The 57671-nt window shown below is 45.3% G+C and carries 56 protein-coding genes (2 of these 56 cut by a window edge); 36 read left to right on the top strand and 20 right to left on the bottom strand.

The window, feature by feature from the left end:
• The 3 genes in view from K5Q92_RS02410 to K5Q92_RS02400 are tightly spaced (at most 25 nt apart) and all read left to right on the top strand, a layout consistent with a single transcriptional unit that may run on beyond the window.
• A protein-coding gene (locus tag K5Q92_RS02410; RefSeq protein ID WP_220767462.1) for a glycerophosphodiester phosphodiesterase family protein crosses the window boundary here: on the top strand, window positions 1–206 show its 3' end. 1255 nt of this gene lie to the left of the window's left edge; 206 of the gene's 1461 nt are visible here — the last part of the coding sequence; its start codon lies off the left edge, out of view; its stop codon occupies window positions 204–206.
• Window positions 199–2661, top strand: coding sequence for a hypothetical protein (locus K5Q92_RS02405; RefSeq protein WP_220767461.1), 2463 nt, complete (start codon window positions 199–201; stop codon window positions 2659–2661). The genes K5Q92_RS02410 and K5Q92_RS02405 overlap by 8 nt, the downstream gene beginning before the upstream one ends.
• Before the next feature lie 25 nt (window positions 2662–2686).
• Complete coding sequence (locus K5Q92_RS02400; RefSeq protein ID WP_220767460.1) at window positions 2687–4579, top strand: hypothetical protein; 1893 nt, start codon at window positions 2687–2689, stop codon at window positions 4577–4579.
• Between the two features lie 106 nt (window positions 4580–4685).
• On the opposite strand, the gene K5Q92_RS02395 is transcribed toward K5Q92_RS02400, so the two are convergent.
• The 4 genes from K5Q92_RS02395 to K5Q92_RS02380 form a co-directional block, all read right to left on the bottom strand.
• Window positions 4686–4856 (bottom strand): hypothetical protein, encoded by a 171-nt coding sequence (locus K5Q92_RS02395; RefSeq protein ID WP_220767459.1) that lies wholly within the window; start codon window positions 4854–4856, stop codon window positions 4686–4688.
• Between the two features lie 105 nt (window positions 4857–4961).
• Entirely contained in the window at window positions 4962–5801 is an 840-nt protein-coding gene (locus K5Q92_RS02390) for a DUF6861 domain-containing protein (protein WP_220767458.1), read from the bottom strand.
• A 75-nt stretch (window positions 5802–5876) separates the two neighbouring features.
• Window positions 5877–6263: a hypothetical protein gene (locus tag K5Q92_RS02385; protein WP_220767457.1), complete on the bottom strand. Its 387-nt coding sequence runs from the start codon at window positions 6261–6263 to the stop codon at window positions 5877–5879.
• Between the two features lie 311 nt (window positions 6264–6574).
• The gene (locus K5Q92_RS02380; protein WP_220767456.1) at window positions 6575–6904 is read right to left on the bottom strand and encodes a hypothetical protein; all 330 of its coding nucleotides are present in this window, start codon (window positions 6902–6904) and stop codon (window positions 6575–6577) included.
• Window positions 6905–7247: 343 nt separating this feature from the next.
• Between K5Q92_RS02380 and K5Q92_RS02375 the strand changes: the two genes are divergently transcribed.
• The 6 genes from K5Q92_RS02375 to K5Q92_RS02350 all read left to right on the top strand — a co-directional run bounded on the left by K5Q92_RS02375 (window position 7248) and on the right by K5Q92_RS02350 (window position 13448).
• Window positions 7248–7532, top strand: a complete 285-nt coding sequence (locus tag K5Q92_RS02375) for a hypothetical protein (protein ID WP_220767455.1) — start codon at window positions 7248–7250, stop codon at window positions 7530–7532.
• A 228-nt stretch (window positions 7533–7760) separates the two neighbouring features.
• Entirely contained in the window at window positions 7761–8495 is a 735-nt protein-coding gene (locus K5Q92_RS02370; protein ID WP_220767454.1) for a Crp/Fnr family transcriptional regulator, read from the top strand.
• A 650-nt stretch (window positions 8496–9145) separates the two neighbouring features.
• Window positions 9146–9772, top strand: coding sequence for a 5-formyltetrahydrofolate cyclo-ligase (locus K5Q92_RS02365; protein WP_220767453.1), 627 nt, complete (start codon window positions 9146–9148; stop codon window positions 9770–9772).
• A gap of 208 nt (window positions 9773–9980) precedes the next feature.
• On the top strand, window positions 9981–10604 hold the full coding sequence (locus K5Q92_RS02360; RefSeq protein WP_220767452.1) for a DUF1326 domain-containing protein: 624 nt from the start codon (window positions 9981–9983) through the stop codon (window positions 10602–10604).
• A gap of 45 nt (window positions 10605–10649) precedes the next feature.
• Window positions 10650–11387, top strand: coding sequence for a DUF2182 domain-containing protein (locus tag K5Q92_RS02355; protein WP_220767451.1), 738 nt, complete (start codon window positions 10650–10652; stop codon window positions 11385–11387).
• 132 nt (window positions 11388–11519) lie between these two features.
• Window positions 11520–13448, top strand: a complete 1929-nt coding sequence (locus tag K5Q92_RS02350; protein ID WP_220767450.1) for a S9 family peptidase — start codon at window positions 11520–11522, stop codon at window positions 13446–13448.
• A 101-nt stretch (window positions 13449–13549) separates the two neighbouring features.
• On the opposite strand, the gene ung is transcribed toward K5Q92_RS02350, so the two are convergent.
• On the bottom strand, window positions 13550–14218 hold the full coding sequence (gene ung, locus K5Q92_RS02345; protein ID WP_220767449.1) for a uracil-DNA glycosylase: 669 nt from the start codon (window positions 14216–14218) through the stop codon (window positions 13550–13552).
• 253 nt (window positions 14219–14471) lie between these two features.
• Here ung and K5Q92_RS02340 point away from each other — a divergent pair, with 253 nt between their 5' ends.
• Together K5Q92_RS02340 and K5Q92_RS02335 are read left to right on the top strand one after the other, a co-directional pair.
• Window positions 14472–15023, top strand: coding sequence for a Tfp pilus assembly protein FimT/FimU (locus K5Q92_RS02340; protein ID WP_220767448.1), 552 nt, complete (start codon window positions 14472–14474; stop codon window positions 15021–15023).
• A gap of 74 nt (window positions 15024–15097) precedes the next feature.
• On the top strand, window positions 15098–15424 hold the full coding sequence (locus tag K5Q92_RS02335) for a DUF3144 domain-containing protein (protein ID WP_202722645.1): 327 nt from the start codon (window positions 15098–15100) through the stop codon (window positions 15422–15424).
• An 82-nt stretch (window positions 15425–15506) separates the two neighbouring features.
• On the opposite strand, the gene K5Q92_RS02330 is transcribed toward K5Q92_RS02335, so the two are convergent.
• Entirely contained in the window at window positions 15507–16121 is a 615-nt protein-coding gene (locus tag K5Q92_RS02330) for a LysE family translocator (protein WP_220767447.1), read from the bottom strand.
• A gap of 260 nt (window positions 16122–16381) precedes the next feature.
• Here K5Q92_RS02330 and K5Q92_RS02325 point away from each other — a divergent pair, with 260 nt between their 5' ends.
• From K5Q92_RS02325 to K5Q92_RS02310, 4 genes are all read left to right on the top strand, one after another.
• Window positions 16382–16924, top strand: coding sequence for a thioredoxin family protein (locus K5Q92_RS02325; RefSeq protein ID WP_220767446.1), 543 nt, complete (start codon window positions 16382–16384; stop codon window positions 16922–16924).
• A 95-nt stretch (window positions 16925–17019) separates the two neighbouring features.
• A complete protein-coding gene (locus K5Q92_RS02320; protein ID WP_220767445.1) occupies window positions 17020–18480 on the top strand; it encodes a sigma-54-dependent Fis family transcriptional regulator in 1461 nt (486 codons plus the stop codon).
• Between the two features lie 179 nt (window positions 18481–18659).
• Window positions 18660–20111, top strand: a complete 1452-nt coding sequence (ccoG, locus tag K5Q92_RS02315) for a cytochrome c oxidase accessory protein CcoG (protein WP_220767444.1) — start codon at window positions 18660–18662, stop codon at window positions 20109–20111.
• Between the two features lie 794 nt (window positions 20112–20905).
• Window positions 20906–22504, top strand: coding sequence for an AMP-binding protein (locus K5Q92_RS02310; RefSeq protein WP_220767443.1), 1599 nt, complete (start codon window positions 20906–20908; stop codon window positions 22502–22504).
• Between the two features lie 69 nt (window positions 22505–22573).
• On the opposite strand, the gene K5Q92_RS02305 is transcribed toward K5Q92_RS02310, so the two are convergent.
• Window positions 22574–23086 (bottom strand): lipocalin family protein, encoded by a 513-nt coding sequence (locus tag K5Q92_RS02305; RefSeq protein ID WP_220767442.1) that lies wholly within the window; start codon window positions 23084–23086, stop codon window positions 22574–22576.
• A gap of 236 nt (window positions 23087–23322) precedes the next feature.
• Here K5Q92_RS02305 and K5Q92_RS02300 point away from each other — a divergent pair, with 236 nt between their 5' ends.
• Entirely contained in the window at window positions 23323–24306 is a 984-nt protein-coding gene (locus K5Q92_RS02300; protein ID WP_220767441.1) for a DUF4382 domain-containing protein, read from the top strand.
• Between the two features lie 15 nt (window positions 24307–24321).
• Here K5Q92_RS02300 and K5Q92_RS02295 read toward each other — a convergent pair whose 3' ends face one another.
• The 4 genes from K5Q92_RS02295 to K5Q92_RS02280 form a co-directional block, all read right to left on the bottom strand.
• Window positions 24322–26217 carry an ABC transporter transmembrane domain-containing protein gene (locus tag K5Q92_RS02295; protein WP_374758431.1) on the bottom strand — a complete coding sequence of 632 codons (1896 nt, stop codon included), beginning with the start codon at window positions 26215–26217 and terminating at the stop codon, window positions 24322–24324.
• A gap of 265 nt (window positions 26218–26482) precedes the next feature.
• Window positions 26483–27052: a heme utilization protein HutZ gene (gene hutZ, locus K5Q92_RS02290; protein ID WP_220767439.1), complete on the bottom strand. Its 570-nt coding sequence runs from the start codon at window positions 27050–27052 to the stop codon at window positions 26483–26485.
• Window positions 27053–27089: 37 nt separating this feature from the next.
• Complete coding sequence (gene hutX / locus K5Q92_RS02285) at window positions 27090–27602, bottom strand: heme utilization cystosolic carrier protein HutX (RefSeq protein ID WP_220767438.1); 513 nt, start codon at window positions 27600–27602, stop codon at window positions 27090–27092.
• A 135-nt stretch (window positions 27603–27737) separates the two neighbouring features.
• Complete coding sequence (locus K5Q92_RS02280) at window positions 27738–29771, bottom strand: TonB-dependent hemoglobin/transferrin/lactoferrin family receptor (protein WP_374758430.1); 2034 nt, start codon at window positions 29769–29771, stop codon at window positions 27738–27740.
• A gap of 349 nt (window positions 29772–30120) precedes the next feature.
• Here K5Q92_RS02280 and K5Q92_RS02275 point away from each other — a divergent pair, with 349 nt between their 5' ends.
• The 6 genes from K5Q92_RS02275 (at window position 30121) to K5Q92_RS02250 (ending at window position 35089) form a co-directional block, all read left to right on the top strand.
• Window positions 30121–30879 (top strand): energy transducer TonB, encoded by a 759-nt coding sequence (locus K5Q92_RS02275; RefSeq protein WP_220767436.1) that lies wholly within the window; start codon window positions 30121–30123, stop codon window positions 30877–30879.
• Window positions 30880–31018: 139 nt separating this feature from the next.
• Entirely contained in the window at window positions 31019–31786 is a 768-nt protein-coding gene (locus tag K5Q92_RS02270; protein WP_220767435.1) for a MotA/TolQ/ExbB proton channel family protein, read from the top strand.
• Complete coding sequence (locus tag K5Q92_RS02265; RefSeq protein ID WP_220767434.1) at window positions 31783–32196, top strand: biopolymer transporter ExbD; 414 nt, start codon at window positions 31783–31785, stop codon at window positions 32194–32196. The genes K5Q92_RS02270 and K5Q92_RS02265 overlap by 4 nt, the downstream gene beginning before the upstream one ends.
• A gap of 107 nt (window positions 32197–32303) precedes the next feature.
• Window positions 32304–33224 carry a hemin ABC transporter substrate-binding protein gene (locus K5Q92_RS02260; protein ID WP_220767433.1) on the top strand — a complete coding sequence of 307 codons (921 nt, stop codon included), beginning with the start codon at window positions 32304–32306 and terminating at the stop codon, window positions 33222–33224.
• Window positions 33225–33269: 45 nt separating this feature from the next.
• Window positions 33270–34286, top strand: coding sequence for an iron ABC transporter permease (locus K5Q92_RS02255; protein ID WP_220767432.1), 1017 nt, complete (start codon window positions 33270–33272; stop codon window positions 34284–34286).
• Window positions 34287–34291: 5 nt separating this feature from the next.
• A complete protein-coding gene (locus K5Q92_RS02250) occupies window positions 34292–35089 on the top strand; it encodes a heme ABC transporter ATP-binding protein (protein ID WP_220767431.1) in 798 nt (265 codons plus the stop codon).
• Between the two features lie 97 nt (window positions 35090–35186).
• Here the strand turns inward: K5Q92_RS02250 and K5Q92_RS02245 are convergent, their stop codons facing one another.
• Window positions 35187–35744 (bottom strand): TetR/AcrR family transcriptional regulator, encoded by a 558-nt coding sequence (locus K5Q92_RS02245; protein WP_220767430.1) that lies wholly within the window; start codon window positions 35742–35744, stop codon window positions 35187–35189.
• Window positions 35745–35882: 138 nt separating this feature from the next.
• On the opposite strand from K5Q92_RS02245, the gene K5Q92_RS02240 reads away from it, so the two are divergent.
• The 7 genes from K5Q92_RS02240 to torD all read left to right on the top strand — a co-directional run bounded on the left by K5Q92_RS02240 (window position 35883) and on the right by torD (window position 43259).
• Window positions 35883–36416: a dihydrofolate reductase family protein gene (locus tag K5Q92_RS02240; protein ID WP_220767429.1), complete on the top strand. Its 534-nt coding sequence runs from the start codon at window positions 35883–35885 to the stop codon at window positions 36414–36416.
• A 120-nt stretch (window positions 36417–36536) separates the two neighbouring features.
• Entirely contained in the window at window positions 36537–37946 is a 1410-nt protein-coding gene (gene hutW / locus K5Q92_RS02235) for a heme anaerobic degradation radical SAM methyltransferase ChuW/HutW (protein ID WP_220767478.1), read from the top strand.
• An 86-nt stretch (window positions 37947–38032) separates the two neighbouring features.
• Complete coding sequence (locus K5Q92_RS02230; protein ID WP_259649465.1) at window positions 38033–38419, top strand: DUF2956 domain-containing protein; 387 nt, start codon at window positions 38033–38035, stop codon at window positions 38417–38419.
• A gap of 281 nt (window positions 38420–38700) precedes the next feature.
• Window positions 38701–38871, top strand: coding sequence for a periplasmic nitrate reductase, NapE protein (locus K5Q92_RS02225; RefSeq protein ID WP_012156555.1), 171 nt, complete (start codon window positions 38701–38703; stop codon window positions 38869–38871).
• Window positions 38872–38911: 40 nt separating this feature from the next.
• Window positions 38912–40090 carry a pentaheme c-type cytochrome TorC gene (torC, locus tag K5Q92_RS02220; protein WP_220767428.1) on the top strand — a complete coding sequence of 393 codons (1179 nt, stop codon included), beginning with the start codon at window positions 38912–38914 and terminating at the stop codon, window positions 40088–40090.
• 14 nt (window positions 40091–40104) lie between these two features.
• Entirely contained in the window at window positions 40105–42597 is a 2493-nt protein-coding gene (gene torA / locus K5Q92_RS02215; protein WP_220767427.1) for a trimethylamine-N-oxide reductase TorA, read from the top strand.
• Window positions 42594–43259 carry a molecular chaperone TorD gene (gene torD, locus K5Q92_RS02210; protein ID WP_220767426.1) on the top strand — a complete coding sequence of 222 codons (666 nt, stop codon included), beginning with the start codon at window positions 42594–42596 and terminating at the stop codon, window positions 43257–43259. The genes torA and torD overlap by 4 nt, the downstream gene beginning before the upstream one ends.
• Window positions 43260–43357: 98 nt before the next feature.
• On the opposite strand, the gene torS is transcribed toward torD, so the two are convergent.
• Window positions 43358–46456 carry a TMAO reductase system sensor histidine kinase/response regulator TorS gene (torS, locus tag K5Q92_RS02205; protein ID WP_220767476.1) on the bottom strand — a complete coding sequence of 1033 codons (3099 nt, stop codon included), beginning with the start codon at window positions 46454–46456 and terminating at the stop codon, window positions 43358–43360.
• Window positions 46457–46538: 82 nt separating this feature from the next.
• Here torS and torT point away from each other — a divergent pair, with 82 nt between their 5' ends.
• Window positions 46539–47603: a TMAO reductase system periplasmic protein TorT gene (gene torT / locus K5Q92_RS02200; RefSeq protein ID WP_220767425.1), complete on the top strand. Its 1065-nt coding sequence runs from the start codon at window positions 46539–46541 to the stop codon at window positions 47601–47603.
• A gap of 5 nt (window positions 47604–47608) precedes the next feature.
• Here torT and torR read toward each other — a convergent pair whose 3' ends face one another.
• From torR to K5Q92_RS02185, 3 genes are all read right to left on the bottom strand, one after another.
• Window positions 47609–48319 (bottom strand): two-component system response regulator TorR, encoded by a 711-nt coding sequence (gene torR, locus K5Q92_RS02195; protein ID WP_220767424.1) that lies wholly within the window; start codon window positions 48317–48319, stop codon window positions 47609–47611.
• Window positions 48320–48498: 179 nt separating this feature from the next.
• Entirely contained in the window at window positions 48499–49236 is a 738-nt protein-coding gene (locus tag K5Q92_RS02190) for a TorF family putative porin (protein ID WP_374758429.1), read from the bottom strand.
• A 256-nt stretch (window positions 49237–49492) separates the two neighbouring features.
• Window positions 49493–49789, bottom strand: a complete 297-nt coding sequence (locus K5Q92_RS02185; RefSeq protein WP_220767422.1) for a helix-turn-helix domain-containing protein — start codon at window positions 49787–49789, stop codon at window positions 49493–49495.
• A 175-nt stretch (window positions 49790–49964) separates the two neighbouring features.
• Between K5Q92_RS02185 and K5Q92_RS02180 the strand changes: the two genes are divergently transcribed.
• Genes K5Q92_RS02180 through K5Q92_RS02170 form a run of 3 tightly spaced genes read left to right on the top strand, consistent with a single transcriptional unit; the run spans window position 49965 to window position 52634 of the window.
• Window positions 49965–50567 (top strand): PH domain-containing protein, encoded by a 603-nt coding sequence (locus tag K5Q92_RS02180; RefSeq protein ID WP_220767421.1) that lies wholly within the window; start codon window positions 49965–49967, stop codon window positions 50565–50567.
• Window positions 50557–52053, top strand: coding sequence for a PH domain-containing protein (locus tag K5Q92_RS02175; RefSeq protein ID WP_220767420.1), 1497 nt, complete (start codon window positions 50557–50559; stop codon window positions 52051–52053). Before K5Q92_RS02180 ends, K5Q92_RS02175 begins: the two co-directional genes overlap by 11 nt.
• 2 nt (window positions 52054–52055) lie before the next feature.
• Window positions 52056–52634: a DUF924 family protein gene (locus K5Q92_RS02170; protein ID WP_220767419.1), complete on the top strand. Its 579-nt coding sequence runs from the start codon at window positions 52056–52058 to the stop codon at window positions 52632–52634.
• Between the two features lie 93 nt (window positions 52635–52727).
• Here the strand turns inward: K5Q92_RS02170 and K5Q92_RS02165 are convergent, their stop codons facing one another.
• From K5Q92_RS02165 to K5Q92_RS02155, 3 genes are all read right to left on the bottom strand, one after another.
• Window positions 52728–53171, bottom strand: coding sequence for a universal stress protein (locus K5Q92_RS02165; protein ID WP_220767418.1), 444 nt, complete (start codon window positions 53169–53171; stop codon window positions 52728–52730).
• 63 nt (window positions 53172–53234) lie between these two features.
• Entirely contained in the window at window positions 53235–53666 is a 432-nt protein-coding gene (locus K5Q92_RS02160; protein WP_220767417.1) for a universal stress protein, read from the bottom strand.
• 103 nt (window positions 53667–53769) lie between these two features.
• Window positions 53770–54150 (bottom strand): STAS/SEC14 domain-containing protein, encoded by a 381-nt coding sequence (locus K5Q92_RS02155; RefSeq protein ID WP_220767416.1) that lies wholly within the window; start codon window positions 54148–54150, stop codon window positions 53770–53772.
• A 169-nt stretch (window positions 54151–54319) separates the two neighbouring features.
• Here K5Q92_RS02155 and K5Q92_RS02150 point away from each other — a divergent pair, with 169 nt between their 5' ends.
• The 3 genes from K5Q92_RS02150 (at window position 54320) to K5Q92_RS02140 (ending at window position 56757) form a co-directional block, all read left to right on the top strand.
• Complete coding sequence (locus K5Q92_RS02150) at window positions 54320–55747, top strand: coniferyl aldehyde dehydrogenase (protein ID WP_220767415.1); 1428 nt, start codon at window positions 54320–54322, stop codon at window positions 55745–55747.
• Between the two features lie 22 nt (window positions 55748–55769).
• A complete protein-coding gene (locus K5Q92_RS02145; RefSeq protein WP_220767414.1) occupies window positions 55770–56342 on the top strand; it encodes a TetR/AcrR family transcriptional regulator in 573 nt (190 codons plus the stop codon).
• A 196-nt stretch (window positions 56343–56538) separates the two neighbouring features.
• Window positions 56539–56757 (top strand): DUF1272 domain-containing protein, encoded by a 219-nt coding sequence (locus K5Q92_RS02140; RefSeq protein ID WP_220767413.1) that lies wholly within the window; start codon window positions 56539–56541, stop codon window positions 56755–56757.
• Window positions 56758–56848: 91 nt separating this feature from the next.
• Here the strand turns inward: K5Q92_RS02140 and K5Q92_RS02135 are convergent, their stop codons facing one another.
• Window positions 56849–57671, bottom strand: the 3' portion of a protein-coding gene (locus tag K5Q92_RS02135) for a PAS domain-containing sensor histidine kinase (protein ID WP_220767412.1). It continues 545 nt past the right edge of the window; the window shows 823 of its 1368 coding nt (coding positions 546–1368); its start codon lies off the right edge, out of view; it ends in the stop codon at window positions 56849–56851.

Raw genomic sequence — 57671 nt, 5'->3', positions numbered from 1 at the left:
TGCTAGGCTATCAACAAGAAGGCTATTACATCTCGTTAAATTCGGGCCTTAAATCGATTGCCAGCGCTAAAGCAAAGCCTAAAAAGGTAAGCAAACTGACTCACGGCAGTAATCCACATGGCTTCCCAACCATTGTCGATGAAGAGCTAGAAACCACGAATAGTCAAACCATTATTTTAACCCTACCAAGTAGTAACAATGACTGATAAAAAGCACAGCCCATTTGCCACTGGCTTATTAAAAACGGCGCCGACGCAAACTAAAATGGCCGCCGCAGAAAAAGAGTTGCAGAAGGTGCAAAAACAGCAGCAATCAAGTGCGGCTAAAGAGCAAAAGCAACAAAAAATCGAACAACAAATCGCTGCAACCGGCAAACCATTTTGGTGGCTGATGACCATGTTCATCTGCTCTGTGGTTTATCTATTTCCTGAAGCTGTATTCAATGCCGCTTTAACCGAAGTTGCTGGCGGACGTAACTCTAGCCATGAAGATCTTCGCGCCGTTGAGCTATTTGGCCGAACCATTAGTGGTATCGGCGTAACCTTACTACTAGCCGATATGCTGCTAAGCGGTAAGCGTGTTGCGAAAGTTGGTCGCGCACTCGGTTATTTCAGTTTAATCGCTGTACTAGTGTGGCCAACAGTATTCTTTGGCCAAAAGTGGTTAGTGGATAAATTTATCATTGATGCATCAACTGCAGAGGAGCGCCAACAGGCTTATATCTCGCAGGTATTACGTAGTGCATTAATCGAAAAGTCGATTCAATTTGAAGGCATAAACTACGACCCAGATACCGCTCACAGCGGCACTGAAAAAACCTTTTTATCTGTGTTTGGTGGCTTAGTGTATGCCGACGATAAACTAGTTGATGACCTATCGCAGAAAAAGCGCATGATCATGGAAAAATTTGTCCGTGATAGAGCCCTATCTAACTTTGATAGTCATTACCAAGACTATGATGACTTCCGCCAAACCTTACGTAGTAAATACCAAGAGTACGCCGATGGTTCTGCTAAATACAACCGCGCAATCGACAGCGCACCTGAGCGCGCTGATGAATACTGGTTAGACACCCAGAATCAAGTCAAACAGGGTTGGGAGAAATACCAAAAAGGCGTTACGGCCTATGAAGCTAGGGTTGAGTCTCGAGCACAGAAAATCGCACCTAAACTTTATGACTATTTCGAACGTCGTAACGAGTGCCGTGAGAGAAAAGGCAACAGCCGTAATAGCTGTTATGAGCGTTTACAAGAGAACTATGACCGTGAAATAGAAAAATTAAGTATTCCCTATATTCCAGCAGACGACTGGCTTATTCGTGAAGAGGTCACAACCACAGAAAATGTGGGAAACTCAATCATTGCGGGTGTGATGACTTTAGGCCTATACACAGCGATGCAGGCAGTTGATGCGGCAACAGGGGGCGATGCTGGCTTTAAAGATCACCGCATGGTGTACACCAATGACGTTAACCATTATAAGAATGTGTTGATGGTGAAAATGGAACCCGACTTTATCAAAGAGTCTGGCGGTTATCCGCTCGGTATTAACTCTTTGCATACGTTTAGAGTGCACGAACTCACCAGCGTTAAAGTAAATAAAAAGCTTAAACAAAAGGGCTTAAGTTTACCTACTGCTTGGTCTATTACCGACCGCTTAACATTTGACAAAGCGGTGGCAAGTAAAGTCCGCCAGCAAGCTGATATTGAGTGGCGTAAAAACATGAGCGCTAAAAATATGGATATGCCAGCAAATCTGAGTTGGCAGCAGTTCCAGCGTCACCACGAAATTCAGCAGCGTATTGAAAAACGCATGGGTGAATTATACGTGAGTCCGACTTTGGCTGACTGGAATAACCGCCAATTTAAACAACATATTATTGAGCCAAATATTCAACGCAAAACCACTGAATACCTAAATATTTTAGAAGCGCAGCAAGCTGAGTTCGCTGATGGTGGTGTATTTGAGTCAACGGGTAAGTCGGCGCTGCGAGCAACGATTATTCCTCCGATTTCAATGTCGATAAGCTTAGCGCTAGTACTACTTACAGTGCTTAAGCTACCAATGAAGTTAGTGGAATTAGTGCAAGCTAAGCAGGCTAAACCTAAAGATGAAAAAATGGCTAAGCCCTATGTCAAACCAGCCATCACCTTAACCATATTGGCTTGTATTTTTGTGGTGCCACTGTCTATTGGTGGTAACAAGTACACCATGGAAGACTCAGCGATGAATTACTTCTTCGAGCAGATGGAGAAGAATGACTCGGCCAGTATCTCTTACGCCTTAAAGTGGCTTTTAGTCACTCAGCCGCTAGTTCAACCTATAGGTTCATCCATCGACAACGCCCTGAAAATGACTCAAGGATTCCATGGGATTAGTGGGCCGCTTGACCGTTTCGACTTAGCCGTATTGCCTGAGCATGATGAGGTGGTTAGTGCTAAAGCCACAGCCGCTAAACCAAGCTTAAAACTGCCATTAACCATTAACACCAATGTGGATAATGCCAGAATTTCGGTGATGAATATTAAGCCTAAATATCAGCCAGGAATGCAACTGCCTCCAGGCGGCTACGACATCAAAGTCAGTGCGCCTGGATACCAAGCAGTGCGCCAATGGGTGTATTTAAAAGCCGATCAAACCCAATTTACTATCAAACTTTAACCAGTGATTTTATAGGAAGTATCAGGTGAGTAAGTTACAACAGTTTCAAGATTTTATTCGAAGCAATGGTGAAGAAATCACTGGGGTTAATGTCCCCGTAGTCCTCAGCGATGAACAGGCTAAAGATGCCCAGTTAAAGTTCAATTTTGGTTGGCGAGTCGAAATTGGCGTAAGCAGTCATAAACACGGTGGTAGCCGCCCATCGGGGATTTATTGCGGTAGCTCATCTGAAGCTAGTGCTGATGCACACAAAGCGGCAGAGGAATACGTCAGCGGCCGAGACCCACTGTTTAACGAACGTTTTTTAAAGATTCTTGGACCTGATGTTTCCAAGAACTTCTTAATCAAAAATACCAGCTTAAACTCAGCCCCAAATGCTTACGTAGGTGGAGATACGTGCAGTAACTGCCGCGGCTCTGGCTGCGTAAGATGTAGTAGTTGTAATGGTCGCGGTAAGACAAACTGTACATCTTGTGGAGGCAGAGGCCGCATCAGTGTCAGTAAGTACGACAGCTATAGCGAACGCACTATTTACACGACAGAATCATGCTCTAGCTGTTGGGGCTCCGGTAATTGCACTTGTTACACTTGCTCCGGGAGTGGCGACGTGACTTGTGGCACTTGTGGTGGTAGTGGCACCTTATACTATAGCTACACCATTGATGGTGAAGCTAAGCGCAGCACTAAGTGGTACTACACCAGCAGCGACTATCATGAGTGGACCGGCGATTTCGTTAAACGTACAGGTCTAAACGTAGTGCACTGCGTTAACGATATCACCGAGATCGATGTTGAAGGCGACTTTGATGGCTGCACCTTTGTTTATGGCTTTACAGCGGTATTACCTACCCTACAATTTACCGCGACGATTGACAAAATCGACACAAAAATGTGCTTTGCCGGTAAGCAATACCGTACACACGATGCCGGTGGTATTTACGACCCAGCTGTATGGCAAATAGCTCAAAAACTTGGAGGTGGCAGCAAAAGCGATGATGTAAAAGCACTGGCAACGCCTGCAGTTAAAGACATTATTGAAGCCAAAGAAACCAAGAGTAGCATCGCTTTACTAGAAGAAAACTGGGTTTCTAGCGATATCAAAGACGCTATTGGCGCTAATTACGATAGCTTAGTTGGCCAACTTAAAAAGCAAAGCATTAAAGGGATCATTCCTAAAATGATGGGGTCATTAGTCAAGTATGGCTACCTGTTCTTTACTTTGGCGATATTGATTGCACTGTTCTTCCCTGAATTTGCTAAAGAAGCGCCTGGCAGAATGGGGATTATGGAGTATCCACAATGGGTTGTTGCGGTATTGAGTGCTGACTTTGCCCTATTTGGTGTCCACCCTCTAGCTAATTATGCCATGGCGTTAGGCTTATTTATTGCAAGCTACCAACTGGTTAAACGTTGCTACTGGAAGAATATTGGTAAAGCGAAAACCTATGCTTTGGCATTAGGCATTACTCTGCTGCTACCTCATGTATGCTTAAGCTTATATTACAATACTCAGGCCGCAATGTACTATGGACCATCTTTCGCAGAGGGCTTAGCTGGCGGGGCGTTTTTTGTTGGCTTATACCTACTAGTTTTAGGCGTGACTTGGCCGAAAAAATGGTACTTAAAGCCTGTGGGGTTGATTGCTGCTGCCGCACTATATGTTGGTATTCAGTTTGTATTCGCCATGCTTAATGGCGCATTGGGAACTGTACCAGCAGGTGAAAACTACTTTAGAGGGTTAGGCCATATTGTTGGCTCAGCATTAATGTACATTCAGTACAACTTTATTGAGATTGGCATGCTAGCAGTGCTATTTAGTTATTTCTTAACCCGCCGACGTTTTTGGCTTAACGCTAAAACCTTGGTTGCTGACTACAACAGCCCTGTTCTGCTTAAGTCGATGAATATGGAGCGTTAAACGCTAAATTCATAAGAAGATATAGTCAGTGCTAATCCCGCACTAAAAACAAAAAAGCAGGCACAATGTTAACTTGGGCCTGCTTTTTCATTTCTGCGATATGGTATTAGTCTTTACCTAGAAACAAATTAAAATAGTAACCACCGTACCCTACAGTGGCTGCAACGACTATGGCCCACTCATACCAAATAATTGTTTGCCCAGTAAGCAGCTCATAACCAAGATTACACCAGAGAACGAAAACGAGAATAAGTGAAGACAGTGCTGCAGCAAGCATATTTACCCTTTGAGTATGTTTATATTTAAATATTTCGATTTGATTGGGCTAGACACACTTGGCATGCCTTGTCTTTAAGTACAACCTTGTGGCCCACCTTAGCCTTTAAGCCCAAAGCTTACTGAATTTGTTCTTCATACTGTGCATAGCATCGTTAGCAACATCACTCGCATCGCTAATGGCGTTACTAACCTCATTAATTGCATCGCTAACGGCTTCATTTTGGCCGCATTTGTTCAACTCCTTGCCGCCAAAGTGTTTACCTAAGCTTGCTCCGGCTGCTGCGCCAACAATAGTGCCTGCACCGGGTACAATTGACCCCATTACAGCGCCAACTTTTGCACCAACCAATGCGCCCCCCACAGAACCTGCCACCTCGGCTTTTCTTGCCTCAGCACTGTTGTTTTTGCCAGAGACGATGCCTCCAACTAAATTTCGTTCAACCTCTTCATCAAACCCATCAACATAACCTAACCTCTCCCGCCAGCTGGTCATGGCGGCAATCAGTAACTCCGGCTCGTAGCCACGATTAAGCAATTCACTAAAGATCCCAAGGACAATATCCATTCCAAAACTTTGGTACATGTTACGAAGATCGATATAAATTGGATCATCAGACAGTTGCGCCCCGACAGAGTCACGGACAAACTTACCCATGGGGTTAATGACTGAGCCCACGATACCGCTTACATCACCAATCAATGAGCTACGGTCTTTTTCGATAATCCCTTCAACAAAGGCGCAACCCTGCTCAAACTGCTCATCATTGAGCATAATAAATTGATGAATATCAGCCCCTATCTCTTCACATACCGCCTCACATAGGCACTGTGGACCGATAACGATCTGCGTCACCATGTCTGCTTCAGGCATGGATAATGCGTTTTTAAGGTGTAAATCTAAGATGGTAAATGCTTCGGCTTCCAGCTGCTGAATTCGATTCATAGTTGCTCTCTTTTGCCTTAGTTCTTAATCGTTAGCTGCTATTAATGGTTAGCTATTAATGGCTAGATTTATAGGCTAAGTATTAATGAAGTTCAAAATAGAATCGGTCAAGTTGTCACCAGCATCAATATCGCCGATATAAGAGGTATCTAAGCCACCTTGGGCATCATAACTATTGGCACCAAATGCGGTATCAGCGGTGTAGCCGGAAAACTGACCGTTAGCATTGTATCTATCGACACCACCAAAAGCGTTTGGGCGAGTAAAGCCATCAAATTGTCCTTGGGCGTCGTAATGATTCACTCCACCGAATACGTTATCGATATCCTGTCCAGCAAAAGCCCCATGAGTATCAGAAAATGAGATGCTATTTCCTAAAGGGTTAGCCATGCCACTGCCAACAAACGCGCCATTTTCAAACATGCCAACGCGCCCCGCAAACTGATTGGATAGATTTATCATTTTTCACCCTAGACTCGGAATTAACCACCAAAGTATACAACTGTACACACCAGTGTTCAATGGGAGATTGTAGAATCTAGAACGCTTCGCTTCGAGGACGGACTTCGTCCTGCTAGGAAAAGCAAAAGCTTGACGGGCTAAAGCCCGACCTACAAAATAAGATTAAAACCGCTTTTTCGCTTCCTCGCTTTTCCCTCTTTCCCCGTCTTTGCTTGCACCATCTTTAAACCGTCTCTGCTTTCACCGTCTTTAAACCGTCTCTGCTCTTCCGGCTTTTACCATTATTGCTTCCATCAACTCAATTTAACTCTTTAATTTGAAACGATCTGTGCTTCATATGCGGCTTGGTCTAAAATATCAAAAACGATATCTTTCACTAGTCGATCAGAGTTTCTCTCCTCTTCACATAGCAGGTAAACAAAATTGGGTATTGCCGCCTCTACTTCCGGCATTACGCCCTTATGCTCTTCCCAGTTGCTAACACTCACTCTAATTTTCCACTCTGGAGTGCTAACGAGCTGATCATCTAGATGCTCATTGAGCCTGTCGCAATCGTAACCTTGCATCAATTCAGACTCATTCGCCAATGAGAAAAAGCTAAAGCCATAAACAAGTAAAAACATAATACTCATTTTTTTCATTTTAAATTCCTACCTACTATTACTACTCAACACTCTTAATGGGCTCAGTGAAACTCACCGCTAAACTAGCGAATAACCCTCTGCAGCCATTTTTTTGATAACGTCATTCAACAAATCTAGTGGCACATGACCGTTTACACGAAAGTATACACATGCATACCCACAGGTATAATTGGGTTCAGTTTATTTTGACCCGACTCACACTCACCCCGATATTTAAACATCTCCTCTATAGTGACTTCTGTCCTGTAACGGACAGAACTCTCTTTAAATACTCCCTAAGCTTTACGGTAACGAATCACATGCTGCCGCCACAGTACCGGCCTCGATAGCAGAGAAATAGATGAGAAAATTAGTAATAATATTAATTGCTGGCGTATCGTTTAATACGTCGGCTGAGTTAGATGAAAAGATTGCAGCGTCATTTGCGGCAAAATATGAGGTCTGTGCGTTAAAACTCAAAGATACAAAGAGTTATAAACTGAAAGCCTTGGGACTCAAAATCAAAGCCGATGAAATTGGTAAAGATAAGGTCAGTGCCGATTACATTAAGGCCTTTGTGAAAGAGAAGAAAAAGGCCTGGACTCTACCTTTGAGAAAATGCAAAAAATTCGCCGATAGGCTCTAATTTAACTAAACGATAAATAGCTGTAATACGTTCAATTTTTATTGAAGGTTGCGACGGAGCAAATAGACAATAAGGCTGTACTTGTATTGACCTAATAGCTCTATGAACGCGATTTTGCTCTATAGATTGACGCCCTTCTCGGTTTTAAATTTGTCCGCTAGCGGACACTTTGTTGCGGCTAACTATGTCATAATCTGATCTTTCCCCTCTTAATCACCACTCTAAGGTATGACATTGATTGACTCGAAGCTTAAAGACGTTATGCGTTGGGATACAGAGCTTTCACCAGCTTTAGTTAACAAATTAATGTCTGTTGCTCAGCTAAAAACTCAATTAAAGCCTAGCGAAATGGATGGCTCTGCTATCGCTCATCAAGGCGCGAGTTTTATACTTGAGGGCACTGTGGTTATCGGTATGCAGACACCGAGTCTTAAAACCGTCAATAACATAGTGATGGGTAAAGGCGATTGGTTTGGTAATTATGACAATCAGAATACTGGCTGCACACCGTTTTTTATTACCGAGGTCGATAGCGTAAAGTTAATTCATTTTAGCAATTTCGACCTCCATCGTATAGCGCAGGAAAATGTCGAAATTTATAAGTGGTTCCATATTTTATCTTTTGAAGCTAAAGCAAAATGGTTGCAATCTCAGCTTATGATGAGCGAGGTAAAGGACAAGCGCATTGTCTATCTACTGATCGAACTTGCTGCACATATTCCAAAGCTGTTAGGCGAGATCCCTCAAATTAAAATTTCACAGCAGCAGATAAGCAAAATCACTGGAATAGCCCGCCAAAGAGTCAATGAAGCGATTAAGCAACTGGAAGTGGAAAAGTTAGTAGAAATAAAGCGTAACTGCATCTACCTTACCGATCTCACCGGTCTTGGACATAAACTCGATAGCGTAGATTTAAGTATCCGAGATCCTAGACTGCTTATCTGTCATTCAGGTCATAATTAACTGTTATGATTGATGCACTCAGCTTAAAAACAAGGAACGAGATTCTAGAACGCTGCGCTCCGAGGACGGGCTAAAGCCCTACTAGGAAAATCAAAATCCTGACGGGCTAAAGCCCGACCTACAAAAGTAAAGTTGAAGCCGCTTTTCCCTCTTTTCCCGTCTCTGCTTTCACCGTCTTTAAACCGTCTCTTCTTTCACCATCTTTAAACCGTCTCTGCTCTTCCGGCTTTTTCTCGTCTTTGCTCTCACCGTCTTTAAACCGTCTCTGCTTTCACCATCTTTAAACCGTCTCTGCTCTTCCGGCCTTTTCCCTATAACCTTTCTTTGCTTTTCCGGCTTTACCCTTTCTAGGTTCTAGGGTCTGCTTTTCATAACACCTAACTCTTTGACGGGCTAAAGCCCGACCTACAAAAGTAAGATTAAAACCGCTTTTCCCGTCTCTGCTTGCACCATCTTTAAACCGTCTCTGCTTGCACCATCTTTAAACCGTCTCTGCTTTCACCGTCTTTAAACCGTCTCTGCTTGCACCATCTTTAAACCGTCTCTGCTCTTCCGGCCTTTTCCCTATAACCTTTCTTTGCTTTTCCTCGAACCTAGAACCTGCTTTTATATGTTAAGCTGCTTAACTCATTAATAGGAGCCCTTTGATTATGCCGTCCCAGTTACCGCCTCAGTTCTCATCCAGCGCGAGCGATAAAGTATGCCGTAAAGCGATCCGCAGCCAGGTGAGAGAAGCGCGTCGTTCATTAACGACAGAGCAACAAAGCAGCTTTGCGAAAAGTGCGGCGGACTTTACCCTATCAAGACTTAAACAGCTCAAGGCGCAACGTGTTGCCCTCTACTTAACCAATGACGGTGAACTCGACACTACGCCGCTTATCGACGCGCTTTGGCAGGCTGGTATTGAGGTGTATTTGCCACGGTTGCACCCTTTTAGTCCTGGGAACCTGCTCTTTCTACGCTACCAAGCCGATACCCAGATGCAAAAAAACCATATGCGTATCTGGGAGCCAAAACTCGATATCACCCAGATGCAACTCCCCCATCAGATCGATGTGGTGATCACACCGCTTGTGGCCTTCGATAAGCAAGGTAATCGCATGGGCATGGGCGGCGGTTTCTATGATAGGACACTCGCTAACTGGCAACACAAGGGCAAGCCTTTACCCATAGGCTATGCTCATGATTGTCAGCAAGTTGATAGCCTCCCCTGCGAGCATTGGGATGTGCCATTACCCTTTATTATCACCCCTAGCCACTGCTATAGCTTTCAGTAATAGCTGTTATTAGACTTATTGCTGCTGAAAGGAAGTTGTTTAAGCCTTTCAGCTATATACTCAAAAAGGTGAATCAATTAAAACAATGGCTTGAAAAATCTCGACAACTTTCATCCAGTTCCCCTCGTTCTGCCCCCTCTCGTTACTCATAACCCCGATTCGACAAGACTATACTTAACAACATCTTTTCATTATTTGGACAGGTGTTATGAACACTGAAATTAACAACTGGTCGCTAGATATGCACCAGATTGAAACCTGTAACTGTAACCATGGTTGTGGCTGCCAATTTGCAGGTTTTCCCGATTTTGGCTCATGCGAAGCCTTACTCGGCTTTATGATCAACCATGGCCATTTAAATCAGATTAAGCTCGACGGTTTAAAGCTTGTGCTGGCCTTAAAATGGCCTGGTGCTATCCATGAAGGAAACGGCACTTGCATCTTGTTTATTGACTCGAGTGCCAATGAGGAACAGGTCACAGCACTAGCGACGATATTTTCAGGCGCAGCAGGCGGAATGCCATTAGAAGCCCTCGCCAGCACATTTACCACAGTTGTAGGTCCGGTTATTGTCGATATCAATATGGACACCAGTGAAGAGAGCCCTTCTTTCGATGTTGAAGGGGTAATGAAAGTCCAACAAAAACCGCTACTCAACCCTGTAACTGGTGAAAATCAGCACGTACACATTAGCTTTCCTGACGGTGGTTTTATTTGGAACGATGGCCGGATCGGTACCACAGAGAGCATGTGGCTTAAACACGATGCGCTAAGCTTTAACCATCCGGGCAAATTTGCCGCAAAGGCCAATGTTCAGTGGCCAAACGGGTGAGCCTAACCTATAGCAGAGGTAGAATGCAGACAGTGAGGTTTACAAGTGGCTAGTCTCTCGCAAATTACTCACAGTCTCCACTCGCCCATCACTTGGGTCAGTATCCTGCTGCTTACCGGCCTCAGTTGGTATTACATGTTGTTTGATATGACCATGGTTATGTCACCCCATTGGGGGCTGTATGAGCTGAGCTTCGTTTTTATTATGTGGGCGGTGATGATGGTAGGTATGATGATGCCTTCAGCCACACCTATGATCATGTTGTTCGCTAAGATCAGTCGCACTCGCCGACAGAGATCGGCGGAGTTTGTCTCCTCTAATCTCTTTATTCTTGGTTATCTGCTGATCTGGAGCCTATACAGCTTGATTATTACCCTTGTACAGTGGCAACTCCATGAACTAACGCTAATGACACCTATGATGCAGAGCGGCAACCCTATTTTCAGTGGTATCTTATTGATTATTATCGGCATCTATCAGATCTCTCCCTTAAAACAGCAGTGTTTAAACCACTGCCGCTCGCCACTTAACTTTCTTATGACCCAGTGGCAAGAGGGCAATCTCGGCGCTATCAAGATGGGACTAAAACACGGCCAATACTGTGTGGGTTGCTGCTGGCTATTAATGGCGCTGTTGCTGATTGTTGGAGTAATGCATATAGGTTGGATCTTAGCGCTATCGATTCTCATCTTACTGGAGAAGGTGGTGAGCTGGCCCGAAGCGATCAATATTGGTATTTGCTTAGCTTGCCTTGGATTTGGGCTTTACTTTTTGGTTGGGTAGAGGGTGTTTCTGCAAGTTAATTCAACCACCACAATTTTTGCATACATTCTGTTAACATCTAAAGTTTAAGTCTATATACTCCTAGAGCTCGAAAAGAACCCACAATTTATCACTAAATGGAATTAGTAATTTATGCATAACTTAGTTAAGACCCTATTCTTAGCGGTATTGCTTGTAGCGCCAGCTAAAGCCAGCAAGATTACAGCTACGCATTTCTCTAAACTAAAAATGATCGAGTCCGCTCAAGTCTCACCCAACGGTAAATCGATTGTGGCCATTTACAATACCAAGAATGGCCCACAAGTCGTGTTGTCCGCTTTTGGTAATAATAAGATCACCCCGTTAGCCCAACTAAAGAAGGCAAAAGATAGAGTCGATTATGTTCGATGGTCTGGCGACAAGTATGTATTGATAGGAACTAGCTACCCTGGCTACTATCGTGGCATCTATTATCGGGTCTCTCGCCTCTACTCCATCGATGTTCAAAATAAAGAAGTTCGCGAGCTCACCCATAAGCGGCTAAGAAAAAGCCAAGGACATAAAGTCCAGTCTTATCAGTTACTATCAAGCTTACCAGCTAAAGAAGATCAAGTAATTGTCAGTACTTATGACTCTCGCGATAAAGCGTACAGTGTCTTTACTGTTGATCTTGAAAATGGAGACTTTGAAAAAGAGTTTGCCAATAAATACGATGTCTCTAGCTGGTACCCTGATATTAATGGCACTATTCGTTTAGGCATTGCAGGCGAAAAGCGACAGGGGATTTTTGACGATAAGGGGCATTTTATTAGCACCTGGTATCGTAAGAATGCCAACGAAGACTTTAAGTTACTGCATAAACGCAAGTTTGGCGTAGGTCATAGCTTCAACATCCTTTCGTTATCTGACGATGGTACTAAAGCCTATGTGATGAGCGACCGAGAAACTGGGCGTCAAGCCCTGTGGCTATACGATATTGAAGCCGGAGAGTTCAGCCAAAAGGTGTTTGGTCATGACACATTTGACTTAAGTGGTGGCTTAGAAAACGGCAGTGGTGAATTAGTCGGTGTTGTCTGGAAAGAGGACTTTATGCAACGTCATTACTTCGACGAAAAGGATAGCCAGCTACTCAACAATGTCCAAGCCGCGCTACCCGGTTATGAAGTTTCAATTGCCAGTAAGAGTGACGATGACACCAAGGTGTTAGCCTATGCGATTAAGGATAACTCTCCCGGTAAGTATTTCTGGTTAGATCTGACAGCTAATAAGGGAGGGATCTGGTTCTCTCAATATCCACAACTTGAGAACGTGCCACTCGCAACTGTTCAGCCAACTCAATATCCAGCAAGTGATGGGGTTATGATCCCTGCTTACCTCACAATGCCTAACAACCTAAAGCCGGGAGAGAAGCCTGCATTTGTGGTGTTACCCCATGGTGGCCCCCATGCTCGTGATATGCGCTACTTCGACCCGCTAGTACAACTCATCGCCAGCCAAGGCTACGCTGTACTACAGATGAACTTCAGGGGCTCTGAAGGTTATGGCACTGAGTTTGAAACTGCAGGTTATTACCAGTGGGGCAAGCGTATGCAGCAAGACGTGATGGATGGTGTTGCTTGGTTAGATAAACAAAATATTGTTGCTAAAAATGCCTGTATCGTTGGTGCCAGCTATGGTGGATACGTCGCGCTAACCGCAGCGTTTCAAGATAGTGAACGCTTTGACTGTGTCGTTAGTATCGCAGGTATAAGCGATCTAAAAGAGATGATTAAAGATGAAGAGAGACTGTCTACCTATGTCGATAACATCGTAGCCTCTAATGACAGTGCAGCACTGAAAGCATTAGATCAGGTTTCGGCAATCAAGCATATTGATCAGATAAAAGCCCCCATTCTGTTAATTCATGGTACCAGAGATACCCGAGTTAACTACAGTCAATCTAAAGACTTTTATAACCAAGCTAAAAGTAAGCTGGATATTAAATATATCGAGTTTGAAGACGGTACCCATTTCTTAGATGATCCTAAAAACCGAAAGGTCGCCTTTGATGAGTTAAGCGAGTTCTTGGACAAGCATCTTTAATCCTGCTTACAACTCAACATCGCTTGGGCTGAAGAAACTAGCTTAATTGGAAAGATAAAAAAGAGCGCAACGCGCTCTTTTTTGCTTTATATAGAAGACGATTATACCTGCCAGTCTATCGGCGCTTCGCCTCTAGCTTGTAATAGCTCATTGATTTTTGAAAAGTGCTTACACCCGAAAAAGCCTCGATAGGCCGATAAAGGCGAAGGGTGCGGCCCAGAGATGATCTGATGCTGCGGCGCATTAATCCCTTTGCCTTTCTTAATAGCGTGGGCGCCCCAGAGTACAAAAATAATAGGTTGAGGTTGCTCATTTAGCAGTGCTAAAGCGTTAGCAGTAAAGGTTTCCCAACCAGATTTTGCATGAGAATGCGCCTTGCCTTGCTCTACGGTTAATACCGTGTTGAGCATCAAAATCCCCTGCTCGGCCCAGCGGCTCAAATTGCCGTGGTCTGGCACAGTAAAACCGTCGATATCGCTAGCCAACTCTTTGTACATATTTACCAGTGATGGCGGCGTCTTGACTCCGAGTTTAACCGAGAAGCACAAACCATGTGCCTGCTCTGGACCATGATAGGGGTCTTGTCCAATGAGTACCACTCGCACCTTATCCAGCGGCGTTGAGTCAAACGCGGCAAGCACCTCAGCCTCAGGCGGGTAGATCACCTTACCCGCTGCGCGTTCAGCTTGGACAAACTGCTGCATTGACTGAAAATAGGCTTGTTGCTGCTGCTCGTTTATAAATGATGACCAACTAGAGTGCGCAGTCATGCTCTAACCTCAAGATAAAAATTTGCCTAAGCTTAAAAGGTCGCAGTATCACTTGCAATCGTTAGCGCTAAGATAACCAGTAAAACAAACTTTAACTGTGATTAACTGGTGGGCTCTCTATTGAGAAGAAGGAAACGCTAACAATTTTGTCATCTTAGGCACTATCTTCTACGACAAAAACCAACCTTTGATCACTGGTATTAAAAATTGTCAGTGTTAATATAGCGCCTCACTAATCTTTGGACAGCAATTGATGTACTCTCCAAACCACTCTTATAAACGGCATTCAGGCTTCACTCTGATTGAACTGGTTGTCGTCATTATCATTTTAGGTATTCTTGCGGTTGTGGCTGCGCCAAAATTTCTTAGCCTATCAGAAGACGCTCAGGTCTCTCACGTTAAAGCCACTGGCGGCGCCTTTAAGTCTGGTATCGATTTAGCCAGAGCCGTATGGGCGGTGAAGGTCGGTGATGGCCCTGCCGAAAACCTGCCTGTGTTTGGCGACTCAGATGACACCCATGTCGACTTTAATGCTAACGGTTGGCCCGCGCAGCACTATTTCACCGATAATGAAGCCTCGCCTCAGCTCGATAACGTCGAAGATTGTATCTCTGTATGGCAAGTGCTCTTTCAAAACAATGAGCCTACGGTTTCAGAATCTGGCACCACCGATGAAACAGACTATAAAGCAAATTATATCGCACTCGGTGTTTGCAGATATGACTACACAGATAACACCAACTTATCGATTACTTATGACTCGAATAATGGCAGTGTGGTGGTAGACTCAGATCCCAATAGTTAATAACAATGGTTCATTAATGGCTCATTTAAGATAGAATCGAGTCACTACCATACGTAAATAAGAGCAGAAGCAAGATGTCAGAAGCTAAAAAAGAAACCACCATTTTTGAACTAGCCGATCAATTCATTGCGTTGGCGAACGAACTCGCAGCTAAAGAGCAAGATGTCGGTAAAGTCGGTACGGCTATGCGTTTTGCAGCCTCTCGCTTCAATGCATTTGAAGCCGCGTTGAAATCATCGGATCTTGCTGCTGAAAAAGATAATGCACTTGAATGGTTTACTGATGAATATAAAGCCATGTTAAATGATAACTTGGATGACCATATCAGAAATCCAGTTCAGTCTCGTGAGCCTGAGCCAGAAGCGGCTAAAGATGATGCCGTACAGGTATTTAACTCTTAATCACGTTAAGATTAACGGCTAAGCATACAATAAAAAACGCCATCATATTGATGGCGTTTTTTTATATCTTTAACTGCACAACTTACAGCGTCACAACAACCCGCACTGCTAATAAAATTAACACCACACCCGATAATTTATCGATTAAAGCGGCTTTCTCTCTCAGCTTAGGTAACACTGCAGAATGAGACAAAATAAGTGCAATTAAGGTATACCATAGCCCATCGACAATTAGCGGAGTTAGCACAATTAACGCCTTGCCGGTCACACTATCGGCCACCATCACAAACTGGCTGAATAGCGCCAAGAAAAACAACATAATCTTAGGGTTAAATAGTGATATTGCTAAACCATCTCGAGCTGCGGTAAATGCATCAGTTGACTCCCCAGCAGCGAGTTTATCTGACATGCCACCTTTTGAACGCAATGCCTGCACGCCCATATACGCCAGATACAATGCACCAATGACTGCGATACCGTTAAACACCATAGGCGCTTGTTTTAACAAAACCGCCAAACCTAATAGGGTCACTAAGGCATAAACCCCAATGCCGATAGAGTGCGCCCAAGCGCAGATGATACCTTTACCTCGACCGCCACCTAAAGTGTGCCTTACCACCATAGCTAAACTCGGGCCCGGTGACATGGCTCCCAAACAGCAGATAGCTAGTAAGCCTAGCCAAGCGCTAATACTCATCTCTTTCCTTTCTTGTCGTGTGACTACGTTAATCGCCACAATATACATGATTGAACCAAGGAGCTCATACTATCAATTGAGATAAGCTGAAATGACAAAGGGATAAAGATCTGGTTAAACTCAGCTTGCAGCGTTCAATATCACGTCCAAATTAAGCAATTTATCGCTAACGAGTAAAAAATAATGTAATTAAAACAGTTGAACACAGCTAAACTCTCTAAGCTTTGGAGTCATCATCTATTAAATATCATGGAGTATTAATGAGCACCATTTCAGTATCGATTCTGGTTTTCTTTGCACTGATTTGTTCCCTTATTGCCGTGCTAGTCGGGCTAAAAGTGAAGGGAAAATATATTCCTAACGGCGTACTTGTGGTTTTAGGCTTTATGGCGATGAGCGTAGGTGCCGTGTTTGGCTTTCTCAACTATGGTGAAGATTATGACGCCTATAAACGGCTTCATTGGCAAACGCTCACTCCAAGCCAAATCCAACCACTTGTGGACGAGGGTTATACGGTATTTGTTGATATCACAGCAGACTGGTGCAATATCTGCCTCGCCAATAAAGCCTCTGTGACTCACAGGGAGAAAATCGTCAACGCCTTAACCCAAAGCAATATCATATTGATGCAGGGTGACTGGAGCCAGCCTAATGTCGTGGTAGAAAGTTATATGCAAACCCAAGGCAGAGGTGGGACGCCCTATAATAAAATCTACGGCCCGGGTGCACCAAATGGCATTGTGTTACCTAGCCAGCTGACCATGGAATCAGTATTACATGGTTTAAACAAAGCCAAAGGCTAGCTCCCTCGGCTAGCTAAGAGATAAGGTCACGCTATTTCGTGACCTTATCATTTTAGCGTATACTCTCACGAGTCATCGTCAATGAGTATCCAGCTATGTCAGCGATCAACCTTGAAGCCAACACCACTCATTCTGAGTTCCTGCCCGAAAATCAACTTATCTTGAATGCCGTCAGTGAAGGGATCTACGGTTTCGATCTTGATGGCAATGCGGTGTTTATTAATCCCGCAGCTGAGAGAATGACTGGCTGGCAAGCCCATGAATTACTCGGTAAGAATATTCACGATTGCCACCACCATAGCCACAGTGACGGCAGCCATTATCATAAAGATGACTGCCCCATCTACAACACTCTCAATGACGGTATTGCCCGTGAGATCTCTCACGAAGTCTTCTGGCGTAAAGATGGTAGTAGCTTTCCGGTGCACTACACTTCAACCCCAGTCTATAAAGAAGGCGTACTCATGGGGGTGGTGGCGATATTTCGTGACATTAGTATTCAGAAACAGACTGAACGCTCTTTAAGGCAAGCTCTTGAGCAGGTACAAGCCCTTTCAGAGAAACTGTCGTTTGAGAATCAATACCTACAGCTTGAACTGGCAGACCGTACTGGTGACGTTGAAATATCGGGAAGTAGCCAGCCAATCAATCAACTCATCCAACAGATTAAGCTCGTTTCCAATACTGAAAGTACCGTATTAATCAGTGGTGAAAACGGTACAGGCAAAGAGCTTGTCGCCCGAAATCTGCACCGCCTCAGTAATCGCGCCGACAAGCCTCTTATCAGCGTTAATTGCGCCGCATTCTCCAGTGCATTATTGGAAAGTGAGCTATTTGGTCATGAAAAAGGTGCCTATACAGGTGCAACGAGTCGCCGCAAAGGGCGCTTCGAACTTGCCCACCAAGGTACGCTGTTTCTAGATGAAGTCGCAGAGCTTAGTCTAGAGGCCCAATCTAAATTACTAAGAGTGATCCAAGAGCAGGAGTTTGAGCGAGTGGGTAGCAGCCAAAGTATCAAGGTAGATATTCGTCTTATCACCGCCACTCACCACGATCTACAAAAACGTGTAGAGCAAGGCCTGTTTCGTATGGATCTCTATTATCGTCTCAATGTATTCCCTATTGTGGTGCCACCACTAAGGCAACGTCTAAGCGATATTCCAGAAATTGTCAGCCATTTAATTGAAGATTTGAATCGTAAATTAGGTAAGAAAATTAGTCAGGTTAGCCAAAAAGGTATGACTAAACTTATGCAGCACAACTGGCCGGGGAACGTACGCGAACTGCAAAATGTATTGGAGCGCGAGATGATCCTATCTCAAGGGCCAGTACTTGAGTTTAACCAACTGCAATTCATCGAGCAAAGTGCAACGCAGAAACAGACACCTATAACGAATCAAACTCTGCAAGAGGTTGAACGGCAACACATTTTGCATGTGCTTAAACAGACACAATGGCGTATATCTGGAGCAAGCGGAGCTGCAGCACTACTCGGCCTGCCACCAAGTACATTGAGATCGCGTATGAATAAGTTAGCCATCTCCCGCCCAATCTGATCCAACGCCTCTAAAGCACGATATATCACCAAGTCACGATATGTCGTGCATCCAGCAAAACAACTTATAAAATTTATTGTTTAAAATCAGCAACTAACAAGCATAAAAGATTGGCCTAAGCCTTGCTATCTCTACCTTGACACGCAGTCAGCAACGAACCTGCAAAGTAGAGAAGTCTAATGCCAACAAACAACCATAATAATTTTGATAATAATGCGCTAGATAGCGCTATTCGCCCAGCAAGAGAGCAGCGGATCCCTGTAACCCTTGTGCCAAGCAGGGCTCAAAGCAGTAAGATCCATATTCGTCAGCAGAAAGGCGACTTTCAAAAAATACGTACATCAATGAATAGCCTACTAGTAGCGCTATTCTTCCTGCTGCCTTTTATCTCTTATGAGGGGCGTCAGGCCATTCTCTTTGATCTTAATCAGCAGCAGTTTTTCTTCTTTGGTACCACGCTCTGGCCCCAGGACTTTACCATTTTGGCTTGGGTATTTATTGCCGCCGCATTTTTACTCTTCTTTGTCACTGTTTTCTGGGGGCGAATCTGGTGTGGCTATCTATGTCCACAAACTGCATGGACCTTTATCTATGTTTGGATTGAAACTCAAATCGAAGGAAACCGTAATAAACGAGTCGCCTTAGATAAGGCGCCTTGGAGCAGTGATAAGCTCAAGAAGCGACTGTTGAAACACTATGCTTGGGGGGCTATAGCGCTACTTACAGGTTGCGGTTTTATCGCCTACTTCGTGCCCGCACGGGAACTCTACCTCAATATTTTTAGCTTTAACGCCAGCTTTTGGGTCACAACTTGGGTGTGGTTTTTCGCCATCTGTACCTATCTGAATGCAGGTTGGATGCGTGAGCAGATGTGTCTTCATTGCTGTCCTTATGCGCGTTTTCAGTCTGTGATGTTCGACGCCAATACTAAAACGGTTACCTATAATGCCGCGCGAGGAGAAAACCGTGGGCCACGCAAGCGTCAACAAAATCCTTTATCTGCCGAAAAAGGGGCGTTAGGCGACTGCGTCGACTGCAACTTATGTGTAGAGGTTTGTCCGACAGGGATCGATATTCGTAATGGTCTACAGTATGAATGTATCGACTGTGGTGCCTGTGTCGATGCCTGTAATCAGACCATGGACAAGTTTGGCTATCAGCGTAACCTTATCAGTTATACCAGTGAGAATGCATTATCAGGTAAGGCTGAACCTTTTTATGAGTCATACAAGTTTATCGGCTATGGCGTTGCAGCCTTAATCATGTTGACTGTTATCGCTGTCGATATCTACAGCCGCAGTAATATTGAATTAAACGTGATCCGAGATAGACAGAGTCTCTATAGAGAGACCAATGATAATAAAATCGAGAACAGTTACACCCTGAAAATCCGCAATAAGACCCAGCAGACACGCCTGTATCGTATTTATGTCTCAGGTAATAACAGTTATCGCTTAGTGAGTGAGGCTAACCTTAAAATCCTGCCTGGCGAGCAACTTGATTACCCCGTTACTGTGGTCGCCGAACCTGAGTTACTAGCCGATAGCCGCAATGAGATCACCTTTACCATTGCCGAGCAGCATAATTATGGCCAAGCCTCACAGCAGTCTAGCTTCTTCACGCCGATTTAATGGGTTAAAAGAAGGTACTAGGTTCTAGGGCGCTTCGCTTCGAGAGCGGGCTGAGCCCTACTAGGAAGAGCAAAAGCATGACGGGCTAAAGCCCGACCTACAGAAGAAAATATGTTTCCCGGTCATTCGGCTCTTACCTTCTTTGCTTTAAAAGAAGGTCCTAGATCCTAGGGCGCTTCGCTGCGAGGACGGGCTGCGCCCTGCTAGGAAGACCAAAAGCATGACGGGCTAAAGCCCGACCTACAACAAACACCGCTTTTCCCTGCTTTTAACCGGCTTTTCCCATCTCGGCTTTCAAAGAAGAAACTAGATCCTAGGACGCTTCGCTTCTAGGGCGGGCTTCGCCCTGCTAGGAAAATCAAAAGCATGACGGGCTAAAGCCCGACCTACAACAAACACCGCTTTTTCCTGCTTTTAACCGGCTTTTCCTGTCTCGGCTTTTACCGTCTTTGCTGTTTGCCTTTCCTAGAACCTGCTTTTCCTAGTACCTAGAGCCTTTATTAACTTTCCCATCTTTTCCGTAAGCGCAGCGTTCCGTAGTGACGAAGTCACGTTCCCTAGGCCGCAGGCCGTTCGTCTTTGCTTGTACCGTCTTAGCTCTTCCTAGAACCTAGCACCTAGAACCTAGAACCTTTCTTAGCTTTTCCGTAAAGCCGCAGGCCGTCCGACTCTTACCTTATTTCAACTTGCCCCATTGACCTTTGGACATAGATCACACTAATCTAAACGTCTGTTTGATTTTTAAGTAAGCATAACAATCCAAATAATAACTAAATCAGATAAAAGGTATTTCAATGGCATACGATTCAGACTCTAGGCTCGACCTATCCCGTTACTCTTCTCTTATCGATCTGATCGAACTGGCCAGCGCCCGCTATGGGGATAAAGCGGCTTATTCGTGCCTAGGTAAAGAAACTAGCTTTAACGAAATCAATCGCTATTCTCGTCAGTTCGCTGCTTACCTACAACAAGAAACCAATCTTGTACAAGGCGATAGAATTGCCATTCAGCTACCTAATATCACCCAGTTTGTAATCGCCGCTTACGGCGCTATCAAAGCTGGCATGGTGTTAGTAAATACCAACCCACTCTATACCCAACGTGAGCTTATCCATCAGTTTAATGATTCGGGCGCGAAAGCCTTAGTGGTACTGTCAGACTTGTTACCGAGCTTAACTGAAGTCGTGGCTAACACAGGTATCGAAACTGTCATCTCAACCCACGCGATGGACTTAATTGCCCCACAGCCACAACCTGAAGTGCCGTTCGAAACCGTGCCTTTTTGTGATGTGTTAGCAAAGGGAGAACAGCTTACCTACGCGCCAGTGATCAGTGTGCTTGGACAAATTGCAGCGCTGCAGTACACAGGCGGCACAACGGGTCTTTCAAAAGGCGCCATGCTCACCCACGGTAATTTAATCGCCAATGCGATGCAGATTAAGTCACGCTTAGGCAGTCGTATTGTCGAGGGAGAAGAGATCTTCGTTGCACCGCTGCCTGTGTACCATATCTACGCCTTCATGGTGAACTTAGTACTTTATTACGAGCGCGGCGGCTGCTCAGTTTTAATCCCAAACCCAAGGGATATTTCAGGACTGATTTCGACCCTATCAAAGTATCCTTTTACTGGTTTTGCGGGCCTCAATACCCTGTTTGTCGGCCTATGCCACCAGCCAGAATTTAAGGCGCTGGATTTTAGTCACCTAAAAGTAACCATCTCTGGCGGCACCGCGTTAACGCAAGCTGCCGCCTCTATTTGGCAACAAACTACTGGCTGCACCATCTCTGAAGGCTATGGTCTATCAGAAACCTCTCCTGTGGTATCCCTTAACTCTCCGGGGCTTGAGCAACTTGGTACCATAGGCAAGCCGGTTATCGCGACCCAAGTAAAAATCTTAGATATGGACGATAATGAAGTGCCTATCGGTGAAACCGGTGAGCTTGCTGTATTTGGTCCACAGGTGATGCTAGGGTATTGGAACAATCAAGCAGAAACCGACAAGGTGATGACCCGAGAAGGCTACTTTAAAACCGGCGACATTGCGGTGGCGACGGCAGATGGTTTTCACAAGATTGTCGATCGTAAGAAAGATATGATTATCGTCTCCGGCTTCAATGTTTACCCAAACGAAGTGGAAGATATCTTATCTAACCATGAAGCTATATTAGAGTGTGCCGTAATTGGGATCAGTGATGACCATAGCGGTGAAGCGGTGAAAGCCGTAATCGTACTCAATGATCCCCATGCCGACAAAGAGCAGGCTAACACTCTAATAAAAGATTACTGCCGTAAGCAACTTACCGCTTATAAGGTACCAAAGTTTATCGAGTTTGTTGACGCCTTACCTAAATCTACCGTAGGCAAGATTTTAAGACGCGAACTACGTAAGTAACTAAAAAGCGACACCTGTAACACAAAACAAAAAGGAGCCTAGAGCTCCTTTTTTGCTTATTTTCTTGTACTAGTTTTGCTTGACCCAAATAATTTGTTCAGTGGCAAAACCTAGGCTTTTAGCTTGGCTGACAAACTGCTGTTTAAGCCCATCATCAACCACAGGAGTACGCGATAAAAACCACAAGTAATCACGGTTATAACTGGTGATAAACGCATATTGATAAGCAGCTTTATCTAACTCATAAACCACATAGGCACCATAAAAAGGTCCAAAGAAAGACACCTTCAAATAGCCAATATCAGCACTATCCATAAAATAGGCTTTGCCTTCTGCTTGCTCCCACGCTTGTTCCTTTGCCGAAAAACCACGGTTTATGACTTTAACGCCGCCATCATCTTTCATCGAATATCTAGCTGTCACTCGGCTTAATCCTCGCTCAAAACTATGATCGAGACGGGCGATTTCATACCAAGTTCCAAGATAACGGGATAGCTCAAATTGCTTCACAGGCTCGATATCCGCTGGCAAGCTTGTGCAGCCAGTAAGCAAGAAACAACAGATTATAAGTAGCCTTTTCACATTTTCTCTCCGCTGTTTATCCCTTTTATTTACGCCTTAAATACAAAGAAGAATCACCTCCGCCTCCTCTCCCCTAACAAAGAAAATAGCATTAACCAAGCCGCAGCGCTTAAAACTCCCCTCTCATCACAAAAACCAAATAAAGGCGCTAAATGCTCTGCTACCCCCATGCATTTGAGCGAAAAACACACAACACTATTAGTTTAAATGCATATTATAAAAATAAGGTTATCGCTATGCGTATGCTATTCGCTATCCCCATTACAGCCATATCACTGTTTACTGTGGGCTGCGGTGGTTCTGACTCATCATCCCCTCAAGAAGATCCCTTACTAGGTACACTAAACATCGCTATTTCAGATGCGCCTATGGCACATGTCGATAAAGTCGAACTCGTGCTCCAAAAACTGGTTATGACTGATTCTTTAGGGAAGCTGCATCAATATGATCTAAACAATCACCACCTTGATTTACTCAACTACCAAGGGATGGAAAGTCATCTAGTTGTCGAAGGACTTAGGGTACCTGCCGGTCATTATAAAGATGTCCATTTTATTGTAGCCGATAAAACTGACAGCTATGGTTGTAGTATTGAAAACAGCAATGGACGACATCCGCTCAACATAGAAGAAAGCCGTTTGCCCTTGCATGACTTTGTGATTGACTCCAAGCAAATGATGTCAATAACTATGGAGATCAATCTTTACCAATCTATGCACTTAACCTCTGGCGAATACCACCTAAGCCATCGAGGGGTTTACTCTGTTGATAACCGAGAGATGGGACACCTTATAGGAGAAGTCGACCCCCAATGGATTGCGGACTGTGAAACAAAGCATATAGATAAAGCTCCTCTTGGTAGCCACTTCACTCATATGGCTTATCTTTATTCTTCAGATGTTACCCATCTAGAGCAAATGGCAGACATTAGCCCTACCCGAACAGATAATAAGCACTCCCCGTTTGCTGTGAGTCCTATTCATCAAGACCATCAGGGGAACTGGTCTTTTTCGGCAGGCTTCCTTCCGGCTGGTGAATACCGTGTTGGTTACAGTTGCTTAGCTCACTTAGATGACCCCGCTACAGATGACATAAACCAAGGGGAATTTAGTCTATTTAGCGAGGCAGGTTTAGTGAATGTAGCCGATGACGGCCAGCAAACCCATCACCAATGTGGGAATGGACATGGCGGTCATGGGGGCCATGGCGGTCACGGATAAGCCCCCCAGCCCATGTTAGCTGTCATCAGTTAACAGCTGCAAGCTGGCAAACTCTTGGTATAGCTCGCTGCTTTGCATGAGCTCGCCATGGGTGCCGCTGGCGACAACTTGGCCCTTATCTAATACCAAAATGCGATCAACATTGATAACTGTCGCTAGCCTGTGGGCGATAATCAAGGTGGTTTTACCTGCCATCAAGCTGTCGAGAGCCTGCTTCACTTTGTGCTCACTCACCGCATCTAGGGCGCTGGTTGCTTCATCTAGCAGCAAGATCGGTCGGTCGGCTAATATGGCACGGGCGATGGCGATACGCTGCTTTTGACCACCGGATAGGCGTACGCCTCGCTCACCTAAGTAAGTCTGATAACCATCGGGAAATTCACGAATAAACTCATCAGCTTTTGCGGCAATACAAGCTTGCTTTACCGCATCTTCGCTAGCATCGATACGGCCATAGCGCACATTTTCAAGCACGCTGGTGGCAAAAATCACCGACTCTTGTGGCACTAAGGCATACTGCTGACGTAAGGTTTGCGGTGTGAGCTTGGCGATATCGACACCATCAAGTTCGATTACCCCGCTATTAAGCACGTAAAAGCGCTGCAGCAGTTCGAAGAGGGTGCTTTTTCCCGCGCCACTTGCACCGACAAGCGCCACGCGTTCACCGGGCTTGATATGAATATTGAGGCCACGAATAACTTCATCTTCACTGCTAATATAAGGAACTCGCTCAGGGCTGTTTATTCGCTCAAGGCTGTTTATTCGCTCAAGGCTGTTTTCAAGCTCAGGGCTGTTTATTCGCTCAAGGCTGTTTTCAAGCTCAGGGCTGTTAACCTGCTCAAGGCTGTTCGCATCTGTGCTATCGGGCTGGTTATCGTTCTGACTCATATTGCTATAGCTAAAGCGCACTTGCTTAAGCTCCAATTCACCACGAACAGGCGTAACGAGTTCAAGCGGACTATCGACAACCGGAATATCGATTGGAGTTTCAATCAATTCGATTAAGCGCTCAGTGGCTCCGGCGGCACGTTGAATTTCACCTATCACCTCACTAATAGTAGCCACAGAGCCTGCCACCATCACCGCATAGAACATAAAGGCTGATAATTCACCGGCACTGATCGCGCCGTTCATAACATCGTGGGCACCGACCCAAGTGACGAGTGCGATAGCCAAGATACTGAGGAACATCACAAGTGAAATTAATATCGAGCGGTATTTTATTCGACCTCTTGCCGCATCCATCACAGCTTCGACACGATGATTAAACAGAGCACGATCTTGATCCTCGTGAGAATAAGCTTGAACCGTATGGATCTCATGCAGTGTCTCATCCACATAGGCGCCTAAGTCCCCCACTTTATCTTGGCTTTTACGGGAAAGATCGCGCACTTTGCGACCAAAGAAGAAAATCGGCCCGAGAACCATAGGCACAGCCAGCAAGACTAACCCCGTCATCTTAAGGCTGGTGATGGCCATCATCACGATACCACCAATCACAGTAACGCTTGCTCTCAACATCATAGAGAGGCTTGACCCCACCACAGATTGCAGCAAGGTCGAGTCAGCAGTGAATCGGGAGATCACCTCACCGGTTCTCAGTTTGGCGTAAAACCCAGGAGAAAGCTTTAGCAGGTGGTCGTACACTTTCAAACGTATGTCTGCGCTGACTCGCTCCCCCAGCCAAGTCATCAAATAGAAGCGACAAAATATCGCGCTGCTACTGAGCGCAGTAATACCAATCACCAGTAAGATAATCTCATTTAAGCGTGAACCGTTATCTTTTAAGAAGCCTTCATCTACCATCAAGCGCACACCTTGGCCTAATGACAACCAAGCCAATGAGCCAATAAATAGGAAGATAATCGCGGTGATAACTTTAGTTCGATATGGTTTCAAAAAAGCGCCAATCCAAGGTAATACCGCACGTTTACTAACATGGGGAGCCGGTGATTGAGTGCTGTCAGTCTTAGACGTCGATGTATGAGACTCGGCTTTATCGACAGAGGAAGCGTTTTGATTCAATGCAATATCCCTAACCTTTACTCAGGTTAAAATGAAAACAACAGCAGAATAACAAAACCCGCGCAAAGGCGGGCAATGTTTATTTGTATCTGAATACGTTTATTACTGTGCAATCAATGATTGCCAAACAACAATAACTTGAGCTGCGAGCCTAATTAGCCGTTTCAGCCAACTCAATATCATCTTGTGCTAGATCGGCCTTAGGGGTGCCATGGTGGCCATCACGCTTCCAATCAACATCTAACAGCTCAGCTCCAGACAAGCTAAATGCTTGACCAAAACCTTTAACGTATAGCCCCTGATGTGGATTTAACTTAAATAGATTAAAGTCGCCTAACCCGGCTAAATTATCGATCATCTCACCAAAACGCGCCGACAAGGCCGCAACACCTTTAGTGAAGGTTTCGCTGTCGCGCGCCACTAATTCAGCTGTAGCATCAAAGGTCAAACGTTTACGGGCAAACACCGTTTTTGCTTCGGCCTCATCTTCTAGCAGCATTACAGACAACTGCTTTGAGGCTTTTAAGTTAGTACCATGACGCGCAAGCTCACTGACTAAAATATAAAAACCGTCATCAGCTAGAGCAAACGGCGCATAACTGGCATTGGGGACTCCGTTAGCATCTTGAGTTGCAAGCTGCAGTGTTGAGCGCTCAGCTTTAAAGGCTTCTATTTCTGGTAGTAATTTGTCTCGTAGTCGTTGCTCTTTTTCTGTTGTCATTGATCTGCTCTTTTAATTTAAGGTTTATTCGAATGGCTTAAGCGGTCTCGGTTAATACCTGTTGCTTCAATTCGTTAAAGCGGGCAACTTGCTCAGGCAGTAATACGCGTTTTTTGTCTCGGCCTAAGTAAACCTTAAACACCACTTCCCCCTGCTGACCAAAGAAGTTAATTGAATGGCTCTCAGTGCCCCTAAAGGGTTTGCTAATGAGGGCAATAGCAGTAATCACATCTAGCTTAAGGTGGCCATGTAAACCATCTCCTTTAGTGATTAAGTTGTAATAACCATGAGCATACTTGCCCTTGGGGAAACTGCCTTTGAATTCAAAAATACTGCCGGACGCTGACACGATTGTGGTCATATTTCCCCACTCTGGTAGCTCGGCTAATAACGCATCTTTCTCTGCTAAGGGTAGGATAGCAAGCTGCTCATCGGGCAAGGCAGACACCACTTCAAGCTCACTAATATTAAGCTCTTCGGCAATTTGACTGGGCATAGCTGCGGGGTTGTTTTCTAGATGCTGACGGATCTGTTCAACTGATACTGACATGGAAGATCTCCAATGAACTAAATAACGATTAACTAAGCGTAAGTTAACTAAAGTGTATTGACTAAGCGCTAATTAACTTAACGACAAAGAGGCCAACTCATTGATAATCCTGAGCTGCCCTCGGTTTGGCTTAACTTAGAAGTTATAGCGCGCTGACAATTTGAAATTTCTGCCTTGTTCATACAAGGTTTGCCACGCTTGGCGATATTCCTCATCACCGATATTTTCAACGCTAAAGTCGACTCGTAAGCCTTCAAATGTGCCCATGGCGGGCTCCCATGCCACGTAAAGATCCCAAAGCTTGTATGAGTCGTACTGGTTTACGTTATCAGTAGGGAGCTGATCTTGCTCGGCCACATAGGTAAAGCGGGTCCCTATCTTCATATCGCCTTCCATAATCCCTTGAGAAAGATCTATGCCGAATTTTTTAGCGGGAATATTTGATAAATACTCATCCGTTGCTTTGTCTTTGCCTTCTGTTTGGCCGTAATTCACGCTCAAGCGAGTCTGCTCATAACGGTAACGTGTTGAGAATTCAAAACCGGTTAGCTTGGCTTCATCAACATTGTCCCAAGAGGTGGTTTGTTCAAAGCCAGGGATCCCCATTAATGGATCTGATACAGATTGCTCGATAAAGTCATCCACATCATTACGGAACACGTTTAAGGTGATTGCTAGCTCGTCATTGCCCGCAAGGTTGGCAAAACGTAGATCGGCTTTAACCTCTTTGTTTTCTGCTTTTTCAGCTTTTAGATCGGGATTAATCTCAAAGGTGTTACATAGGCCATTTGGTAAGAAGCCCGGAATGGCAGGAATACAATAATGGGTGCCCGTTGAGTACATCTCTTCAATGCTTGGCGCACGGAACGCTTGATCATAGCGAGCGCTTAAGGTTAACCAATCAGTGGTTTTCCATACCAGACCAACAGAAGGTGAAAACGCGCTGTCATCCGATGACTGGTTAAGATTATTACTGTCATTTTTAAAGGTGTCGTAACGCACTGCGGCATCAACTGACCAGCTATCGCTTAACTCGATATCGGCACGAGTAAATGCGCCCCAAACAGTGGTATCCCCATCGATATCATCGGGACGCTGCCCAGCCTGACCACTATCGTCGCGGACGGTTTTAATCGAATCTTGATAGCCGTCAACACCGTAAGTTAAAACGGTATTAGCAAAGGTTGAGCTGTTATTTATGCTAAAACCTAAGGTTTCATATTTAGTGCTATCGAATTGGTTTTTAGTAACGCGATCTTCATCGTAATCGGTGCCGTTCCAATAAAGGGTGGCCTTTAAATCCAGTAGCTTGCTATCTGTCGGGTTTAAGCTGTAATCCAAGGTTACGTTGTTATCTTGGGTTTTACGCTTAACCAAGGGGACGGAGGTGCCCACTTCCGCGGCAGGGTTACTCGGCACCAATTCATCAATATTTGAAAAACGAGCCGACAGCTGTAGGCGTTGATCATCAGTGGGTTCCCAGCCAAATTTAGCTAGACCGCTCGAACCTTGTGACGCGCTGTTTTCAAGAGTTTGATCATTACCTATCTTAATATTGTTACTATCGTAATAGCTGCCATTTACTAGCCAATCAACACCCCCTGCTGACTGCGTATCTGTTAAACCGTAAATCGCGCCACTGGTTTTAATACGGTCGCCATTTGATTCATAACCTTGCTTAAGGTAACCACCAAAGCTGTCTTCTTCATCCAAGAAGTCTGCTGCCGATTTGGTATTTTGCGCCACAACACCACCAATCGCCCCGCTGCCCCACAAGCTACTAGCAGGACCACGCACCACTTCAACCGAGCTCAAAAGCTCTGGATCCATAAAATAGGTACCACGATGGCCTGAATTTGTGTTTTGGCGGGCACCATCAATCGTTTGTAAAACCCGTTGGCCGCCAAGACCACGTATTTCAACCCCTTGAGATGAAGCGCGTGGACCATTGGTCACATTAACATTCGCCTCATTTTTCAATGCTTGAGCAACCGATGCTGGTTGCGACTCTTGCAATTGCTCTTCACTCACCACTGCGACGCTACGGCTGGTTTCCGAGGTCTTTTCGCTCACACGAGTCGCGGTGACAAGTACTTCATCAAACTCGGTAACTTGCTGCTCACTCGTTTGTTGAGTAGTGGCAGCGAATGCCCCCGAACTTAGAGCCATTGCCATAGCGACTACAACAGGCTTCTTGGTCATTTTTCAATCCTCAAGGTCAGTATCAATAGCGCCTCATGAGTATTTCATTCTCTGGAATGAAAAATTGAGGCTGCCACTTTGTCATTTTTCGGCACTTTACCTGAGACAAAAAAATAGATCAAATGAAAATCATTATCATTTGCGATCTCATTCAAGCTGATATATCTTATGTAGACACTATCGACACTGACTTAGCTAACCATTTGTAAACAATGTAAATATCAGTCTTAAACGTCAAGTTTGTAAAGATGTAAACATTGCTTGCAGATTGATTAGTAAGTACTAATACGACTCTATTGAGTAAGAACTTTCAGTCATGACTCCTAAACGTTATTTTGCTTTTGGTTGTTTAACGATTTTAATTCAAGGCGGCGTACTCGCCTCCCAAAATAGCCAACCAGAACTGCAACTCAATTCTGGTTCTGCGATGGGATCGAGCCAAGCTGTCAGCCTCTCTATCGCGATGCAAGCAAGCCAAGCGCCTACAACGCCCGAGCAAATTACTGAGCCTGTCAAAACTAAGGCTAAACCTGCGCCGCAACCTCAAGAGGTTGCCAAGGCCACAGCGAAACCCCAGCCAATCGCCAAGCCTAAAGCCATTGCACACACTCAAGCTAAACCGCTCGCCCCTAAGAAGGCAGTAACTAATAAGCCAAAAACGCTAAAAGAACCGGCGAAGAAGCCGACTCCAGTCAAGCCAATTGAAAAAACACAAGAAAGTGTCGTTGAAGCACAAGCAAAGCAACTTTCTCACAACCAACTAAAGGCTGACGCAAAGCAAGGTATAAGTAAGCAAGCCATTACATTAAGCCAACCCACTTTTGCCGCACCACCGAGCCAACCCCACTACCCAAAAAAAGCACGTAAAAAGGGGTTTCAAGGCACTGCGACCGTGGAGGTGATGTTTAACCAGCTTGGCGAGCAACTCTCGCTCACCTTGGTGGACAGCTCCGGTTACCGATTATTAGATAAAGCCGCGTTAAACGCTGTCGAGAAGTGGCAATTTGCCGCACCTACTCCACAAACCGCCTACGCCTATACGGTTAGGGTACCGGTTAGATTTGCGCTTAACTAACCATAAATGAATCGCTTTTACTTAGCGCAAAAGCGCCATACACAAACAGTAGCTATTAACTATGCCGCCAACGTATGGCGTCGTAATTTTCAGTTTTTTTCTACTAGTTGCGATACCTAAGTATCGCCGAGGACACTCAATGACTCAGCCTCTATATCAACAGCTTTCAGAGCAACTAGGCTATTTAGCTTGGCCTTTATTTATCTGTGCTTTTATTAGCCTGATGATCATTTTGGAGCGACTAGCATTAATGCTTTATGAACTGCCTAAACGTGATGTCTGGTTAAATCAACTTCGCCAGCAAGCACGGAGTGCGACACCCGAGCAGCGCCAACAATTAATGACTCAAATCAGCCAAGGGCGCAGCATGCTAGCTAAAGGAACAGCCCTACTCCTTAGTCATGCAGAGCAAGCGAGACCAATGCGCGAAGAGATTGTTTCACTCTGGCTCGTTAAGCAAAAAAGCAAACTGCTTTCAGGTTTAAAGATTTTACACATCATAGGTGTTATCACCCCGCTACTTGGTTTACTCGGAACCGTTTTGGGGCTCATCGAGATGTTTAATCAGCTTGGCCTATCAGATGGCCCGGTGACGCCGTCGCAACTGGCATCAGGTCTTGGTCTTGCGATGAACACCACCGCCGCAGGCCTGATTATCGCCGTGCCCGCTATCACTATGGCACACCTGTTTACCCTTTGGGCAGAACGCCGCTGTAACAAAATCGCCCATGCCTTAAACCTGCTTAACCTATGGCTTGACGGGTTTGATCAGGCGCTAAGTATCGGCAGCGACTCTGTGGCTCAACTGTGCTCAAAAGCGGCCACCTGTAAAGAGGCTCGCTGTCAATCACAAGCAAGTATCCCAACGGCCACCCAGCAAGCCCCAATAGGTGGACACGCATCATGATTAGTGCCGGCTTGGATGATAGCTCACAAGGGTTTGGACTGGATCTGACACCGCTTATCGATATCATTTTTATCGTACTCGTATTTTTGCTGTTAACAGCAAATACCCAATTACTCACCTTACCCGTTGATGTCCCCACAGAAGCTAAGTCAGAGCTTTCTGCACTCACTCAAGAAAAACATATCGCCATTAACGTATTGCAAAGTGAGCCTCACTGGGCTCTTGAAGGTAAAAGCTACGCCGACTTTGCCGAATTTGAAGTGGCGTTCATTAACCAATTTAAGGCTAACCCAAAGGCCAAGGTCGTGATTGCCGCAGACAAAACGGCTCCCGTACAACCCTTGATGACTTTGCTGGCGGCGATGCAAAGACAAAAAATTACCAATACTCAGATTTTGATGGAGCCTTAGTTAATAAAAAACCAATAAGCCACACTCAACATAAATTTGTTGTTTCCCCCCAGATTCGATGAGCGGATTGAGCCGCTTATCCACTAATGACTAAACTGGAGTTCTTAATGCTAAACAAGATGGTTAAACAATCCGTTGCCAGCGCGGCGTTATTATCAATGGTGACACTGAGTTTCCCTTCACTCGCCCATGATGACCACTCTCATGATGGTGCTGCGAGCCAAACAGAAAGCGCTCGAGTTGTCAGTGCTGGCGCAGGTGTCACTGAGCTCATTTTTGCATTGGATGCTGGAAATGAACTGGTCGCAGTCGACTCCACTAGCCAGCTGCCACAAGGCGCCGAAGATATCGCTAAGCTTGGCTATCACCGCATGCTCAGCGCCGAAGGTATTTTAGTCTTATCTCCCAATCTCGTGCTGGGGACTGATGCCATGGGGCCAAAAACAACCTTAGATGTATTAACTGGCGCCAAGGTGAAGGTGGTTCAACTGCAAGATGCCAAAACTCAACAACAGCTATTAGACAACATAGCTCAGATGGGTGAGCTACTGGATCGTCAATCTCAAGCGCAAGCACTACAAGCAGACATCCAGCAATCGTTTAAAGATCTCGAACAAAAACAACAGCAAATCGCCAAACTAGGTGATGCACCTAAAGTGCTATTTTTACTGCTTCAAGCAGATAGACCCGCCCGAGTAGGCGGTGATAACACCGCTGCAGACATCATTATCAAGCTAGCAGGTGGCAACAATATCGCCGGATTTAGCGGCTATAAGTCAGTATCCCAAGAGGGGATCTTATCGCTGCAACCCGATGTTATTCTTATTTCAAATCGCTCTGACAAGGCAATCGAAAACCCGATTGACGACCTACTAAAGCAGATGCCACTGCTTGCCCATACACCCGCGGGGAAAAATAAACAGATCCAATCCCTAGAGCCACAAGCCTTATTAGGTGGCCTAGGGATCAGTTCCATCGCTGCCGCAGACAAATTAGCCACTGATTTTATAAGTGTAAAGCAATACTAGCGCTTTCAATGTATCGACTATTTGAACTTAACAGCAGGAAATACAATGGATAATCGTCGTTGGCTTTGGCCCGGTTTACTCACCACCTTGGTGATTACCAGCCTGATGTCTGTCAGCATAGGTCCCCTACAAATTAGCCCGTCGGTAAGCTTTCACGCCATGGTTAACTGGGCCACTCAATTGGAACTGGGCAACGTGGCTCCACATGAACAGCTAGTGATCAACAATGTGCGCTTACCACGCACCTTGTTAGCACTTGCTGTTGGCGCAGTGCTTGCCCAGTGCGGCGCAGTGATGCAGGGGTTATTTAGAAATCCGCTGGCGGACCCAGGCATTATTGGGGTGTCATCGGGTGCAGCACTAGGCGCAGCTATCTGCATTGTACTCATCCCACAAGGCGGCGAGTACATGGTAGCCCTTAGCGCCTTTTTCGCAGGCTTAGTCACCACCTTAATTGTGTATCGCCTTGCTAGCAGCGCAAGTGGAACTTCCGTTGTATTACTCTTGCTGTCCGGCGTTGCCATTGCAGCGCTCGCAGGGGCGGGAATTGGCCTGCTTACTTATATGGCCGATGACATGGCCCTAAGAGATCTGACCTTATGGCAGATGGGCTCCATCGCAGGTGCCCAGTGGCACTACGTTATTTTGACCTTAGTGGCCCTAGCACTGGTCAGTTGGCAATTTAATCGCAGCGCCAAAGCCCTCAATGCCCTGCTCCTTGGAGAAGCTGAGGCTCGTCATTTAGGTTTAGATGTCGATAAGCTGAAGCTGCGGTTGATTGTATTATGTGCCATTGGCGTTGGTGTCTCTGTCGCGGCAACTGGGATTATTGGTTTTATCGGCTTAGTGGTGCCGCATTTAGTGCGCATGATGGTAGGGCCTGACCATAAACAGTTATTGCCACTGAGTGCGATGCTAGGGGCTGCCATCTTAGCACTGGCCGATATTGGCGCACGCTCACTGGTGGCGCCATCTGAGCTTCCCGTAGGACTCGTTACCGCCTTGCTCGGTGCGCCTTTCTTTATTTTACTGCTATTAAAGCAACGTCATAGGTTGGTGTAAGTTAAATGAATAGCCTAAAACAAGAAAGCTTGCAGAGCGTGATTCAAGTGAGTCACTTATCTGTACGTATTGGTAATAAGCCCGTTCTGACCGATATCAATCTTGAGATCCACGCCGGCCAAGTCACCGCCCTACTCGGCCCCAATGGTGCGGGCAAGTCGACCTTGCTAAAGAGCCTGTGTCAGGAGGTTGAGGCCGACACAGGTACGATCAACATCTACCAAGAAGCATTAAACAAGTGGGATCGACAACTGCTGGCCAAGTCATTGGCGGTACTCCCCCAGCATGCCTCACTCACCTTTCCCTTTAAGGTGCATGAAGTGGTGGAAATGGGACTATACCCCTTATCAATTAACCAACAACAAGGCAAAGCTTTAGTTGATAAACAGCTTGATAAAGTTGCATTAACCCACTTAAAGCTGCGCAGTTACCCCACTCTCTCTGGCGGAGAAAAGCAGCGAGTCCAATTAGCTCGCGTACTTACCCAACTTGCCCAGTCAGAGCGCCCCCCAATCTTGCTTTTAGATGAACCCACCTCGGCGCTGGATTTAGCCCAGCAGCATAGAGTGCTAGGACTTGCCAAAATGCTAGCCCATGAACACAACTATGCGGTGATTGTGGTGTTACACGATCTGAACCAAGCTTCACGCTATGCCGACAGGCTAGTAGTGTTGGAGAATGGATCTATTGTCAGTGACGGTGAGCCCTGTGAAACCTTAACCCCAGAGACTATTAGGCAAGTGTGGCATTACGATCCGGTTGTGGTGATGGAGCCGGGCAAACAAACACCACTATTGTTCTAAGTAACCGTTCTTCTAAGCAGCAATAGTTATAAATGACATGATATCCCCAAGAGTGCTGATTTTTCCGAGAGCACTCTTTTACTTCTCAGCCTACAAGCTAATTTTGCAGCGCTCTATAAATAACAGATAAAGGGCCTTTTATTGCCTTTTCATCTAATATTTGCTCCGTATTATTACAGCGGTACGCCAACGCAACACCGTGCAGATAGTCCACCAGCAAACATAAGATATTATCGGTCTCGCTTTCATCTAAAGCCAAAGGTTTGAGGATCAACTTAAAGCGACTAATAAAGATCTCGGCAGGCCCACTCGACTGCATCGATAGCAAGGTTTCCAATAACCCTGAATACTGCTTAAGTAAGTTTAAGTAACTCAAACTTAGCTCTGTAAGGGCCTCCTGCCAGCGAACTTCTGCTTTAGGTTGGCAAATTTCACTCATTAAAGAGATGGTTATAGCTTCAAGTAAAGCATCTTTATTTTTAAAATAATGATATATCGCCATTGGATCGACAGATAGCGTATTAGCAAGATTACGAATACTGGGTGTTTTGCCATCGTTTAACATTAAGATTTTAGCTTGTTCAACGATCACTTCTTTACTTAATAGGCGAGTCTGGCTCGCTGGCCTACCGCGCTTCTTTGGCTTGACAGTCATAAATGAGCCCCGTTAAAATAATTAATTCTACACTGTAGATTTAATTATTTTAACGGCAAGTGATTTGATTAACAAGCCATGAGGCATTAACTAAACTTATCACTCGCAAACTAGCCCACCTTTAAGCGAGAAGTGACTATGCCTAATATTGTTTATATTGCCACCAGCCTTGATGGCTTCATTGCCGACAAAAACAATCAAGTTGATTGGTTACACGATATTCCTAACCCAGAGGGTTCAGATCTTGGGTTTGGTGATTTTATGGCGCGTATTGATGCGCTCGTGATGGGGCGTAATACATTAGAAATTGTACTGAGTTTTGGCATCGACTGGCCCTATAATAAGCCGGTATTTGTGCTCAGTAATACGTTAACTGATGTGCCAGCAGGCTTAGAAGACAAGGTGTTTTTAGTTAATGGTCCCTTGCCGCAAGTGGTTAAACAACTCAATGCCCAAGGTTACAACAACCTCTATATTGATGGAGGCAAAACCATTCAAGGCTTCTTACAACAAGACTTAATCGATGAAATGATTATTACCACTATTCCAGTCTTACTCGGCGGCGGTATACCACTGTTTGGTGAGCTGGCGTCACCACTCAAGTTTAAGCATGTAAAAGCCGAGCCTTTGGTCGACTACTTAGTGCAAAATAGCTTTATTAGGCAGCGATAAATCGCACCATAACTGGCAATATTTACATTGCAAAGCCAGATAAGTTGATCCATCTCACCACTTGCGCATTTGATAATAATTATCATTATCACAATATTTCTTGTGAGATTGAAAGTGACGATGATTTTAACGCCAAGCATGACTGGCATTGCTAGCCCAGATCCCTTGCAACATGCCTTTAAAGTGAAAAGTGCTCCCCACGCAGGCCGTAGTGGTAGCCGTCCAGTCTTTCTTGAGTCGCAGCAGTGGCAACAATGGTGGCAGCTGCCAAGTCAAGCCACTGAGCGTGCGCTATATATCCATATTCCTTTTTGCCGGAAACGTTGTACTTTCTGTAACTTTTTTGAGAATGGTACTAACCCAGAGCGGATCAGTCGCTATATCAAAAATCTCACCGAACAGCTTCATATTGCTGCCGACACGCCACTGGCTCAAAGCCGTCCATTTAATACCGTCTATGTGGGCGGTGGCACCCCCACCGATATCAGTAGTGATGAAGTGAAGCTGCTCGGTGAAGCCATTAGCCGATTTCCGTTAGTAGACAATGCCGAAGTGACATTAGAAGGCAGGCTCAACGGCTTTGACGACGATAAATGGCATAATGCCACAGCTAACGGATTTAACCGCTTTTCATTCGGTGTGCAGAGCTTTGATACTCAAGTACGCCAAGCCGCTGGACGCTTTGATGATAAAGACTTTCTACTCAATCGGTTGCAACAGTTAAGCCAGCACCCTAGTGCCAGTATTGTCATCGATCTTATCTTTGGTCTACCCGGCCAAACTTTGGATGTTTGGCAACAAGACTTACAGGCGGTTATCGATAGCGGCGTACATGGAGTGGATCTGTATCAGCTAATCGGGCTAAGCGGTACACGCATCGAACATGCTCGTGAAAAAGGCAAAATACTCGGGACACCTATCAGCGATTTTCAAGCCGACAGCCAAACGCGCGCCAACATGTATGCCTCTGGTTCAAATCACTTTGAGGCACAAAACTGGCAGCGTTTATCAAGCTGTCATTGGCGTCGAGATAGTCGTGAACGCAGTGTTTATAATAGCTTGGCAAAAAGTGGTATTGAAATCTTACCTTTTGGCGCTGGTGCGGGTGGTAGCATTCACGGCCACGGCTGTATGAACGGACGAGATCTAAAGAAGTGGTACCAAGCTCATGATGAGCGAACAACAAACAACTCAACAACCATGCCTGCGGCACCGATACAAGTGCCAGGCATGTTAATGAGCCCTAACCCATCGGCTAAAATAGATGCCATATTTAAGCGAGGCTTAGATAGTGGGGCACTCGATTTAAAATTACTCACTAAAAAGATGACCACACATTTAACGCCGTTGTTTATTGAATGGCAAAAAAATGGCTTAGCAAGCCTAGGTGAACACAAGCTAACACTGACCCTAGCAGGGCGTTTTTGGAACGTGAATATGCAAACTGGATTATTTGATTACCTAGCCAAAAACCCAATTTTCACTCAAGACGATCCCTACAAGCAACCGCCCCCTGCGATAGCAAGTTAACAAGGGCGGCAGCTTCAAAGCGCACTGCACATCTCGATACAGAGCTGATATAGTGCGCTTATTCTTAGCTAAGCATTCATCTACTTATGGCAGCAACCAACACGAAAAAAACCGCTAATAAACAAGCAGGCACTAAACCTTCGGCTGCAAAGAAGGCTATTTCAGAAGAAACAAAAATAGAAGCACTTCAAGTGGCCAAATCAACACAAAAGCCAGGGCAAACGAAGGAGCAAACTAAACTAATTGCTCAAGGAATTGAAAAAGGCATTGCCGAATACAAAAAACTTCAAAAAGGTAAGGCACGGGAGCGAGATAAGGCCCGTAAGCAAGAAAGTAGAGCCAAGGCTCGTGAAGCCAATATTGCCGAACAAGACCACAGCAATATTGAAGACCGCGCAGCCAGTCCATACTTACCTTGGGGCCTACTGACTATCAGCTGGATTGGCTTTATAACTTACATCGTCATCAGCTAATAAATCATGTTTCACATCTCTTCATAACGTCTTTTAATGTAGCACTAACGCCCCCCTTTAGTGCTCGCCTCTTTTTCATTGACCATTGTTTAGTACATACTTATAAGCTATTGTTTAGCTATCCCTAAACTAAAATATAGTACTAGAGAAATGCGTTGGGAATTCTATTCATAATTTGTCATAACTTGTCTTATCTTATTCATTGATCCCCCCATCACTATTCACATTCTCTATCTATACTTAGCCTATCAAAAAATATGGATTAGCCGGAGCACACAGTCATGACTGAGCAATGTCCCCCAAAAGAACAGGTTAGCAGCAAGAAAGATGAATTAAAGGCACTGGGCTTTATCATCTTCATTCTATTTCCAGCATTAGCCGCCACGTTTGTTAGCGTATACGGCTTGATCATCTGGATTTCTCTTACATTTAGTGGCGTTGCGTCTCACTAATTTCAATAACTCACTTTAATTTTATTACGAGGATGCCGTTATGAGATGGTTACTTAACATCTGGCGCACACTGACTAAACCTGCAAAATACCTAACCTTAGGAAGTATCGGTATTTCTGCCTTTCTAATGGGTATTATCTTCTGGGGCGGGTTTAACACCGCGCTGGAAGCGACAAACACAGAAGCGTTCTGTATCAGCTGTCACAGCATGGAAAGCAAGCCTTACCAAGAGCTACAACAGACTGTTCACTTTTCAAACCATTCAGGCGTTCGTGCAACCTGTCCAGACTGTCACGTACCACATGACTATGGCCGTAAGATTGCCCGTAAGTTAGAAGCTTCTCACGACGTATACGGTTGGTTGTTTAATACCGTCAATACTCCAGAGAAGTTTGAAGCTAAGCGTCTTGAAATGGCAAGCCGTGAGTGGAAACGTTTTGACCGTGATAAGTCTGCCGCCTGTAAAAACTGTCACCAGTACGACTCTATGAAGTGGGACAGCATGTCTAAGCTTGCAGTTAAACAAATGAAGCGCGCTGCTGAACTAGATCAAAGCTGTGTTGATTGCCACAAAGGTATTGCACACAAACTACCAGAAATGGGTACCGCTCGTGCGCCAGAGTTGATTGCCGAAGTGGGTCGCGGTGTAAGTGGTGTTCAAGTGGGGCAAACTTACTTTACCGCATTGACTAAACCATTATTCTTCAATGATAAAACTGATGTTGAAGCCGGCACATTAAACATTGCAACTAAGGTAAAAATCTTAGAAGTAAAAGGTAACCGAGCCAAAATCGGTATTGATGGTTGGAGAAAGAAAATCGGTGCAGGCCGCGTGATCTACTACGACTTTGGCTTAAACATTCTATCGGCTCAGTTAACTAAAGATGCTGCGCTAGAAGAGGGTGTAATTAAGACATTCGAAGAGAAAGAAGATCCAATGACCGGCCTTAAATGGCAGCGTGTTGAAGCTGATATCTGGACTGATACCGACTACTTGCTAACTGATCTGCAACCACTATGGGATTACGCTCGTAGCACATACAGCACAGCATGTAGCGTATGTCACACTCAGCCAGCTGAAGCGCATTTTGATGCCAACACATGGCCAGGTATGTTCCAAGGCATGATCGCATTCGTCAACATGGATCAAGATACACAGGCTTTGGTACAAAAGTATTTACAAGAGCATTCTTCAACTTTTGATAAGTCAGCTCACTAATAGGACGTAATGTAATGAACAGAAGAGACTTTCTAAAAGGCTTAGTAGGAACATCTTATGTCGTACTTAGCGGATCATCGGTACTTGCGCCACTAAACGCTTTAGCGGCATCAGGAGCTGATGCGTCAGACGGCTGGCTTACAACGGGTTCGCACTTCGGTGCGTTCAAGATGAAGCGTAAAAACGGCGTGATATCGGAAGTTAAGCCTTTCGATACTGATATGTATCCAACGGATATGATTAACGGTATTAAGGGCTTAGTTTACAACCCATCACGTGTTCGCTACCCAATGGTTCGCTTAGACTTTTTATTAAAAGGTCACCAAAGCGATACAACACAACGAGGTGATTTCCGCTTTGTACGTGTCACTTGGGACAAGGCACTACGCCTATTTAAAGATTCACTCGATGAAGTGCAAACTAAGTATGGTCCATCTGGACTACACGCAGGGCAAACAGGTTGGCGTGCAACGGGTCAGTTGCACTCTAGTACCAGCCACATGCAACGCGCAGTAGGTATGCACGGTAATTTCGTTAAGAAAGTCGGTGACTATTCTACAGGTGCAGGGCAAACCATTTTGCCCTACATCTTAGGTTCTACCGAAGTTTACGCTCAAGGTACCTCTTGGTCGTTAATTCTGGAACATTCTAAAACCATTATTTTATGGTCAAATGATCCATACAAGAACCTACAAGTCGGCTGGAACGCAGAAACACATGAGTCTTACGCTTACCTTGCTCAATTAAAAGAGAAAGTAGCGAAAGGCGAAATTCGTGTGATCAGCATCGATCCTGTCGTCACGAAAACACAGCAATACCTAGGTTGTGAGCAACTTTACATTAATCCGCAAACCGACGTAGCGTTAATGCTAGGTATTGCTCACGAAATGGTAGACAAGAACCTTCATGATACTAAGTTTATCGAAGGTTATAGCTTAGGTTTCGACAAGTTCTTACCTTACATTAAAGGCCAAACTGACGGTGTTGAGAAAACACCTGAATGGGCAGCAGAGATCACCGGCGTTTCTCCTGAGATCATCCGCGACCTTGCTAAGGTAATGACAAAAGACCGCACCCAGATGTTGATGGGCTGGTGTATTCAGCGTCAGCAACATGGTGAGCAGCCTTATTGGATGGCAGCAGTGCTGGCAACCATGATTGGCCAAATTGGCTTACCAGGCGGCGGTATTAGCTATGGTCACCACTACTCAAGTATTGGTGTACCGTCTTCAGGTGCTGCAGCGCCAGGTGCATTCCCACGTAACCTTGACGAAGGCCAAAAGCCAATTTTTGATAGCAACGACTTTAAAGGTGCAAGCAACACTATCCCTGTTGCGCGCTGGATTGACTCAATCCTCGAGCCAGGTAAAACCATTGACTCAAACGGTACTAAAGTCACCTATCCAGACATTAAGATGATGGTGTTCTCGGGCAACAACCCATGGAACCATCACCAAGACCGTAACCGCATGAAAAAAGCGTTCCATAAGCTTGAGTGCATCGTGTCGATTGATATGAACTGGACGGCGACCTGTCGTTTCTCTGACATCGTATTACCTGCATGTACGACGTTCGAGCGTAACGACATCGACATCTACGGCGCATATGCTAACCGTGGTTTGTTAGCCATGCAGAAGATGGTTGAGCCACTATATGAAAGCTTGTCAGATTTTGAGATCTTCACTCGCTTCGCCGCACTGCTTGGCAAAGAGAAAGAGTACACTCGTGGTATGAATGAACGTGAATGGCTAGAGAAGCTTTACAACGATTGTAAAGCGGCTAACGCAGGTAAGTTCGAGATGCCATCGTTCGAGGAGTTCTGGAAAGAGGGTTATGTTTACTTTGGTGAAGGTGAGCCTTGGGTGCGTCACGCGGCATTTAGAGATGATCCAGAGATCAATCCATTGGGTACGCCTTCTGGCTTGATTGAGATCTTCAGCCGTAAAATCGCCCACTACGAATATGACGACTGCCCAGGCCACCCAACATGGATGGAAAAAGCAGAACGTAGCCATGGTGGTCCAGGTTCTGACAAGCACCCAATTTGGATGCAGTCTTGCCACCCAGACAAGCGTCTGCATTCACAAATGTGTGAATCAGAAGAATTCCGTGAAACTTACACAGTAAACGGACGTGAGCCAGTATACCTAAACCCTGAAGATGCCAAGCAACGCGGCATTAAATCAGGTGATGTGGTACGTGTGTTTAACGACCGTGGACAGTTGCTTGCTGGTGCAGTGGTATCGGATAAATTCCCTAAAGGGATTATCCGTATTCAAGAGGGCGCTTGGTATGGCCCTGTTGGTAAAGACGGTAGCAAAGAAGGCGGCGCAGAAATTGGTGCAATCTGTAGTTACGGTGATCCAAACACCCTAACATTAGATATTGGTACTTCTAAGCTAGCACAAGCTTGTTCTGCCTATACCTGCCTTGTTGACTACGAAAAGTATAAAGGTAAAGTACCTGCAGTAAGTTCATTTAGCGGCCCGGTTGAGATTGCATTATGATAAAAGATGCTGTGAACACAGAGACAGTTGAAGTTAACCCAGTAGATCAGGTTAGAAGTACGATTTATCAATTACTTTCGTCACTGTTTGCCAAAGAAATTGATCATAAAACGCTACATGATTTAACCAGTGATCAAGCCAAACAGTTTTGGGCGCAACTGGGTAGCGAGGCTGAATTTAAAGCTGACGTGGATGTATTAGTCGCTGAGCTTGCAAAGCTCAACACTGATAAAGCCTTGTTAGAGCTTGCCGCTGATTATTGCGGTCTGTTCTTAGTCGGCACTAAATACAGCGCATCACCATACGCAAGCCTGTACTTAAGTGACAAGCCTGCGAAAAAAGGTGATGAGCCACTGCTCTTTGGTGAACAGCATCAGCAGATGACTCAGTTTTTAAAGCAGAGTCAGCTGCAGGTACAAAGTGAGTTTCCTGAGCCAGCCGATCATCTAGCGGTGATATTAGCCTACGTGGCTCACCTTTGTACCCATAGTGATGAAGCCGAACAATTGAGCTTTATTCAAGCGAATCTAGCCAACTGGTTAAACAACTTTGTGGCTAAGGTCACCGAAGTTGATACTGGTAACTTTTATCAGGCCTTGGCGAGATTAACCCACTCTTGGGTTAAGTCTGATGCCGAGTGGCTTGAATCAGAGCTTAGCTAAGCGCTAATCGATACTTTGAAACAAGTATTCAAAAAAGGGTGATGAACTTAAGTTCATCACCCTTTTTTATCTCTGTGCTTGCTCACGTACTTCAGTGATTATGCTTGTTGCTGCGCTATCCATGATTGTAAGGCTACTAATGACCTCTGCCACAGCGCCTCTAGCGATTCATGTTCAGAAGCTTGATATTCACTTTGACTCAGCCCTGACTTTTCTAGCTCTTTACAGCGAGTAGACAAGCTCCCCAGCCCCATATTAGCGCTACTACCTTTTAGTGCGTGGAGGATATGCTTCACATCGGCATCGGGCTTTAAAAGGCCCTCAAAATGTACCTGACTGGTTTGCTGATAAATCGTAGCTAACTCTATCACTGTATCTAATCCGAGGTAGGTTAAATCTTGGGTTAGCTGAGCCTCATCGAGTAAGTCCGTATCTGCGTCATTGCTAGTCAATGTATCGCTCTTCTCTTTGAGAACTTCATCTTTGACTGTTTCTTCGCTCAAGGTTAATTTATCGCTCAAAGCTGTTTCAGCATGAGTGTCATTACCAGAAAGCGGGGCGGCGCTGCCTAGCCAGCTGGATAACGCCTGCATATCTAGGGGCTTCATCAAGATTAAGTCAAAGCCTTTTGCTTGATAGTTCTCCATATCATCGGCTTGCAACTGAGCGGTAAAGGCGGCGATTTCGATTTGATGTTCGGCTTGCCTATTCACCTCTTGCAACTCTGCCAGCAACTCAATCCCTGAACCATCACCGAGTTGAATATCGAGCATGATGGCATCGAACCCCTTCGCACTTTGAACCGTATAGGCTTTTCTCGCAGCTTCGCAACTCTTGGCTAACATAGATGTGTGTCCAAGGTGAGCGAGGAATCCTTGAGCCACCATGGCATTAATCTTGTTATCTTCGATAACTAACAGATTTTTACTTTGGGTATGAACAACTTGCTGTTGCAGCTCAAAATCAGGTCGGTCACAAACGACCAACGGCAATGAAAAACCAAAACAGCTGCCCTTGCCAACTTCACTCGTTACCCATACACCTGGATTATCGATATCACTGTCGCTATTCATCAGCTGCACTAACTGCTTGCTGATCGCCAGCCCGAGCCCAGTTCCTCTGTCTCGTCCCTTACTCGGATCATTACCATAGGCTTTAAAGAGCTTTTTCATCGCCTTTGAATCGATCCCGACGCCGGTATCTCGCACCTTAAATTGCAGTAAGCCGTCTTCCACTTCGGCAATTAAATCGACTCTCCCCTGAGGGGTAAACTTGATCGCGTTGCCCAATAGGTTTAACAATACCTGACGCAGTTTGGGCCCATCGATATAGATCCACTTTGGCAGGTCGCTATGGTGAGCACGCAGGGTCAATCCGGCAAGCCCAGCCCCCGCTAACATGATCGCCACCACCTGCTCCAGTAATTCGTTGATATCGATGGCGCGAGGCTCATTGGCAAGCTTTCTCTGCTCAAGGCGGGAGAAATCTAAAATATCGTTCAATACCGTTTGCAACAGCGTGCCGCTATATTGTGACAGAGCCAATAGTTGCTGCTGCGCGGGAGGTAGCTTAGCGTGCCCAAGTAGCGTCAAGGTGCCCAATAGGCCATTAAGTGGCGTACGGATCTCATGACTCATAGTGGCGAGAAAGAGCGACTTGGCCTGATTAGCCTGCTCGGCCATATCTCTTGCTAGCGCATGACCTTTAGCCTCTCTATCTAGCTGAATATTCGCCTCGGCGAGCTCTAGGGTTCGCTCTTCTACCTTAGCTTCCAATGCCTGCTTATGTTCAAACAGTTCAGCAGCGGTCTCACGCAGTTCTGCCTGTAGCTTCTGGTTATGGTCGGTTTTTTGCCTAAAGGCCTTTATGGCACTGGCCATAGCTGCAAGCTCATCATCACCTTGGGTATCGATCGTCACCGCGGTATTACCTAGGCTCAGTTGAGCAAGCGCCTTAGTGGCTGCATCGAGTTTAAGCGCAATACCGCGATAAATCACTTTGTAGACCACGATAAAGATCAGCAGAAACATCAATAAGCCCGTCGTCCATAAACCTACTTTCGCCCAACTGAGCTGTTTAAGGTAATTTTTTCGAGCATTATCCGCCTCAATACGTTGCAACTGCATCGCGTTAGCGACCACCTTATTGAGCACATCCAGCTTATCTGTGATGGTTTGTAGCTGTAGCTCCTGAGCCCTATGGTACTGGGCATACTCTTTTTGTAAGGTGAGACTACTCGGCAAGGTTTGTAATATGGCAAACTGCTTAGCTAACGTATTAGCACGGTCTGGATCGCGGATAATATGGGTCAAGCTAGTAAGAGACGCCAAATAGCGAGTCTGGGAATGACCTATGCTCTTATCTAAATGGGTTATACCACTCTCCACCTCGGCCGATTCAAGCTTTGGGCGTGCGGCTATAGTTGGAGCGCCAACTTGAGTGACCTGACTACCTATATCACCCAGCAACGGATAGCCTCCCGGCTCTAACTCAGGAGACTGGAACATCTGCCCCATCAAGGCGATATTGTGAACAATTTTAAGGGCTCGGTTGAGGCGCTCCTGAGTGTCTAAGTCTTGTTCTATCAGGGTATCAAGCAGTTGAGAAGTCTTTTCAGCACCGACAGCATCTGGGTACGCCAGACTCAGCTTAGATAAGATCCCTGAATCGACAATCGCCAGCTCGGCAAGTAGCAGCTCGGTACTCTTATTGGCTGCGTTAACTAACTCCAGCCCCTGTTTCTTTAAACTATAAGCCACTTGAATACGCTGACCAACCAGCTCTCCAAGCTCAGAGGTATCGCCAATAATCTCCGAGGCACTCTGCTCAAGGCTTAAATCGAAATTCACCTCAAGGGCCTTTAGGACTTTAATAGCACTGAGCATAGTTGCACTCTCAATGGACAATTTACGCCCCACAAACTGCCGCTGAGCTTCATCTTGTGTCTGACCTAATTGCCCTGCATTTTCGGCCAAGGCACTACTGGAAAGCGCCAACTGACTCGCGGCCTCAGAAGCTGGTAATGCACTGTTATATAAGTACTTATCAGCCTGCTGAACCCAGCGTAGACTCACGCTGCCAAGACTAACCAGTAGGAGCAGCAGTAAGGCAAGTAAACCAAAAGCCAACATAAGACGGCCAATCAGGCTTTTTCTCGATAGAGATAATTTAGGCGAAGGAGGTTTTGGCAAAAACAATACACTCACTGTTATCTATTAAGCTGGTACAATATTATACCAATTGCATTAATTATTTAATCAATTCATAGGGACCTTAACCATGGTAAAAGTTATGCAGCTGCGTTTATTACTCCTTGTCGGCTTGAGTTTATTAGCCATACAGACAAGCGCGGCCAATCCCCTATCGCCTTGGTCATTAGAGCAGAGAACCCCCTATGAAAAAGTGCTGCAACACACTGCGCCACTACAGCTAACCCCACTCTCAACAGCAAAAAAATCTTGGCGAATTTGCGCCTTAGTACCACACCTGAAAGACACATACTGGACTGGCATTAACTACGGATTGGTCCAGCAGACCAAAGCGCTAAACCTTAAGCTGGAACTCTTCGAGGCGGGTGGCTATTACGGTCAAGAAAAACAGCTGAGCCAACTCGATAACTGTATGAAGCACGACTTTGATGCGATATTACTTGGTGGCGTACGTCCTGACATCTTAGATTTCTATCAAGCGCCTATCACTAAGCCAGTAATTGCGCTCGTCAATCGACTCAAGCACCCCAAAGTGAATACCCGAGTGGGGGTTAACTGGTATCAGATGGGATTTATGGCAGGAGACTATATTAAGCGTCAAGCCAAAGAACCGGTCACCCTTGCACTGTTAACCGGCCCCGATAAGCTAGGTGGCAGTGATTATGTAGAGCAAGGCGTATCTGCGGCACTGAAAGACAGTTTAGTCACTATTAGCGCCGTGCATCATGCCGACAATAATCGCAACCTCTACCGCGACGAACTCGAGGCGCTATTGAGTGAGCAGACGCCCGATTATATTCTCGGTAGCGCCGTTGCCATCGAGGCGGGGGTCAGCATACTTCGCCAAAACCATCTAACAGACAAAGTTAAGTTAATTAGCAGCTACCTCTCCCCAGCGGTATTGCGAGGGATCTATCGTGGAAAAATTGAGTTTAGTAACGATGACCTAGTCGTATTGCAAGGAAAGCTCGCCATAGACATTACGGTAAGAGAACTTGAAGGTGCAAAGGCGTTTGGCGATATCGGCCCCAAGATCCAAACCTTATACCCGCAGCACATCAGTAAAGATGTGCTTAAAACCAGCCTACCACCAGCGGAGTATTATCCGATTTATCGGGTCAATATCGACAAGTAACAGACTCAGTCTTTCACCTTTGCAGCAAACAGGTAGCCTTCACCGTGAACGGTGACAAACAGATCTGCAGATAACTTATTACGCAGACGGCGGATAATCACATCGATGGTTCTATCGTTGACGTCTTGATCTCTGTGGCTGGTTTGCATCATTAAACGCTCGCGAGATAGCACCTGTTGAGGGTGTAGCGAAAAGGCGGTAAGCAGTTCAAATTCGGCTTTGGTGAGCTTTATCGACTCGCCATTATGGGTGAGTTGGCGGCTATTTAGCTCTAAAATGTAATCATTGAAGGCGATAATATTATCGTCGACATCGACCTGCTCTGCGCTATCGGCAACCGCTTTTTTCACCAATGACATCCGCCAGAGTAAGTTCTTTACCCTTACCAATAACTCGCGAAGCTCAAAAGGTTTAGTGACGTAATCATCGGCGCCCATCTCTAGGCCTACAATTTTATCTATGGTTTCGTCACGGCCAGTGACTAGAATAATTCCCACATGACTCTTGCTTCGCAGCTCACGCGCTAGGCTTAAGCCATCGACACCGGGGAGATTGATATCGAGCATAACCAGATCAATATGCTGGCGCTCAAATTCTTGCCACATCTGATCACCATCTTGAGCTTCGAGCACTTCATAGCCCTCTTTCTCAAAATAACCTTTTAACCTAGCTCGGATGACAGCTTCGTCATCAACAACCAGTACTCGGTAACCCATATACCACCTCAACCGCTTTTACTTTTAAAAGCCTGACTAAAACGCGCCACATAATATACACAAGTTAGCACGTAAAGCGAGCAGTTGAGGAGTACGAGGACTATTTGAAAAGGTTGTCAGAACTGAAAAAGCCAGCTCAAAATGAGCTGGCTCTTAAAAATAACTTTGAGATGATTAACTTAGAAGCTTTTGCTAACCCCAAATACAACACGATCATCGAAGATTTCGGTTTGAGTACCGTACACTAAGTGAGACTCGTCAACTGAGCTGCCGTGGTAACGTAGATCGAACGTTAGCCCGACGTAGTTTGCTTCAACACCTAAGTTCCAGTGCGTCCAACCTTCAGCGCCCTCACCATCAAGATCTTGATAGCCAAATGAGCCAGATAGTTTCACGCCATTATTGAAATCATAGCTTGGGTGAATCGCATAGTTGACGCCTTGCCAACCATCAACACCAAACCAATCATCTAATGTAGGTGTCACTTCTAACTGAACGTTAGCTTGGCCAAACTGCTTAGCTACACGAACCCAAAGTTCAGTGTAGTTTGAGTATGAAGCACCTGGATAAAGATATGAAAATACCATCACATCATAAGTAAAACCGCTGTCACCAAAGGCGCCCGCTTTACCAATATAAGGCGCGGTAACGATTTCAAGGTTTGGGTCTGCAAATTTAATGTTTGATGCAAATACACCTGTGTACCAGCCGTCGTCATTTGCCCAGCCTAAGGTGCCTTGTACAACAGGTACGTCGCCATCCATAGTCTCTGACTCACCACGGAATACATAGTCAGTAGCAAACTTAACGTTACCGCTGATCTCACCACCGAAAAGCTCATTGTCGTCTGCAGCAACTGCTGAGCCCATGCTCGCCATCGCTAAACTGCCAAGCATAATCGCATGTGTAAATTTCATAATCATCATCCCAATATTTGTTTCGATTTATATGTATCAACCTAAGTCTAGAGCAAATATTACAAGCAAGTTATTAATGACCTTGCGAGTAGATATGAACTAAAAAACCAACATTATGAATGAATATGAATAAATGAGTTTGGCAGGCTTTCAACAGCAGAAAGCCTGTTTAACACTAGAATAGCGGTTAGAGGCGAAGCTTAGTTTCAGGTTAAATTGAAAAATAAAGGCTCGAGGGTTCCCTTAAAGACCAGAGTTAGCTAAGTTGAATTTGGATCTCACCTAGATGTTGCACCACCCAATCTCGGTTAATGGCCCCCCAATGATTAATCCGATAAAACCCAGCATTATTACGTTCACCATCTTGCACAAACTCACACTCTATCGCCAAGTCAGCTAAGGCGGCAATGGCATCTTGTAAGGTTCGGCGAGGCATCTCAGTTATTTTATGCAGTGACAATAGGTTGTGACGTTCACTGTCTATAAGATAAGCAATATAGAGCTTTCTTAAAAAAGCCTTCTGCTGTTTCGATTCTGTAAAATTGAGACTCATGGCATTATCATTATTGAGGGTGTTTGCAATAAATTACTTTATTTACAATAAATAACAAGTAATAAGTACTCGATATTTACAGAACAAAATGTTGCCAAATATGTCTCCCTATGGCGATAACGCCGTACATACTGATATAGTCAAAAGCCGTTGATAACCGCAAACGAGAGTTGGAATGGATAGCAATGAAAATATCAGCAACGAAGCTGACTCTATTGACGAACAAGCTTGCCGAGATGTCATTGTGCCAAGTCAGTGGCAAGGCTTTGATCAAGTGGTGCTGCAGCCTATTGATAAACGCCATTACACCCAAGTGCTATGTGAAAGCCTCCTATTCGGCAGCATAGGATTTATCGCGCTTTCACTAATACTCATCCTTCCAAGAGAGCTTGATTTGTTGCAGCTATTAGCCATATTGACCGGAGCAGTATTGCTATTAACCCTCATAAGTTACTTAAGAGATCGCCATGCTAAGTCAATCTGCTACGCCACCTGCGAACATGAGTTGCTCATGCAAAAAGGCTTTTGGTGGGTAAAACGCACCTCGCTTCCCTACTCTAGGCTACAACATGTAAGCCTTTCCCATGGTCCCTTAGAGCGTCATTTTAGCCTATCGACACTCAAGTGTTTCAGCGCAGGTAGTGGCTCAGCCGAGATAGAACTTCCAGGTATTGAGCAACAAACGGCTGAACACCTACGCCAACACCTATTAGCACAAGCTGCCCAAGCAAACCCACAAAGCAAGATACAATCTGAAGAACTTAGCGATGAATCATAAATTCGCTCAGTGGAGCTCACTTTCGCCGTGGTCAATCATTAGTTTTACCCTACTTACCACTAAGCAGTTATTAAGTAGCGGTTATGCCCTTATTCCTGTGGTTTATACCGGTTGGCAGCAAGGCTTTAGCAGCCCATGGGTGATTGTAGCCATTACCGCTATCATAAGTCTGATCTTTGTTTTTAGTGTGCTGCAATGGCTAAAATTTCGTTTTAAACTTGAACCAAATAAGCTCAACATTAAACACGGGATCATCTTTAAGAAAGCCGATGAACTCCCCTTTAGTAAGATCCAAAATGTTCGCCTAGAACAGCCCCTTTATTTTCGGCCTATGGGGCTTTATCGCATCGTCGTTGAAACTGCTGGCTCTAAGGGTAATGAGGCGGAGCTGTCGGCCCTCCCCTATAAAGATGCCCTCAGTTTAAAGAAACAACTAATGGCTGAGCATGAACAGGCAAGTCTAACCCCTGCTGCTAAACTGACTCACAGCAAGCAAGTTGAGCCCCTTTCTAAAAAGAGCCTAAAACAACTTATTCTATTTGGTCTCTACCAAAATAACGCCATTTGGTTGGCGGTTATTTTAGGCCCTATTTTTGGTCAATTAGATTGGGAGTCAATGGAAAATCTGCAATTATTACAGTCGTTCTGGGCTTGGTATAATGCTCATATCGCCGCCAGTATTGCACTTCAACTCATTTTTGGGGTTTTGGCCTTAGCTACGTTTTATTTACTATTCTCTGTCATTTCCATCGTATCGGCAGTGCTTAAATATTTCCCATATAAATTAAGCCGTAGCGGTAACACATTGCATCGCACTGGTGGCATCATTGCCAAACAAAATGACGCGCTGGCACTAAGGCGCATTCAGGTTATTAAGTTCTATCAACCTTTGGTTGGTCGTTTACTCAAGCTTTGGACAGTCTACTTTAAACAGGTTCAGGGTCACGAAATCGAACAGCGCGGTAGCACTAATATGCTGATTCCCAGCATGGACCGAGCCGATACCGCCGAGCTTTTACCTAGGCTTAAAGGGGTAGAAGCCAGCGCAACTCGGCTACCAAATCAATATCAACGCATCCACATGGGCTGGTTTTGGCGCCGTGGATTTCTGCCGTTTTTAGTGCCTGCAATTAATACCTACTCTCTTGGCTTGAATCTGTTTACCGATCTGCTTTGGATAGGTGCAAGCCTATTTTGCATCGCCATTTACTTAAAGTATCGCCAATATGGGTATCGACTCGAAGGTAATAATCTTTGGTTTCATTCAGGGTTGCTTGGGCGAAGCTGGCAGCTCATTGCACTGAGCAAGGTTCAGCATGTGGCAATAACTCAGTCGCCTAATCAGAAGCGCAGTGGCTTGGCTAATCTTGAAATTGGTCTCGCCAGTGGTACAGTGAAACTGCCTTATATCTCTATCATTGCGGCACGAACGATTGCTGAGCGAGCACTCGTGCTTATTCATAACGACCACCGAAACTGGATATAGCTATGAACACACTAGCGAAAGAGCACAAATTACAGCAGGCATTTACCCCAGATATGATTATTCACTTCTGGTTTGAAGAGATTGAACCTAAGCAGTGGTGGGTAAAAGACAATGAGTTTGATGAACTCATTAAACAAAATTACGCTGCATTATTAACCCAAGCAATGCAAGGTGAGCTCTATCATTGGCGAGCAACGCCACAGGGACGATTGGCTGAAATCATCGTTCTCGACCAGTTCTCCCGCAATATCTATCGTGATACCCCGCAAGCGTTTGCAGCCGATCCCCTCGCATTAGTGCTTGCCCAAGAGGCGGTTGCACTCAATTGCGACTCAGAATTAAAGGCGAAACAGGTGCCGTTTCTGTTTATGCCCTACATGCACAGTGAGTCGTCATTAATACATGAGATTGCGGTGAGGTTATTCAATCGCGATGCCGCCAAAGCCAATTTAGACTTTGAGCTAAGACATAAGAAGATTATCGATCAATTTGGTCGCTATCCCCACAGAAACGCTATCCTAGGTCGTGAGTCAACCGCAGAAGAGATAGACTTCCTGCAGCAACCCGGCTCAAGTTTTTAGCCGCTAGAGCGCAAATAAAAACAGCCACACAAATAAATGTGTGGCTGCTGTTTTTCACCCAAACTCATAACGCAGTGAAACCACTATCAGTGCCTACTTCACCACCAGCACTGGGCACTTTGCTTTATTGGCTAAGCTTTCGGCAATATTAGGGTTTAGCAAGTGCGAAATCCCTCTATGTCCATGACTTGCTATCACTATCATGCCGACCTGTCCGACCTCAGACTCCTCAAGGATCTCATCTAACACATCTCCTTTACGAAGTACGGTTTTCACGGTCAAGCCATGATTTAACCCTTGCTGGATCTTCAACTCCAGTTTCTCTAGGTTTTCAGTTGCAGCGGCCTCTATCTGCCTATCGAGTTGCTCCACTGAGTCCACCGCGATACCGTAATGATGCTCACTAAAAGGCTCGCTCATCACATGCACTAAACGTAGGCTAACGCCATATAGATTGGCCATCTCGATGGCGTAGCTCAAGGCATGGGATGCCGTTAATGAAAAATCTGTTGGACATAAAATTTGTCGAGTACGCATACCCTCTCCTCAATCAAGCCTAGCTATGCTTGACTGCCATTAATACTGTAATCAATACAGCAACTACTTAACGACTAATACCGGACATTTGGCTCGGTTAGCCACGGCCTCTGCCACGTTCGTATGCAAGAAGTGCGATATCCCGGTACGGCCATGACTGGCAATCACTATCATTCCCGCCTCAGCCCCCTCAGCCTCTTTAAGGATCTGCTCAGCGGCGCTACCGTGGCGGATCACTGACTCTACTGAGAGTTCACTCTTAAGCTCGGTTAATAGCTGCTTCATATTCTCTGCGGCAGAGTCTTCCATACTCTGTGCTAGCTCTTCGGGTGTGATGGTGAGAATTTGGTAATTATCAACGCCCATCGGCTGCTCGATAACATGCACAATACGTAGGCCCACATGATATAAGTTTGCCATTTCAATGGCATACTTTAGCGCATGAGAAGCAGTCTCCGAAAAGTCCGTTGGACATAAAATTTGACGACTACGCATAACGATTTCCTCCAAACATTATTCACTTGCTATCGCCATTGTGAATACCGCTTTTATGGCAATGACTTAAACTATAACTCAATACTATTCCTTACTAATAAGGTTAGTCATTAAGCCACTCACGTGCCTCTTTTTTACTCTCAAAAAACTTTGCATCGTAAGGGGTAAACCAGTCGGTCATTTTCGTTACCCACTCTTGCAGCTTGCCTTCACCAACAATGGCGATCTTTTCAAACGCCTTGCCATGGGCAACCCCTAACTTTAGATCGTCCCATGCAGCACGCAGCTCCCAGCCATCGAGTTTGCTAATATCGGCCAATACGTTGATTTGAGGCTCCTCGACCCCAGCAATTGCCGACTCCAGCATAGGAACCATATATTCATAGTCCTCATGGGTGAGCTTGCCGACAGCAACAAATGTCATATAAAACTTGCTGCCACTGCGCTCTATTCCCACAGATATTCCATGTACATTGCTGCTCATTTTTAATCCTTAGTTAACTAAGTACCTACTCTAATTTTAGAGTGCTGGCGATTATTGAATTTGATCTTGGTCACACTTAAGCCTGTTATTTGATCTTTAATAAAAAATTCATTATTATCAGACTGACTAATCAGTCGGTTATTTAAAGACCAACTCTGGAGCTAAGTAAATGAACATGCACATAGACAATCAGGTATCACAGCCCCTCTCGCAAATGTTAATCGAACTACGAAGCTGCTATTTAAATGAGCCAGCACCTAGCTACGAAGCCAGAGTTGAGCACCTAAAGAGCTTGAAAGCCGCCATACTCAGCTACCAAGAGCAGCTAGTCGACGCACTGAGCCGCGACTATGGTAACCGTTCAATTGATGACAGCATGATCTCCGATATTCTGCCCTGCATTAACAACATCAATTACAGCCTAAAACACCTCAAGAAATGGATGAAACCTAGCTCCCGCCACGCAGGTCTGTTGCTGTCGCCAGCCAAAATCAAGGTTCACTATCAGCCATTAGGTGTGGTTGGCATTATCGTACCGTGGAACTTCCCAGTCATGCTGTCAGTAGGTCCGCTTATTACCGCCCTAGCTGCAGGTAACCGTGCGATGATAAAGCTATCGGAGTTCACACCAGAAACCAACCAAGTCATTAAGGCGATGTTAAGCAGCATCTTTGATAGTAAACATGTGGTTTGTGTTGAAGGAGAAGCTGAGGTTGCCGCAGAGTTTTCATCACTACCGTTCGACCACCTGCTCTTTACTGGTTCAACCACGGTTGGCCGCCATGTGATGCGCGCCGCCGCCGATAACCTCACCCCTGTCACGCTCGAACTTGGCGGTAAGTCGCCCGTTATCGTGGCCGATGATATCGACATGACTATCGCTGTCGAACGTATGATCTACGGTAAATGCTTAAATGCCGGACAGATCTGTGTTGCCCCTGATTATGTGCTCGTTCCTCGTACCAAGCTCGACAGCTTTATTCAAGCCTATAAGAAAAAATTCACCAGCATGTATGGGCAAGTGAGTGACAACAAAGACTATGGCAGTGTGATTAACCAACGTCAGTTCGATAGGATCATGCAGGTACTCGATGACGCTAAGAGTAAAGGAGCCGGCATAATTAGCGCCAACGATGAAGCAATTAATGCCGACAAGCGCAAGATGCCAACCCAGCTTATCTGCAATGCCAACGATGAAATGTTAGTGTTGCAGGATGAAATTTTTGGCCCGTTATTACCTATCATCCCCTATGACAATATCGACGAGGCGATAAATTATGTTAACCAGCGCCCTCGTCCACTTGCCTTGTACCTAATGAGCTTCGACAAAGAGACTCAACAGCATGTGCTTAACCACACTCACTCTGGCGGTGTCTGTATTAACGAGGCAGTATTTCACGTTGCAGCTGACGATGCTCCTTTTGGTGGTATCGGCACGTCGGGCATGGGACACTATCATGGTAAAGAGGGCTTCCTAACCTTCAGTCACGCAAAAACCGTGCTTAGCCGCGGTAAGTATCTCAATACGGGCAAACTAGTACATCCTCCCTATGGTGGTTTTATCCAGCGCCTATTGATGAAATTTTTCCTTCGTTAATCGTAACTGAGCTGTAAACCTGATGAGTCGTATCGATAAAAAACAAGCCATCTTGGACACCGCGCTGACGCTTTTTGTCAGCCAAGGCTTTTACGCCACCTCTACCGCCTCGATAGCCAAACAGGCCGGGGTGGCAACAGGGACCCTGTTTCATCACTTTCCCTCAAAAGAGGCGCTGATCAACCATCTATATCTATCGATTAAGCAGGAGTTTGCCGATGCAATACAATCGAAAATCAGTCAAAAGGGGGAGTTAAAAAAAGACGCGCAAAACCTGTGGTTGGTGGCCATAGACTGGGCGATGGATAACCCCCTTAAACAGGAATTTTTCCAGCAATATTCGATGTCTCCATCGATCGCATCGGAAGTTAGACAACAGGCAATGAACAGCATTTTAGGCTTTATGGGACAGCTTATTAAACAGGGGCAAAAAGCAGGTATTTTAGCCGATTATCCACTATCCTTGATGTTAGAGAGTTGCCATGGCCAATATTTAGCGGCCACGCGATACTTTATAGACAACCCAACATCATGGAAAGATGAAGAGTATAAGCGTTCAAGCTTTGCAATGTTTTGGAATGCTATGAAAGCTTAGCGAGCACGGTACGTTAATAGACAACCCAACATCATGGAAAGATGAAAAGTATAAACGGTCAAGCTTTGCGGTTTTTTGTGTCGAAATAAAAGAACGCAATGAACGCCTAGCGAGCGCGAAACACGATTACAAACTTATCCTTTAGCCTGACTGCAATTATCGTGTTGTTAGATGCATTATTCGAAGGAGTGAATATATGTTAAGAATGAAAACCGAATGCCGACGGTGCAAAACCAAGTTAGCGCGTAAAGAGGTCGCCTATATCTGCTCACTGGAGTGTACCTATTGCAAGCGCTGTAGCGAAGAGCTGCATTACATCTGCGAGCACTGCCAGGGCACCCTAGTTTTAAGGCCGACTCGATTAATCCAGCCCGTACAAATCTCTACACCCGAACTGAAAAAATGCTCTGTGTAGTTAGAGTCATTTACTCATCAAAAAAAAGGTCAACAACTTGCTGACCTTTTTTGTTACCTAGCTAACAATAGGTAAATCAACACCATAAAGCCTAACATCTAGGTAGGCATAAACTCACACATAAGCCCTTCTTATCGCGGTTATGCAAGCTGATAGTGCCATCGTGAGCCTCAACAATCTCACGACAAAGAGGTAAGCCTAGCCCTGTACCAGACTGTTTTGTCGAGTAAAAAGGTAACAGTGCCTGCTGCAACACCTCTGCAGACATACCTAAGCCTTCATCCTTGACTTCGATACAGATCCCCTGAGATGGATCGGCTAAGTTTAGCTCTCTGATCTCTAAGGTTATCTTAGTTAAATCTGAACCTGATTCATGGGCATTTTTTAGTAAGTTCAGCAATACCTGCTCCATCTGAATAAGATCGAAGCTCATAGTTCGCTGAGGCAGCTCCCCAAGAAGCGTAAACTGATAATGCTGCCTAAGCTGATCGGTCAACTTCAGCCAATCAACTGGAGTCTTAGTTGGCAGCGGTAATTTAGCGAAGCGGGCATAGTTGAAAATAAACTGGCTGAGATGGCTGGTACGATCTTCGATGGTATCGAAAATTAGCTTTAGCTTTGGGTCGTTAAGCTCTTTCGTGATCATTCTTCCAGAGTTAACCATTGAGGCTATCGGTGCCACCGAGTTATTTAGCTCATGGCTGATGATGCGAATAACCTTCTTCCATACCGCAACCTCTTGACGGTTCAGCTCTCTAGTCAGCTGCTTTAGTAGTACTAAGTGGTGAAACTGACCATTTAATAGAAACTGCCCTCGTGAGAGATGCCAAGTTTCTAGCTCATTTTGGTCGCCATCTCGGCTTAGCGAAAACAAGCCATCCTTGGGGTTGTTAAGCGCCCCCACCAAGGCTTCG

The organism is Shewanella sp. MBTL60-007, assembly GCF_019654915.1.
Classification (GTDB): Bacteria; Pseudomonadota; Gammaproteobacteria; order Enterobacterales; family Shewanellaceae; genus Shewanella.
This window is presented reverse-complemented; position numbering and strand designations above follow the sequence as displayed.

Coding starts and splice junctions, on each gene's coding strand:
- K5Q92_RS02405 (WP_220767461.1), top strand. CDS start 199: ATGACTGATAAAAAGCACAGCCCATTTGCCACTGGCTTATTAAAAACG.
- K5Q92_RS02395 (WP_220767459.1), bottom strand. CDS start 4,856: ATGCTTGCTGCAGCACTGTCTTCACTTATTCTCGTTTTCGTTCTCTGG.
- K5Q92_RS02390 (WP_220767458.1), bottom strand. CDS start 5,801: ATGAATCGAATTCAGCAGCTGGAAGCCGAAGCATTTACCATCTTAGAT.
- K5Q92_RS02385 (WP_220767457.1), bottom strand. CDS start 6,263: ATGATAAATCTATCCAATCAGTTTGCGGGGCGCGTTGGCATGTTTGAA.
- K5Q92_RS02380 (WP_220767456.1), bottom strand. CDS start 6,904: ATGAAAAAAATGAGTATTATGTTTTTACTTGTTTATGGCTTTAGCTTT.
- K5Q92_RS02375 (WP_220767455.1), top strand. CDS start 7,248: ATGAGAAAATTAGTAATAATATTAATTGCTGGCGTATCGTTTAATACG.
- K5Q92_RS02370 (WP_220767454.1), top strand. CDS start 7,761: ATGACATTGATTGACTCGAAGCTTAAAGACGTTATGCGTTGGGATACA.
- K5Q92_RS02365 (WP_220767453.1), top strand. CDS start 9,146: ATGCCGTCCCAGTTACCGCCTCAGTTCTCATCCAGCGCGAGCGATAAA.
- K5Q92_RS02360 (WP_220767452.1), top strand. CDS start 9,981: ATGAACACTGAAATTAACAACTGGTCGCTAGATATGCACCAGATTGAA.
- K5Q92_RS02350 (WP_220767450.1), top strand. CDS start 11,520: ATGCATAACTTAGTTAAGACCCTATTCTTAGCGGTATTGCTTGTAGCG.
- ung (WP_220767449.1), bottom strand. CDS start 14,218: ATGACTGCGCACTCTAGTTGGTCATCATTTATAAACGAGCAGCAGCAA.
- K5Q92_RS02340 (WP_220767448.1), top strand. CDS start 14,472: ATGTACTCTCCAAACCACTCTTATAAACGGCATTCAGGCTTCACTCTG.
- K5Q92_RS02335 (WP_202722645.1), top strand. CDS start 15,098: ATGTCAGAAGCTAAAAAAGAAACCACCATTTTTGAACTAGCCGATCAA.
- K5Q92_RS02330 (WP_220767447.1), bottom strand. CDS start 16,121: ATGAGTATTAGCGCTTGGCTAGGCTTACTAGCTATCTGCTGTTTGGGA.
- K5Q92_RS02325 (WP_220767446.1), top strand. CDS start 16,382: ATGAGCACCATTTCAGTATCGATTCTGGTTTTCTTTGCACTGATTTGT.
- K5Q92_RS02320 (WP_220767445.1), top strand. CDS start 17,020: ATGTCAGCGATCAACCTTGAAGCCAACACCACTCATTCTGAGTTCCTG.
- ccoG (WP_220767444.1), top strand. CDS start 18,660: ATGCCAACAAACAACCATAATAATTTTGATAATAATGCGCTAGATAGC.
- K5Q92_RS02310 (WP_220767443.1), top strand. CDS start 20,906: ATGGCATACGATTCAGACTCTAGGCTCGACCTATCCCGTTACTCTTCT.
- K5Q92_RS02300 (WP_220767441.1), top strand. CDS start 23,323: ATGCGTATGCTATTCGCTATCCCCATTACAGCCATATCACTGTTTACT.
- hutZ (WP_220767439.1), bottom strand. CDS start 27,052: ATGACAACAGAAAAAGAGCAACGACTACGAGACAAATTACTACCAGAA.
- hutX (WP_220767438.1), bottom strand. CDS start 27,602: ATGTCAGTATCAGTTGAACAGATCCGTCAGCATCTAGAAAACAACCCC.
- K5Q92_RS02280 (WP_374758430.1), bottom strand. CDS start 29,771: ATGGCTCTAAGTTCGGGGGCATTCGCTGCCACTACTCAACAAACGAGT.
- K5Q92_RS02275 (WP_220767436.1), top strand. CDS start 30,121: ATGACTCCTAAACGTTATTTTGCTTTTGGTTGTTTAACGATTTTAATT.
- K5Q92_RS02270 (WP_220767435.1), top strand. CDS start 31,019: ATGACTCAGCCTCTATATCAACAGCTTTCAGAGCAACTAGGCTATTTA.
- K5Q92_RS02265 (WP_220767434.1), top strand. CDS start 31,783: ATGATTAGTGCCGGCTTGGATGATAGCTCACAAGGGTTTGGACTGGAT.
- K5Q92_RS02260 (WP_220767433.1), top strand. CDS start 32,304: ATGCTAAACAAGATGGTTAAACAATCCGTTGCCAGCGCGGCGTTATTA.
- K5Q92_RS02255 (WP_220767432.1), top strand. CDS start 33,270: ATGGATAATCGTCGTTGGCTTTGGCCCGGTTTACTCACCACCTTGGTG.
- K5Q92_RS02250 (WP_220767431.1), top strand. CDS start 34,292: ATGAATAGCCTAAAACAAGAAAGCTTGCAGAGCGTGATTCAAGTGAGT.
- K5Q92_RS02245 (WP_220767430.1), bottom strand. CDS start 35,744: ATGACTGTCAAGCCAAAGAAGCGCGGTAGGCCAGCGAGCCAGACTCGC.
- K5Q92_RS02240 (WP_220767429.1), top strand. CDS start 35,883: ATGCCTAATATTGTTTATATTGCCACCAGCCTTGATGGCTTCATTGCC.
- hutW (WP_220767478.1), top strand. CDS start 36,537: ATGATTTTAACGCCAAGCATGACTGGCATTGCTAGCCCAGATCCCTTG.
- K5Q92_RS02230 (WP_259649465.1), top strand. CDS start 38,033: ATGGCAGCAACCAACACGAAAAAAACCGCTAATAAACAAGCAGGCACT.
- K5Q92_RS02225 (WP_012156555.1), top strand. CDS start 38,701: ATGACTGAGCAATGTCCCCCAAAAGAACAGGTTAGCAGCAAGAAAGAT.
- torC (WP_220767428.1), top strand. CDS start 38,912: ATGAGATGGTTACTTAACATCTGGCGCACACTGACTAAACCTGCAAAA.
- torA (WP_220767427.1), top strand. CDS start 40,105: ATGAACAGAAGAGACTTTCTAAAAGGCTTAGTAGGAACATCTTATGTC.
- torD (WP_220767426.1), top strand. CDS start 42,594: ATGATAAAAGATGCTGTGAACACAGAGACAGTTGAAGTTAACCCAGTA.
- torT (WP_220767425.1), top strand. CDS start 46,539: ATGGTAAAAGTTATGCAGCTGCGTTTATTACTCCTTGTCGGCTTGAGT.
- torR (WP_220767424.1), bottom strand. CDS start 48,319: ATGGGTTACCGAGTACTGGTTGTTGATGACGAAGCTGTCATCCGAGCT.
- K5Q92_RS02190 (WP_374758429.1), bottom strand. CDS start 49,236: ATGAAATTTACACATGCGATTATGCTTGGCAGTTTAGCGATGGCGAGC.
- K5Q92_RS02185 (WP_220767422.1), bottom strand. CDS start 49,789: ATGAGTCTCAATTTTACAGAATCGAAACAGCAGAAGGCTTTTTTAAGA.
- K5Q92_RS02180 (WP_220767421.1), top strand. CDS start 49,965: ATGGATAGCAATGAAAATATCAGCAACGAAGCTGACTCTATTGACGAA.
- K5Q92_RS02175 (WP_220767420.1), top strand. CDS start 50,557: ATGAATCATAAATTCGCTCAGTGGAGCTCACTTTCGCCGTGGTCAATC.
- K5Q92_RS02170 (WP_220767419.1), top strand. CDS start 52,056: ATGAACACACTAGCGAAAGAGCACAAATTACAGCAGGCATTTACCCCA.
- K5Q92_RS02165 (WP_220767418.1), bottom strand. CDS start 53,171: ATGCGTACTCGACAAATTTTATGTCCAACAGATTTTTCATTAACGGCA.
- K5Q92_RS02160 (WP_220767417.1), bottom strand. CDS start 53,666: ATGCGTAGTCGTCAAATTTTATGTCCAACGGACTTTTCGGAGACTGCT.
- K5Q92_RS02155 (WP_220767416.1), bottom strand. CDS start 54,150: ATGAGCAGCAATGTACATGGAATATCTGTGGGAATAGAGCGCAGTGGC.
- K5Q92_RS02150 (WP_220767415.1), top strand. CDS start 54,320: ATGAACATGCACATAGACAATCAGGTATCACAGCCCCTCTCGCAAATG.
- K5Q92_RS02145 (WP_220767414.1), top strand. CDS start 55,770: ATGAGTCGTATCGATAAAAAACAAGCCATCTTGGACACCGCGCTGACG.
- K5Q92_RS02140 (WP_220767413.1), top strand. CDS start 56,539: ATGTTAAGAATGAAAACCGAATGCCGACGGTGCAAAACCAAGTTAGCG.